General features: G+C 72.8%; 58 protein-coding genes and 1 pseudogene (1 of these 59 running past the window's edge). 38 read left to right on the forward strand and 21 right to left on the reverse strand.

From position 1 onward, the window contains the following. Positions 1–265: pseudogene (locus AKI01S_RS05610) on the reverse strand (hypothetical protein); the annotation flags it as partial. Positions 266–296: 31 nt separating this feature from the next. Beyond that, the gene (gene bdeA / locus AKI01S_RS05615) at positions 297–1,160 is read right to left on the reverse strand and encodes a bis(hydroxyethyl) terephthalate hydrolase (protein WP_067812684.1); all 864 of its coding nucleotides are present in this window, start codon (positions 1,158–1,160) and stop codon (positions 297–299) included. A 459-nt stretch (positions 1,161–1,619) separates the two neighbouring features. Between bdeA and AKI01S_RS05620 the strand changes: the two genes are divergently transcribed. The 15 genes from AKI01S_RS05620 to AKI01S_RS05690 all read left to right on the forward strand — a co-directional run bounded on the left by AKI01S_RS05620 (position 1,620) and on the right by AKI01S_RS05690 (position 18,873). Next, entirely contained in the window at positions 1,620–2,984 is a 1,365-nt protein-coding gene (locus AKI01S_RS05620; protein WP_083998959.1) for a nucleobase:cation symporter-2 family protein, read from the forward strand. Between the two features lie 32 nt (positions 2,985–3,016). Then, positions 3,017–4,372 carry an amidohydrolase family protein gene (locus AKI01S_RS05625; protein ID WP_067812685.1) on the forward strand — a complete coding sequence of 452 codons (1,356 nt, stop codon included), beginning with the start codon at positions 3,017–3,019 and terminating at the stop codon, positions 4,370–4,372. A 36-nt stretch (positions 4,373–4,408) separates the two neighbouring features. Beyond that, positions 4,409–5,137: an SDR family oxidoreductase gene (locus tag AKI01S_RS05630; RefSeq protein WP_067812686.1), complete on the forward strand. Its 729-nt coding sequence runs from the start codon at positions 4,409–4,411 to the stop codon at positions 5,135–5,137. Then, the gene (sigJ, locus tag AKI01S_RS05635) at positions 5,134–6,111 is read left to right on the forward strand and encodes an RNA polymerase sigma factor SigJ (protein WP_067812687.1); all 978 of its coding nucleotides are present in this window, start codon (positions 5,134–5,136) and stop codon (positions 6,109–6,111) included. The genes AKI01S_RS05630 and sigJ overlap by 4 nt, the downstream gene beginning before the upstream one ends. Positions 6,112–6,472: 361 nt before the next feature. After that, positions 6,473–7,159: a GntR family transcriptional regulator gene (locus AKI01S_RS05640; RefSeq protein WP_169813909.1), complete on the forward strand. Its 687-nt coding sequence runs from the start codon at positions 6,473–6,475 to the stop codon at positions 7,157–7,159. Positions 7,160–7,257: 98 nt separating this feature from the next. Then, the gene (pucD, locus tag AKI01S_RS05645) at positions 7,258–9,576 is read left to right on the forward strand and encodes a xanthine dehydrogenase subunit D (protein WP_067812758.1); all 2,319 of its coding nucleotides are present in this window, start codon (positions 7,258–7,260) and stop codon (positions 9,574–9,576) included. 104 nt (positions 9,577–9,680) lie between these two features. After that, positions 9,681–10,622 (forward strand): amidohydrolase family protein, encoded by a 942-nt coding sequence (locus AKI01S_RS05650; RefSeq protein WP_067812688.1) that lies wholly within the window; start codon positions 9,681–9,683, stop codon positions 10,620–10,622. 203 nt (positions 10,623–10,825) lie between these two features. Next, complete coding sequence (locus AKI01S_RS05655; RefSeq protein WP_218009556.1) at positions 10,826–12,133, forward strand: nucleobase:cation symporter-2 family protein; 1,308 nt, start codon at positions 10,826–10,828, stop codon at positions 12,131–12,133. Beyond that, entirely contained in the window at positions 12,130–12,720 is a 591-nt protein-coding gene (locus tag AKI01S_RS05660) for a UbiX family flavin prenyltransferase (RefSeq protein ID WP_067812690.1), read from the forward strand. Before AKI01S_RS05655 ends, AKI01S_RS05660 begins: the two co-directional genes overlap by 4 nt. Next, positions 12,717–14,132, forward strand: coding sequence for a UbiD family decarboxylase (locus AKI01S_RS05665; RefSeq protein ID WP_067812691.1), 1,416 nt, complete (start codon positions 12,717–12,719; stop codon positions 14,130–14,132). Before AKI01S_RS05660 ends, AKI01S_RS05665 begins: the two co-directional genes overlap by 4 nt. Positions 14,133–14,136: 4 nt before the next feature. Continuing rightward, the gene (locus AKI01S_RS05670) at positions 14,137–15,030 is read left to right on the forward strand and encodes an FAD binding domain-containing protein (RefSeq protein ID WP_067812692.1); all 894 of its coding nucleotides are present in this window, start codon (positions 14,137–14,139) and stop codon (positions 15,028–15,030) included. Continuing rightward, a complete protein-coding gene (locus AKI01S_RS05675; protein ID WP_067812693.1) occupies positions 15,009–15,485 on the forward strand; it encodes a (2Fe-2S)-binding protein in 477 nt (158 codons plus the stop codon). Before AKI01S_RS05670 ends, AKI01S_RS05675 begins: the two co-directional genes overlap by 22 nt. Before the next feature lie 5 nt (positions 15,486–15,490). Continuing rightward, positions 15,491–17,035: a PucR family transcriptional regulator gene (locus AKI01S_RS05680; protein ID WP_169813910.1), complete on the forward strand. Its 1,545-nt coding sequence runs from the start codon at positions 15,491–15,493 to the stop codon at positions 17,033–17,035. A gap of 23 nt (positions 17,036–17,058) precedes the next feature. Beyond that, positions 17,059–17,763 carry a hypothetical protein gene (locus tag AKI01S_RS05685; protein WP_157419682.1) on the forward strand — a complete coding sequence of 235 codons (705 nt, stop codon included), beginning with the start codon at positions 17,059–17,061 and terminating at the stop codon, positions 17,761–17,763. Positions 17,764–17,856: 93 nt separating this feature from the next. After that, on the forward strand, positions 17,857–18,873 hold the full coding sequence (locus AKI01S_RS05690) for an NAD(P)/FAD-dependent oxidoreductase (protein WP_067812695.1): 1,017 nt from the start codon (positions 17,857–17,859) through the stop codon (positions 18,871–18,873). Positions 18,874–18,878: 5 nt separating this feature from the next. Here AKI01S_RS05690 and AKI01S_RS05695 read toward each other — a convergent pair whose 3' ends face one another. Then, positions 18,879–19,739 carry a hypothetical protein gene (locus AKI01S_RS05695; RefSeq protein ID WP_157419683.1) on the reverse strand — a complete coding sequence of 287 codons (861 nt, stop codon included), beginning with the start codon at positions 19,737–19,739 and terminating at the stop codon, positions 18,879–18,881. Between the two features lie 87 nt (positions 19,740–19,826). Between AKI01S_RS05695 and AKI01S_RS05700 the strand changes: the two genes are divergently transcribed. Both AKI01S_RS05700 and AKI01S_RS05705 read left to right on the forward strand, forming a co-directional pair. Beyond that, complete coding sequence (locus AKI01S_RS05700) at positions 19,827–20,360, forward strand: TetR/AcrR family transcriptional regulator (RefSeq protein ID WP_067812697.1); 534 nt, start codon at positions 19,827–19,829, stop codon at positions 20,358–20,360. Next, positions 20,357–20,761, forward strand: a complete 405-nt coding sequence (locus AKI01S_RS05705) for a DUF5360 family protein (protein WP_067812698.1) — start codon at positions 20,357–20,359, stop codon at positions 20,759–20,761. Before AKI01S_RS05700 ends, AKI01S_RS05705 begins: the two co-directional genes overlap by 4 nt. On the opposite strand, the gene AKI01S_RS05710 is transcribed toward AKI01S_RS05705, so the two are convergent. Genes AKI01S_RS05710 through AKI01S_RS05720 form a run of 3 tightly spaced genes read right to left on the reverse strand, consistent with a single transcriptional unit; the run spans position 20,751 to position 22,586 of the window. Then, positions 20,751–21,614, reverse strand: coding sequence for a 1-aminocyclopropane-1-carboxylate deaminase/D-cysteine desulfhydrase (locus AKI01S_RS05710; RefSeq protein ID WP_067812699.1), 864 nt, complete (start codon positions 21,612–21,614; stop codon positions 20,751–20,753). The genes AKI01S_RS05705 and AKI01S_RS05710 overlap by 11 nt on opposite strands. Further along, entirely contained in the window at positions 21,586–21,792 is a 207-nt protein-coding gene (locus AKI01S_RS05715; RefSeq protein ID WP_067812700.1) for a DUF397 domain-containing protein, read from the reverse strand. Before AKI01S_RS05715 ends, AKI01S_RS05710 begins: the two co-directional genes overlap by 29 nt. After that, on the reverse strand, positions 21,783–22,586 hold the full coding sequence (locus tag AKI01S_RS05720) for a helix-turn-helix domain-containing protein (protein ID WP_067812701.1): 804 nt from the start codon (positions 22,584–22,586) through the stop codon (positions 21,783–21,785). The genes AKI01S_RS05715 and AKI01S_RS05720 overlap by 10 nt, the downstream gene beginning before the upstream one ends. Before the next feature lie 142 nt (positions 22,587–22,728). Between AKI01S_RS05720 and AKI01S_RS05725 the strand changes: the two genes are divergently transcribed. The 3 genes from AKI01S_RS05725 to AKI01S_RS05735 all read left to right on the forward strand — a co-directional run bounded on the left by AKI01S_RS05725 (position 22,729) and on the right by AKI01S_RS05735 (position 24,655). Beyond that, entirely contained in the window at positions 22,729–23,169 is a 441-nt protein-coding gene (locus AKI01S_RS05725) for an ATP-binding protein (protein ID WP_067812702.1), read from the forward strand. Positions 23,170–23,179: 10 nt separating this feature from the next. Then, a complete protein-coding gene (locus AKI01S_RS05730; protein WP_067812703.1) occupies positions 23,180–23,620 on the forward strand; it encodes a hypothetical protein in 441 nt (146 codons plus the stop codon). A 147-nt stretch (positions 23,621–23,767) separates the two neighbouring features. Further along, positions 23,768–24,655 (forward strand): carbohydrate kinase family protein, encoded by an 888-nt coding sequence (locus AKI01S_RS05735; protein WP_245681488.1) that lies wholly within the window; start codon positions 23,768–23,770, stop codon positions 24,653–24,655. Between the two features lie 26 nt (positions 24,656–24,681). On the opposite strand, the gene AKI01S_RS05740 is transcribed toward AKI01S_RS05735, so the two are convergent. Further along, entirely contained in the window at positions 24,682–25,641 is a 960-nt protein-coding gene (locus tag AKI01S_RS05740; RefSeq protein WP_157419684.1) for a hypothetical protein, read from the reverse strand. Between AKI01S_RS05740 and AKI01S_RS05745 the strand changes: the two genes are divergently transcribed. After that, a complete protein-coding gene (locus AKI01S_RS05745; RefSeq protein ID WP_157419685.1) occupies positions 25,634–26,074 on the forward strand; it encodes a hypothetical protein in 441 nt (146 codons plus the stop codon). The genes AKI01S_RS05740 and AKI01S_RS05745 overlap by 8 nt on opposite strands. Before the next feature lie 144 nt (positions 26,075–26,218). Here the strand turns inward: AKI01S_RS05745 and AKI01S_RS05750 are convergent, their stop codons facing one another. Beyond that, positions 26,219–26,854 carry a hypothetical protein gene (locus AKI01S_RS05750; protein ID WP_067812706.1) on the reverse strand — a complete coding sequence of 212 codons (636 nt, stop codon included), beginning with the start codon at positions 26,852–26,854 and terminating at the stop codon, positions 26,219–26,221. Positions 26,855–27,227: 373 nt separating this feature from the next. Between AKI01S_RS05750 and AKI01S_RS05755 the strand changes: the two genes are divergently transcribed. Continuing rightward, positions 27,228–27,842 carry a hypothetical protein gene (locus tag AKI01S_RS05755; protein WP_157419686.1) on the forward strand — a complete coding sequence of 205 codons (615 nt, stop codon included), beginning with the start codon at positions 27,228–27,230 and terminating at the stop codon, positions 27,840–27,842. 764 nt (positions 27,843–28,606) lie between these two features. Here AKI01S_RS05755 and AKI01S_RS05760 read toward each other — a convergent pair. Next, complete coding sequence (locus AKI01S_RS05760) at positions 28,607–29,260, reverse strand: peptidoglycan-binding domain-containing protein (protein WP_083998971.1); 654 nt, start codon at positions 29,258–29,260, stop codon at positions 28,607–28,609. A gap of 827 nt (positions 29,261–30,087) precedes the next feature. On the opposite strand from AKI01S_RS05760, the gene AKI01S_RS05765 reads away from it, so the two are divergent. The 4 genes from AKI01S_RS05765 to AKI01S_RS05780 all read left to right on the forward strand — a co-directional run bounded on the left by AKI01S_RS05765 (position 30,088) and on the right by AKI01S_RS05780 (position 32,046). Beyond that, positions 30,088–30,534 (forward strand): SRPBCC domain-containing protein, encoded by a 447-nt coding sequence (locus tag AKI01S_RS05765; RefSeq protein WP_067812709.1) that lies wholly within the window; start codon positions 30,088–30,090, stop codon positions 30,532–30,534. Next, positions 30,531–30,884 (forward strand): ArsR/SmtB family transcription factor, encoded by a 354-nt coding sequence (locus tag AKI01S_RS05770; protein WP_067812710.1) that lies wholly within the window; start codon positions 30,531–30,533, stop codon positions 30,882–30,884. The genes AKI01S_RS05765 and AKI01S_RS05770 overlap by 4 nt, the downstream gene beginning before the upstream one ends. A 170-nt stretch (positions 30,885–31,054) precedes the next feature. After that, positions 31,055–31,237 carry a hypothetical protein gene (locus AKI01S_RS05775; protein ID WP_067812711.1) on the forward strand — a complete coding sequence of 61 codons (183 nt, stop codon included), beginning with the start codon at positions 31,055–31,057 and terminating at the stop codon, positions 31,235–31,237. 17 nt (positions 31,238–31,254) lie between these two features. Continuing rightward, a complete protein-coding gene (locus tag AKI01S_RS05780) occupies positions 31,255–32,046 on the forward strand; it encodes an SDR family NAD(P)-dependent oxidoreductase (protein ID WP_067812712.1) in 792 nt (263 codons plus the stop codon). Between the two features lie 180 nt (positions 32,047–32,226). Here the strand turns inward: AKI01S_RS05780 and AKI01S_RS05785 are convergent, their stop codons facing one another. The 3 genes from AKI01S_RS05785 to AKI01S_RS05795 all read right to left on the reverse strand — a co-directional run bounded on the left by AKI01S_RS05785 (position 32,227) and on the right by AKI01S_RS05795 (position 34,536). Continuing rightward, the gene (locus tag AKI01S_RS05785) at positions 32,227–32,424 is read right to left on the reverse strand and encodes a hypothetical protein (protein WP_067812713.1); all 198 of its coding nucleotides are present in this window, start codon (positions 32,422–32,424) and stop codon (positions 32,227–32,229) included. A 149-nt stretch (positions 32,425–32,573) separates the two neighbouring features. Beyond that, on the reverse strand, positions 32,574–33,491 hold the full coding sequence (locus AKI01S_RS05790) for an LLM class flavin-dependent oxidoreductase (protein ID WP_067812714.1): 918 nt from the start codon (positions 33,489–33,491) through the stop codon (positions 32,574–32,576). A gap of 52 nt (positions 33,492–33,543) precedes the next feature. Further along, the gene (locus tag AKI01S_RS05795; protein WP_067812715.1) at positions 33,544–34,536 is read right to left on the reverse strand and encodes an aldo/keto reductase; all 993 of its coding nucleotides are present in this window, start codon (positions 34,534–34,536) and stop codon (positions 33,544–33,546) included. 274 nt (positions 34,537–34,810) lie between these two features. Here AKI01S_RS05795 and AKI01S_RS05805 point away from each other — a divergent pair, with 274 nt between their 5' ends. Then, positions 34,811–35,419, forward strand: coding sequence for a TetR/AcrR family transcriptional regulator (locus AKI01S_RS05805; protein WP_067812717.1), 609 nt, complete (start codon positions 34,811–34,813; stop codon positions 35,417–35,419). 216 nt (positions 35,420–35,635) lie between these two features. Here the strand turns inward: AKI01S_RS05805 and AKI01S_RS05810 are convergent, their stop codons facing one another. Further along, a complete protein-coding gene (locus tag AKI01S_RS05810; protein WP_067812718.1) occupies positions 35,636–36,553 on the reverse strand; it encodes a LysR substrate-binding domain-containing protein in 918 nt (305 codons plus the stop codon). A gap of 74 nt (positions 36,554–36,627) precedes the next feature. Between AKI01S_RS05810 and AKI01S_RS05815 the strand changes: the two genes are divergently transcribed. The 5 genes from AKI01S_RS05815 to AKI01S_RS50200 are packed head-to-tail and all read left to right on the forward strand — an operon-like array spanning position 36,628 to position 39,893. Continuing rightward, positions 36,628–37,293 (forward strand): RraA family protein, encoded by a 666-nt coding sequence (locus AKI01S_RS05815; protein WP_067812761.1) that lies wholly within the window; start codon positions 36,628–36,630, stop codon positions 37,291–37,293. Continuing rightward, positions 37,290–37,955: an RraA family protein gene (locus AKI01S_RS05820; RefSeq protein ID WP_067812719.1), complete on the forward strand. Its 666-nt coding sequence runs from the start codon at positions 37,290–37,292 to the stop codon at positions 37,953–37,955. The genes AKI01S_RS05815 and AKI01S_RS05820 overlap by 4 nt, the downstream gene beginning before the upstream one ends. Further along, a complete protein-coding gene (locus AKI01S_RS05825; protein ID WP_067812720.1) occupies positions 37,952–38,566 on the forward strand; it encodes an RraA family protein in 615 nt (204 codons plus the stop codon). Before AKI01S_RS05820 ends, AKI01S_RS05825 begins: the two co-directional genes overlap by 4 nt. 5 nt (positions 38,567–38,571) lie before the next feature. After that, the gene (locus AKI01S_RS05830) at positions 38,572–39,753 is read left to right on the forward strand and encodes an aminotransferase class I/II-fold pyridoxal phosphate-dependent enzyme (RefSeq protein ID WP_067812762.1); all 1,182 of its coding nucleotides are present in this window, start codon (positions 38,572–38,574) and stop codon (positions 39,751–39,753) included. Beyond that, the gene (locus AKI01S_RS50200) at positions 39,750–39,893 is read left to right on the forward strand and encodes a hypothetical protein (RefSeq protein WP_157419687.1); all 144 of its coding nucleotides are present in this window, start codon (positions 39,750–39,752) and stop codon (positions 39,891–39,893) included. The genes AKI01S_RS05830 and AKI01S_RS50200 overlap by 4 nt, the downstream gene beginning before the upstream one ends. A 79-nt stretch (positions 39,894–39,972) precedes the next feature. Here the strand turns inward: AKI01S_RS50200 and AKI01S_RS05835 are convergent, their stop codons facing one another. Continuing rightward, a complete protein-coding gene (locus AKI01S_RS05835) occupies positions 39,973–40,410 on the reverse strand; it encodes a hypothetical protein (RefSeq protein ID WP_067812721.1) in 438 nt (145 codons plus the stop codon). 67 nt (positions 40,411–40,477) lie between these two features. Continuing rightward, the gene (locus AKI01S_RS05840; RefSeq protein WP_218009558.1) at positions 40,478–41,104 is read right to left on the reverse strand and encodes a TetR/AcrR family transcriptional regulator; all 627 of its coding nucleotides are present in this window, start codon (positions 41,102–41,104) and stop codon (positions 40,478–40,480) included. Between the two features lie 107 nt (positions 41,105–41,211). Between AKI01S_RS05840 and AKI01S_RS05845 the strand changes: the two genes are divergently transcribed. Further along, positions 41,212–43,377 carry an MMPL family transporter gene (locus AKI01S_RS05845; protein WP_067812722.1) on the forward strand — a complete coding sequence of 722 codons (2,166 nt, stop codon included), beginning with the start codon at positions 41,212–41,214 and terminating at the stop codon, positions 43,375–43,377. On the opposite strand, the gene AKI01S_RS05850 is transcribed toward AKI01S_RS05845, so the two are convergent. From AKI01S_RS05850 to AKI01S_RS05860, 3 genes are all read right to left on the reverse strand, one after another. Next, positions 43,362–44,012 (reverse strand): adenylate kinase family protein, encoded by a 651-nt coding sequence (locus tag AKI01S_RS05850; RefSeq protein WP_067812723.1) that lies wholly within the window; start codon positions 44,010–44,012, stop codon positions 43,362–43,364. The two genes, AKI01S_RS05845 and AKI01S_RS05850, sit on opposite strands and share 16 nt — an antisense overlap. Before the next feature lie 75 nt (positions 44,013–44,087). Further along, the gene (locus tag AKI01S_RS05855) at positions 44,088–44,621 is read right to left on the reverse strand and encodes a universal stress protein (RefSeq protein WP_067812724.1); all 534 of its coding nucleotides are present in this window, start codon (positions 44,619–44,621) and stop codon (positions 44,088–44,090) included. An 88-nt stretch (positions 44,622–44,709) separates the two neighbouring features. Then, positions 44,710–46,503 carry a tetratricopeptide repeat protein gene (locus AKI01S_RS05860; RefSeq protein WP_245681489.1) on the reverse strand — a complete coding sequence of 598 codons (1,794 nt, stop codon included), beginning with the start codon at positions 46,501–46,503 and terminating at the stop codon, positions 44,710–44,712. 161 nt (positions 46,504–46,664) lie between these two features. On the opposite strand from AKI01S_RS05860, the gene AKI01S_RS05865 reads away from it, so the two are divergent. Continuing rightward, positions 46,665–47,540: an SDR family NAD(P)-dependent oxidoreductase gene (locus AKI01S_RS05865; protein WP_067812725.1), complete on the forward strand. Its 876-nt coding sequence runs from the start codon at positions 46,665–46,667 to the stop codon at positions 47,538–47,540. A 537-nt stretch (positions 47,541–48,077) separates the two neighbouring features. Next, complete coding sequence (gene nhaA, locus AKI01S_RS05870; RefSeq protein WP_245681490.1) at positions 48,078–49,349, forward strand: Na+/H+ antiporter NhaA; 1,272 nt, start codon at positions 48,078–48,080, stop codon at positions 49,347–49,349. 87 nt (positions 49,350–49,436) lie between these two features. Here nhaA and AKI01S_RS05875 read toward each other — a convergent pair whose 3' ends face one another. From AKI01S_RS05875 to AKI01S_RS05885, 3 genes are all read right to left on the reverse strand, one after another. Further along, entirely contained in the window at positions 49,437–49,802 is a 366-nt protein-coding gene (locus AKI01S_RS05875; RefSeq protein ID WP_067812726.1) for a GntR family transcriptional regulator, read from the reverse strand. Beyond that, positions 49,799–50,578, reverse strand: coding sequence for a hypothetical protein (locus AKI01S_RS50205; RefSeq protein ID WP_067812727.1), 780 nt, complete (start codon positions 50,576–50,578; stop codon positions 49,799–49,801). The genes AKI01S_RS05875 and AKI01S_RS50205 overlap by 4 nt, the downstream gene beginning before the upstream one ends. A gap of 276 nt (positions 50,579–50,854) precedes the next feature. After that, positions 50,855–51,679, reverse strand: coding sequence for a lipase family protein (locus AKI01S_RS05885; RefSeq protein ID WP_067812728.1), 825 nt, complete (start codon positions 51,677–51,679; stop codon positions 50,855–50,857). A gap of 426 nt (positions 51,680–52,105) precedes the next feature. On the opposite strand from AKI01S_RS05885, the gene AKI01S_RS05890 reads away from it, so the two are divergent. The 3 genes in view from AKI01S_RS05890 to AKI01S_RS05900 are tightly spaced (each overlapping or abutting the next) and all read left to right on the forward strand, a layout consistent with a single transcriptional unit that may run on beyond the window. Beyond that, a complete protein-coding gene (locus tag AKI01S_RS05890) occupies positions 52,106–52,918 on the forward strand; it encodes an alpha/beta fold hydrolase (RefSeq protein ID WP_067812729.1) in 813 nt (270 codons plus the stop codon). Next, a complete protein-coding gene (locus AKI01S_RS05895) occupies positions 52,915–54,270 on the forward strand; it encodes a PP2C family protein-serine/threonine phosphatase (protein WP_067812730.1) in 1,356 nt (451 codons plus the stop codon). Before AKI01S_RS05890 ends, AKI01S_RS05895 begins: the two co-directional genes overlap by 4 nt. After that, positions 54,267–54,578, forward strand: partial view of an STAS domain-containing protein gene (locus AKI01S_RS05900; protein WP_067812731.1) — the 5' portion only. 18 nt of this gene lie beyond the right edge of the window; only the first 312 of its 330 coding nucleotides appear in the window; its start codon is at positions 54,267–54,269; its stop codon lies off the right edge, out of view. Before AKI01S_RS05895 ends, AKI01S_RS05900 begins: the two co-directional genes overlap by 4 nt.

Raw genomic sequence — 54,578 nt, forward strand, 5'->3', positions numbered from 1 at the left:
CGGCCTCGTGCCCGGCCCGCCCGAACCGCCCGGCCACCGCCGCGACGGCGGGCGCGAGCCGGGGCGCGACGGCGACGTCGAGCACCAGCGGGTCGTCGCAGCCGCGCACGGCCTCGACGGCGTACACCGTCGCGGTGACGCAGAGGGCCGCCGTGCCGAGGGCGGCGATGGCGGCGACGGCCGGGAACCGTCGGCCGCGCCGCCTGCGGCGCCCGACGGCCGACGGCGGCCGCGTGGAGCGGCCGCCGTCGGTGGTGTGTGTCACGGTGATGGTCCTTCGGGGGAGCCCGCCGGGGTCAGGCGTGCGGGCAGGTGTCGCGGTACTCGGAGATCTCCCGTTCGCGCGGCGCGGGGCACAGGAACTGCTCGTAGCGGGTGTCGTTGTCGATGAACCGCTTGAGCCAGGAGATGCTGTACTTGGCGATCGTGGTGTTGGAGATGTTGGGCGCGAAGTGGGAGGCGCCCGCCAGCTCCAGGTACGCCTTCTCCGACGAGGCGGGGATCGTGGAGTAGAACGGCTCGGAGTGGGAGGACACCGGCGCGACCGAGTCGTTCTGCGCGCCGATGATGAGCGTGGGGACGCGCACGTCCGACCAGGTCTTGTCCAGGTTCCACGGCGTCAGCGGGATCGCCGCCTGCAACTGCGGGCGGCTCACCGAGGCCTCCAGCGACCCGCCGCCGCCCATCGAGTGGCCCATCACGCCGAGCCGGGTGGCGTCGATGCGGGACCGGACCGAGCTGCGCTGGGTCAGGTAGTCCAGGGCCGCCTCCAGCTGCCGGCCCCGGCTGTCGGGCTGGTCGAAGCGGGTGAGGGTGTCGATGGTGAAGACCACGAAGCCCTGCGAGGCCAGCCGGGGGCCGTACCAGGACATGCTGCTCTGGTCGGCGGTGTAGCCGGGCGCGATCGCGACCGCGCCGAACGTGCCCTCGGCGGTGCTGGTCGGGTAGTAGATGGTGCCGCCGCCGAAGCCGGTGACGGACAGCGACGACACGGTCGTCTGCGAGATGGCGAACGGGCCGCGCGGGGCCTCGATGCTCGCCTCGGTCGGGGCGGGACCGCGCTCGTAGGGGTTCTGTGCGGCCTGCGCGGGCGGGCTGAGCAGCCCGCCCCACATCACGGCCGCCAGGGCGGTGGCGGCTGCGGCCTTCTTCGGGAGCATGTCGATGCACTCCTTCGGGGGAGGAAATCCTCCGGGACGCGATGCGGGGGGCACGGCGCGTTCCACGTGAGGATTCCGGGGGGAAATCGACAGCCGTGATTCTTGGAGTGCCTGGGCCGTCCGCCATCGGCGAGATCGCCTGTCTTCTGACGGAAGGGCGCGCGGGCGGCGGGGGAGGGGCGCGGGTGAGGCGTCTGCGATCCCGGCGTGACACGCGGGCAGCGCGAGGAAAACGGAGGCCGCTTTTGGTGCCCGCCTACAAAAGTGCGGTCCGCCGCGGCCCGGTGTTCGTAGCCCGGACCACTAGGAGTGATCGGCGCCACTTGCTGTACTGAGCCCACGACGCACGATCCCGGGGGTTGTCGCCTGGTTCACATTACATGCAATGTGTTGGTGAGCCGGAGCCGGCAGGACGGATGGAATCCTCCGCGCCCGGCGCGGAGGGGAGGGAGACGCCGCATGTCCTCGATCCGCAACCGGTCTCCGGAACCACCCGGCGCGTCCGGGCCCGACCCCGTGGACGCCGTGCCGCGGCTGCGCGTCCTCGCCCCGCTGAGCGTCCAGCACGTGCTGATCGCCTACTCCGGCATGGTGACCGTCCCGCTGCTGATCGGCACGGGCGTCGGCCTGCCCGGCGACCGGATCGCCGCGCTGATCACCGCCAACCTGTTCGTCAGCGGCGTCGCCACGCTGCTGCAGACCATCGGCGTCTGGCGGGTCGGCGTGCGGATGCCCATCGTCATGGGCTCCACCTTCACCGGCATCGGGCCCGCCATCGTCGTCGGCCGCGACGCCGGGCTGCCCGCCGTGTTCGGCGCGACGCTGGTCGCGGGCGCGCTGACGTTCCTGGCCGCGCCCCACTTCTCCCGGCTGCTGCGGTTCTTCCCGCCGCTGGTCACCGGCACGGTCATCGCCATCATCGGGTTCAGCCTGGTCCCCTCCACCGCCCACCTGGTCGCGCACCACGACCCGAGGGCGGCCACCGACGGCGCGGCCCCGGCCAACGTCGCGCTGGCCGCCGGGACGATCGCGTTCATCCTGCTCATGGAGCGGTTCGGGCCGCCGGTCGTCGCCCGCGTCGCGGTGCTGCTGGCCCTGGTCGCCGGAACGGCCGTGGCGGTCCCGATGGGGCTGGTCGACTTCTCCGGCGTCGGGAGGGCCGACGCGTTCGGGATCGTCATGCCGTTCGACTTCGGGGCGCCGGTGTTCGTGCTGTCGGCGATCCTGCCGATGGTCATCGTGCAGCTCGTCAACATGGTCGAGTCGGCGGGCGACACCCTGGCCATGGGGCAGATCGTCGGCCGCGAGGTCGGCCCGCCCGAGGTCGCCCGGGCGCTGCGCGCCGACGGCGCGGGCACCGCCGTCGCCGGGGTGTTCAACTCCTTCACCATCGTCACCTTCGGCGAGAACGTCGGCCTGGTCTCCATGACCCGGGTCCTCAGCCGGTGGGTGGTCGCCGGGTCCGGCGTGATCCTGGTGGTGCTCGGCCTGGTGCCCAAGCTCGGCGCGGTCGTCGCCGCGCTGCCCGGCCCGGTGCTCGGCGGCGTCGGCGTGGTGATGTTCGGCGTGGTCGGGGCGGTGGGCCTGCGCATCCTCGCCCAGGCCGACCTGGCCGACTCGCGCAACATGCTGGTCGTGGCGGTGTCGTTCGGGATGGGCTTCATGCCGGTCGGCGCGCCGCACGTGTACGACCGGTTCCCCGCGTTCGCCCAGACGGTGCTCGGCAGCGGCATCGCGGCGGGCGGCATCACGGCGTTCCTGCTCAACCTGCTGCTCAACGAGACCCGCCGACGCGGCGCCGAGCCCGCGCCCGAACCCGCGTGACAGACCCGCGTGACAGAAGGGAACCCCCTGCGATGACGAGCACCGCCCCCACGATGATCCGCGATGTGACCGTGTGGACCCAGGGCCGTTGGGTCGGCGGCCAGGACGTGCGCCTGCGCGACGGGAGGGTGACGGCGGTCGAGCCGCACGGCACCGGCCCGGCGGCCGGCGAGGTGCTGGACGGGGGCGGCGGCCATCTGATCCCCGGCCTGGTCAACACCCACACCCACCTGCACCAGGCGGTGATGCGCGGGATCGCCGAGGGCGAGCCGCTGATCCGCTGGCTGCGGTACGTCGCCGAGGGCACCGTCGCGCTCACCCCCGAGCAGGCCTACGTCGCGGCGGCGGCCGCCTCGCTGGAGGCGCTGCGCAGCGGGACGACCGCCCTGGTCGAGCACATGTGGCCGCACCCCTCGCGCGCGGTGCACGACGCGATCCTCCAGGCGCTGGCCGACACCGGCATCCGCGCGCTGGTGTGCCGGGGCGTGGCCGACCGGGGCGACGCCACCCGCCGGTGGGGCTTCGAACCCCGCCTGATGGAGCCCCTGGACGAGGTCTTCGCCCACATCGACGCGCTGGCCGACCGCACCGCCGGAAGCCGGATCCGGATGGGGGTGGCGGTGCCGAACCCGCGCTCGCTCACCCCGCGGGGGCTGCGGGCGGTGCGGGCGTTCGCCGGGGAACGCGGCATGACCGCCAGCATGCACCTGCTGGAGACCGCGACCGACGAGGACATGTGCCGGGAGCACGCCGGAACGGGCGCGGTCGCCTACCTGGAGGAGTCCGGTTTCCTGTGGGACCGGCTCCTCGCGGTCCACTGCTGCGTGCTCGACGCCGAGGGCCGCCGCGTCCTGGCCGGGCGGGGCGTGGGCGTCTCCTACAACCCCCTGAGCAACATGCGGCTGGGCAGCGGCGTGGCCCCCGTCCCGGAGATGCTGGAGGCGGGCATCCGCGTCGGCCTCGGCGTGGACGGCGCGGCCAGCAACGACACCCAGGACGCCCTGGAGACCATGCGCATGGGCGCCTACCTGCAACGCGCCGTCCACGGCCGCTCCGACCTGCTCGGCTTCGCCGACATGCTGGACCTGGCCACCAACGGCGCCAACGCCGTCCTCGGCCTGGAGGAGCGCCCGGACGGCGTGGTCCCGGGCGTCCGGGCCGACCTGGTCCTGCTGCGCTTCGAGCGGGACCTGGGGTGTGTCCCGGTCCTGGACCCGGGCGCGACGCTGCTGACCACCGGCAGCGCCCGCACCGTGGACACGGTCCTGGTGGACGGCGAGGTCCTGGTCGCCGACGGCCGCAGCACCCGCGTGGACGAGAAGGACCTGATCGCCCGCGCCGTCGCGGCGGCCCCCGACCCGTCCCTGCTGGAGGGCCCGCCCCGGTAGGTGTCACACTCGGGCGGCCCGCGTCGTCCTTCGGATATGAGAATCGCTGTGATCGGTGGGACGGGAACGCTGGGACGCCATGTCGTCGCGGAGCTGGAGGGGCGCGGGCACCGGGTGCGGACGCTGAGCCGAAGCTCGGCCGAGCACCCGGTGGACCTGCGGACCGGGGCGGGCCTGCCGGAGGCGCTGGCGGGCTGCGCCGTCGTGGTCGACGCCAGCAACGACCAGTCCCGGCAGGCCGCGCGGACGCTGGTGGACGGGACGCGGCGGCTGCTGGAGGCCGAGGCGGCCGCCGGGGTGGGGCATCATGTGTGTGTGTCGGTCCTGGGCTGCGGGCGCGTGCCGATCGGGTACTTCCGCACGAAGGCCCGCCAGGAGGCCGCGGTGACCGAGGGACCGGTGCCGTGGACGATCGTGCGGGCCGCGCAGTTCCACGAGCTGGTCGCCGCCACCCTGGGCGGCCCGGTGCTGCCGCTGCCCAGGGTCCTGCTGCAGCCGGTCGCCGCCGCCGACGCCGCCCGCGCGATCGCCGAGGTCGCCGAACGGCCCGCGCGCCGCGGCTGGGTGGAGGTGGCGGGCCCCGAGATCGCCGACGCCCGCGCCCTGGCGCGGACCTGGCGTTCGGTGACCGGGCGGCGGACGCTGACGTTCCCGGTCCCGCTGCCCGGCCGCCTGGGCCGGGAGCTGCGCGCCGGGGCGCTGACCAGCGCGCGCCCCGACCACCGGGGGAACGCCACCTTCACCGCCTGGCTGGAGCGCCCGTGACCCCCGACGAACTCGCGCGCCGCTTCGACGCCGAACGGCCGCGCCTGCTGCGCGTGGCGTACGCGACGCTGGGCTCGCTCGCCGAGGCCGAGGACTGCGTGCAGGAGGCGTGGCTGCGGCTGCGCGGGCTGGAGGACCCGGACGCGATCCGCGACCTGCGCGGCTGGCTGATCAGGACGGTGGGGCGGCTGGCGCTGGACGCCCTGGGCAGCGCCCGCGCCCGGCGCGAGAGGTACGTGGGCATCTGGCTGCCCGAGCCGCTGGTCGGCGACCCCGCCTTCGGCCACGCCTGCGACCCCGCCGACCGGGTCACCCTGGACGAGTCGGTCAGCACCGCGCTGCTGCTGGTGATGGAGAGCCTGTCGCCCGCCGAGCGCACCGCGTTCCTGCTGCACGACGTGTTCGGGCTGACCTTCGACGAGGTCGCCGACGTGGTGGGCCGTTCCCCGGCCGCCGTGCGGCAGCTGGCCTCCCGCGCCCGCCGGCACGTCGCCGAGGGCAGGCCCCGCTTCCCGCCCACCCCGGGCGAGCAGCGGCGGGTGGTCACCGCGTTCGCCGCCGCCTGCCGCGACGGCGACCTGGAGCGGCTGACGGCGCTGCTGGACCCCCGGGTGGTGTGCCGGGGCGACGGCGGCGGCAAGGTCAGCTCCCTGCCGAGGGAGGAGCGCGGCGCGGGGCGGGTGGCGCGCCTGGTGCTGTCGTTCGTCCGCGACCCGCTGCGCGAGATGCGGATCACCACCGTCAACGGCGCGGCGGGCCTGGTGCTGCGCGGCGACGACGGGGTCCTGTCGGTGGCGTCCCTGACCGTCGACGACGGCCGGATCACGGCCATCGACGTCGTCCGCAACCCCGACAAGCTGGCCTCCGTCCCAGGTGGAACGGCCGTCGCGCCCGCGCCGGGCGGAGCGGTGGATCAGGGGGTGGGGCCGGACGTGCAGGAGGGCATGGCCGGGGCGCAGTCCGCGCAGGAGTAGGCCGGGCTCCCGTCCGGGAAGCGGCCGATCCTGACGTCCGGGCGCGGCCAGCGCTTGTCGCACACCACGCAGGCCGTACCGCGCCGTTGCGGCCCCGAGAGTCCGGCCGGGTCGAAGGTCGGCCCGCGGTCGTGAAGGCGTTCTCCGTCGGAGCAGGGCGACTCGCAGGGAGACGACGGATTGCTCATAGAATTGATCTTGCCTGTGACCTGCAAAGAAAGACCTTACAGAGCACTTACCGGCCGTCCGTGATTCCGTGGCCGAGACGAAGCCGGGCCGTGTTTACATGCAATCGTCCACAAAGCTCTCTAGTCGGAGAGGGGGATTGCATGTAATGTGTGTCACGAGCGAGGGAGCGGACATGACGACCAGCTACAGCGCGGTGAAGGCCATCGCCCCCGGCAGCCTGCTGGCCGACCGTGCCTACGAAGAGCTGAAGGCGGCCATCCTGGAGAACCGCCTCACCCCCGGCACGCCGCTGAGCGTCCCCGCCCTCGCCGACCGGATGAGCATCAGCCGCAGCCCCGTCCGCGAGGCGGTGCAGAAGCTCATCCACGACGGACTGGCCACCCACGTCCCGCACCGGGGCGCGGAGGTCAGCAGCGTGGACGTGGAGGACCTGCACCAGCTCTACGCCGTGCGCGAGTCCCTGGAGGGACTGGCCGCGCGGCTGGCCACCGAACGGCTGGACGTCGCGGCGCTGACCGAGCTGGAACGGATCCTGGGCGAGCACGAGAAGGTCCTCGCCGAGGGCGGCGGCGAGGGCGCCCACGTCCGCCAGGACATGCGCTTCCACCAGGCCATCCGCGCCCTCACCGGCAACCGGCACCTCATCGACATCCTCGACCAGCTCCAGGGCCGGGCCCACCTGGGCCTGCACTCGCTGTGGCGGCACCCGCACGCGCCCCGCCTCGCCCTGGAGGAGCACCGCCGGATCTACGAGGCGATGGCCGCGGGCGACCCCGACGCCGCCGAGCACGCCGCCCGGACCCACGTGTCGCGGCTGCGGGTCCGCCTCCGCCAGGCCACCGGCCGCACCGACCCCTGACCGGCCTTCGACCTCCCTCCGACCACCGCCACGCCTCCTCTTCTCCCACCCTCGAGCGCGCCGCGCGGCGCGGAGGAAGGACGACCCGCGTGAGCACCATGACCACCGGGCGCCGGGAACGCGTCACCACCCCGGACGGGGTCGGCGCCAGCGCCCGCCGCCCCGACGGGATCCCCAAGGTCTGCGGCACCTTCGAGTACTCCTCCGACCTGCGCCGCGAGGGCATGCTGTGGGGCGCGACGCTGCGCAGCCCGCACCCGCACGCCCGGATCGTCCGTATCGACACCGCGCCCGCGCTGGAGGTGCCCGGCGTGCGCGCGGTCCTCACCCACGAGGACGTCCCCGGCAGCCGGACCTACGGGATGAAGGTCTCCGACCAGCCGGTGCTCGCCCGGGACGTGGTGCGCCACCAGGGGGAGCCGGTCGCCGTCGTGGCCGCCGACGATCCCGAGGCCGCGCGGCGGGCGCTGGAGCGGATCGTCGTCGAGTACGCGGTGCTGCCGCCGCTCACCGACCCCGGGCGCGCCCTCGACCCGGACGCGCCGCGCGTGCACCCGGGCGGGAACCTCGTCCGCCACGTGCGGATCCGGCACGGCGACGTCGCCGCCGCCCGCGCCCGCGCCGACGTCGTGGTGTCCGGCGAGTACGAGGTCGGCATGCAGGACCAGGCGTTCCTGGGGCCGGAGTCGGGGCTGGCCGTGCCCGACGGCGAGGGCGGCGTCGACCTGTACGTCTCCGCCCAGTGGCTGCACGAGGACCAGCGCCAGGTCGCCGCGTCCCTCGGGCTGCCCCGGGAGCGGGTGCGGCTCACCATGGCGGGCGTCGGCGGCGCGTTCGGCGGTCGCGAGGACCTGTCGGTCCACATCCACGCCTGCCTGCTGGCGCTGCGCACCGGCCGCCCGGTGAAGATGGTCTACAACCGCGAGGAGTCGTTCTTCGGGCACGTCCACCGGCACCCCGCGCGGATCCGCGTCGAGCACGGCGCGACCCGCGACGGGAGGATCGTCTATCTGACGGCGCGGCTGCTGCTGGACGGCGGGGCCTACACCTCCACCTCCCAGATCGTCATCGCCAACGCCTGCTACTTCGCCGCCGGGGCCTACGAGGTGCCCAACGCCGACATCGACGGCCACGCGGTCTTCACCCACAACCCGCCCTGCGGCGCGATGCGCGGCTTCGGCGCGGTCCAGTCCGCCTACGCCGTCGAGTCCAACATGGACAAGCTCGCCCGCGCGCTCGGCATGGACCCCGTCGACCTGCGCGTCCGCAACGCCATGACCACCGGCACGGTCCTGCCCACCGGTCAGGCGGTCGACGGCCCCGCGCCGGTCCGGGAGCTGCTGGAACGCCTCAGGGCGACGCCCCTGCCGCCCGACCCCGGCCACCACCGCGACCCCCGCGCCTGGCCCGGCGGCCTCGGCAACGTCACCCGCGGCGAGTCCCTGCGGCGCGGCGTCGGCTACGCGGTCGGCGTCAAGGCGATCGGCTACTCCGGCGGCGTCGACGACATCTGCACCGCCCGCGTCACCGTCGCGGTCCGCGACGGCCGCCCGCACGCCGAGGTGTACACCGCCTCCGCCGAGTGCGGGCAGGGCGTGGTCACCGTGCAGGCGCAGGTCGCCCGCACCGAGCTCGGCGTCGCCGACGTCACGGTCCGCAACGCCGACACCCTGGTCGGCGACTCCGGCTCCTCCTCGGCCTCCCGTCAGACCTGGATGACCGCCGGGGCCGTGCGGGGCGCCTGCCGCGCCGTCCGCGCCCGCGTCCTGGACCGCGCCGCCCGCGTCCTCGGCGCGGCGCCCGGCGACCTGGCCCTGGAGGGCGGGGCGGTCGTGGACGCCGCCTCCGGGGACGTCGCGATCCCGCTGGCCGAGCTGCTGGCGGGGGAGGACCTCGCCGCGACCTTCGAGTACCACCACCACGCCACCGAGCCCGTCGACCCCGAACGCGGCCAGGGCGACGCCCACATCGCGTTCGCGTTCGCCGCCCACCGCGCCGTCGTCGAGGTCGACACCGAACTCGGCCTGGTCCGCGTCGTGGAGATGGCCACCGCCGAGGACGTGGGCAGGGCGATCAACCCGCTGGCCGTCGAGGGCCAGATCGAGGGCGGCACCGCCCAGGGCCTCGGGCTGGCGCTGATGGAGGAGGTGCGGGTCGTGGACGGGAGGGTGCGCAACCCCTCGTTCACCGACTACCTCATCCCCACCATCCTCGACATGCCGCCGGTGCGGATCGACCTGCTGGAGACCCCGCACCCCGACGCGCCCTACGGCCTCAACGGCGTCGGCGAGCCGCCCACCCTGTCGTCCACCCCGGCGATCGTCAACGCGCTGCGCGACGCCACCGGGCTGGAGCTGCCCCGCGTCCCCGTCCGGCCCGGGCAACTGGCCGGAATCGAGGAGGTGAGCACTTCCTGACCTGGCGTAGGTACGGCCCCCACCCGTGACCGGGGCCGTGGCCGGCCACGCAAGACCCGGCGCGCCCCCGCGCCGGAACCACCGTGGCAGAAAGGTCATCCACCGTGATCATCGACACCCACATGCACCCGACCAACATCGTCGACCAGGCGTGGCGGCACGACGGCGACCCGTTCACCGGCGAGCGCACCCTGGAGATGATGAACGGCCCATACATGATCAACGGCAAGCCGCGCCGGATCGACTACGGCTGCATCATGCCGCCGCCCGGCAACTCCGTCTGGCAGGACGGGATGCGCGGGGGCCGCGAGGGCATCCGCGACTACATGGCGTACATCACCGAGCTGGTCCAGCGCTACCCGGACCGGTTCATCGGCAACTTCATGTACAACCCGCGGTTCGGCCCCGAGAACGGCGCCAAGGAGCTGGAGTTCCACGTCAAGGAACACGGCTACAAGATGATGAAGCTCCACGCCAACATGCACGCCTACCGCCCCGACCGGGCGCTGGACTGGCTGCGGCCGGTCCTGCGGGTGTGCGACGAGCTCGGCGTGGTCGTGCTCATCCACACCGGCGACGGCCCGTACTCGATCCCGACGCAGTTCTACCCGATCATCCGGGAGTTCCGCGACGTCAACTTCATCCTGGCGCACTTCGGCGTGCAGACCGGCGGCGTGTACTGCTTCGAGGCCCTCTACATGATCCTCGACAGCCCCAACGTCTACGGCGAGTCGGGCTGGCTGCTCCAGTCCCGCATCGTCGAGTTCGCCCAGCAGATGGAGCGGCACCAGCTGGTGTTCGGCACCGACTCCCCGCCGAACGAGCCCGGCATGTGGGCGCGCGAGCTGGAGGTCCTGTGCGGGCCCCCGCCGCAGGGCATGAACCTGTCGGAGGAGGACCTGGAGGGCTACCTGGGCAACAACATGGCCAAGCTGCTCGGCCTGAAGCCCACCCCGCCGCCGCGCAACCTCGTGGAGGCCGAGGCCCGCCTCACCGACACCTACGCCTACGCGGACGAGCCCGCCCCGGTCCCGGCGGCCGGTTAGCCACCGCGTCGGCCCCGGCCGGGCAGGGGGTGCCCGGCCGGGGCGGTCGGGGGTCATCGGGGATTTCCCACGGGGACCCTCCGGGACGAGCGCGGGGAGCGCGTCCCGGGGGAACTGGGCATCGTGCCTGGAAGGTGGGCGGCGTGCGGCAGACGCCTGGCGAAGAAGCAGAAGCAGAAGTTCCGACCGTTCCCAAGCATCCTGTGGACGAGGTTCCGCGCCCCGGACGGCTCGTCCCCCTCGGCGTCCAGCACGTGCTGGTGATGTACGCCGGCACCATCGCCGTTCCGCTCATCGTCGCGGCGGGCCTCGGCCTGCCGCACCGCGACATCGTGGCCCTGGTGGCGGCCGACCTGCTGCTGTGCGGGGTCGGCACGCTGCTCCAGTCGGCCGGCGTGCTGCGGGTCGGCGCGCGGCTGCCGCTGGTCATCGGCGCGGCCTACAACGGCGTCGTGCCGATGGTGCTGATCGGCACCGAGTACGGCCTGCCCGTCATGTACGGGTCGGTGGTCGCCGCCGGGCTGGTGATGGTGGCGTTCGCGCCGGTCTTCGGACGGCTGCTGCGGTTCTTCCCGCCGGTCGTCGTCGGCACCACCATCACCCTCATCGGGATCACGCTGATCCCGGCCGGGGCCCGCATGGTGTTCGGCGGCAGACCCGGCGACCCCGGTTTCGGCGCGGTGTCCGGCATCGTGCTGGGCGGCCTGACCCTGCTGCTGGTGGTGCTGCTGTACCGGTTCCTGCCACCGCTGGCCTCGCAGCTGTCGATCCTGGTCGCGCTGGTCGTGATGACGGCCGGGGCGGCGCTGACCGGACACGCCGACTTCGGCGGGGTCGGCGGCGGGCCGGTCGCGGGGCTGCCCGAGCCGTTCCACTTCGGGATCCCGTCGTTCCACCCGGTCGCCGCGCTGTCGCTGGTGCTGGTGCAGTTCGTGCTGATGGTGGAGACCGCCGGGCAGGTCCTGGCGGTGGGCGAGGCGGTGGACCGGCCCGCGTCCCGCCGCGACATCGCCGCCGCGCTGCGCGCCGACGGCGTCGTCACCGCCCTCGGCGGCGTGTTCCAGTCGTTCGTCTACATCACCTTCACCCAGAACATCGGCGTGGTGAGCCTGACGAGGGTTCGTTCCCGCTGGGTGACGGCCTGCGCCGGGGCGATCCTGGTGCTGATGAGCGTGTTCCCGGTGATCGGCCGGGTGGTCGCGGCGGTGCCGGGGCCGGTGCTGGGCGGCGCGACGCTGGCGATGTTCGCGACCGTCGCGGTCATCGGCCTGCGGATGCTGGCGAACGCGAGCGGCGACACCCCCGGCCTCGTGATCGTCGCGGTGTCCCTCGGCGTCGGCCTGGTGCCGATGGCGCTGCCCGGCGCCTACGACCGGTTCCCGCAGTGGGCGCAGCTTTTCCTCGACAGCGGCGTCGCGGTCGGGACGGTCACCGCCGTCCTGCTCAACCTGCTGTTCCACCATCTGCCGCCGCTCCGCCGGGAGCGGCCCGAACAGGAGGCCGCCCGATGACGACGACACGCCCGCGGCTGGTCGTGGGGATCTCCGGGTCCAGCGCGCCCCAGTACGGCATCGCGCTGCTGGAGGCGCTGCGCGAGCTCGGAACCGTCGAGACGCACCTGGTGGTGTCGGCGGGCGCGCGCCGCACCATCGAGCTGGAGGCCCGCCGCGACCCCGGCGAGGTCTGCGCGCTGGCCGACGTGGTGCACGACTCCCGCGACCTGGCCGCGGCCGTGTCGTCCGGATCGTTCCCCACCCTCGGCATGGCGGTGGCGCCGTGCTCCATGAAGACCCTCGCCGCCGTCGCGCACGGCCACACCGACGACCTGCTGAGCCGCGCCGCCGACGTGACGCTCAAGGAGCGCCGCCGCCTGGTGCTGGTCGCCCGCGAGACGCCGCTCAGCCTCGTCCACCTGCGCAACATGACGGCCGTGACCGAGGCCGGGGCGGTGGTGCTGCCGCCCGTCCCCGGCTTCTACTCCGGCCCGCGCACCATCGACGACCTGATCCACCACATCGCCGGCAAGGTGCTCGACCAGTTCGGGATCGAGCACGACCTGTTCCGGCGCTGGACCGGCCCCACCCGGGAGTTCTCGTGACCCTCTCGCCCCGTCAGGACCTGCACGCCTTCCTGGACGCCTACGACGGCGACGACGTCCTCGTGGTGGACGCGGAGGTGTCGGCCGAGGAGGAGGTGACCGCGCTGGCGTTCGGGCTGGCGGCGCGCGGGCGCCACGACCTGCTCCGCTGTCCGAGGGTGGCCGGGCTGGGCGTGGAGCTGGTCACCAACGTGTTCGCCTCCCGCGCCCGCGTGGCGGGGCTGTTCGGCACCGACCCGGCCGGGCTGCACGCCGCCTACCAGGAACGTTCCCGGGACCGCCGTCCCATGGAGATGCTGGCGGGCGGCCCCGCCCTGGACGAGGTGCTGACCGGCGACCGGGCCGACCTCGCCGCGGTCCCGATGATCCGGCACTTCGCCTCCGACCTCGGCCGCTACCTCACCAGCGGCATCGTCGTCGCCGAGGACCCGGGCGGCGGCGCGGGCAACCTGAGCTACCACCGCGCGACCCCGCACTCGCCCCGCGAACTGGCCCTCAGCCTGCACTCGCGCGGCGATCTGTGGCGGCTGCTGGGCCGCGCCCGCGAGCGGGGCCGCCCGCTGCCGGTCGCGATGGTGGTCGGCGGGCACCCGCTGTTCATGCTGGCCGCCTCGGCGCGGGTCGGCGCCGACGTCGACGAACGCGAGATCGCCGGCGGCCTGTTCGGCGAGCCCCTCCAGGTGGTGCGCACGCCCCGGCACGGCATCCGCGTCCCCGCGACGGCCGACTACGTCATCGAGGGCGTCATCGACCCGGGCGACCACGCGCCCGAGGGGCCGTTCGGGGAGTTCTCCGGCTACTCCTCGCACCGCTCCACCAACAACGTCCTGCGCGTGGAGACCGTCTGCCGCCGCCGCGACCCGGTCCTGCTCGACGTCGTCGCGGGCGCCTCCGCCGAGCACCTCAACCTCGCCCGCATCCCGCGCGAGTCGGAGATGGCCGAGCAGCTCACCACCCGCTTCCCCGACGTGACGGCGCTGCACTACCCGAACTCCGGCACCCACTTCCACGCCTACGTCGCGCTCCGGCAGCGCCGTCCCGGCCAGGCCCGGCAGGTGATGCTCGGCCTGCTCGGCTGGGACCCCTACCTCAAGACCGTCGTCGCCGTGGACGACGACGTGGACGTCACCGACGACTCCGCCGTGCTGTGGGCGCTGGCCGCCCACCTCCAGCCGCACCGCGACGTGTTCGTGGTCGACGGGCTGCCCGGCAGCCCCCTCGACCCGTCCTCCGGCGGCGACGGCACCACCTCCCGCATGGCGCTGGACGCCACGCGCGGGCCCGGCTTCGACGGCGAGCCCATCGAGCTGTCGCCCGCCGCCCGCGACCGCGCCGCCCGCCTGCTGGACCGCTCCCTCCCCGCCCGCGCGTTCCCCGCCAGCACGTTCCCCGACACAGCCGGAAAGGACTGAACGCATGGACTACCTCCAGCCCGCGAGCTGGGCCGAGGCCCTGGCCCTGCGCGCCCAGCGGCCCGACGCCGTCCCCGTCGCGGGCGGCACCGACGTCATGGTCGGGCTGAACTTCGACCGGCACCGTCCCGCCGCGCTGCTGGACCTGTCGCGGCTGCGCGAGCTGACCGGCTGGGAACGCGACGGCGACCACGTCCGCCTCGGCGCCGCCGAGCCCTACACCAGGATCGTCCAGCGGCTGCGGGACCCGCTGCCCGCGCTGGCCCAGGCGTCCCGCACGGTCGGGTCCCCGCAGATCCGCAACCGGGGCTCGGTGGGCGGCAACCTCGGCTCCGCCTCGCCCGCCGGGGACGCCCACCCGCCGCTGCTGGCCGCCGGCGCGACCGTCGAGGCCGCCTCGGTCCGCGGCACCCGGCTGATCCCGGCCGCGGAGTTCTTCACCGGCGTCAAGGCCAACGCGCTCGCCCCGGACGAGCTGATCGCCGCCGTCCGCGTCCCGGTCGCGCGCGGCCCGCAGCGGTTCGCCAAGATCGGCACCCGGAACGCGATGGTGATCGCCGTGTGCTCGTTCGCGGTCGCGCTCGACCTGGCGGGCCGCCGGGTCGGCACCGGCGTCGGGTCGGCCGCGCCCACCCCGCGCCGCGCCACCGCCGCCGAGGAGTTCGCCGCCGGGGAGCTGGAGGCCGCCGGGCTGTGGGACTCGCGCGGCCCGCTGCCCGGCTCCCTGGCCCGCCGCTTCGGGCAGCTCGTCGCCGACGCGGCGTCCCCCGTCGACGACGTGCGCGGCACCGCCGCCTACCGGCGGCACGCGCTGTCGGTCATCGCCCGCCGCACGCTCACCTGGGCGTGGGCCGAACTCCGGAAGGAGACCAGCGGATGCGGCTGTCATGCCATGTGAACGGTGAGCGGCGCTGCGCCGACGGCGTCCGGGCCCGGGAGAGCCTGCTGTTCGTCCTGCGCGAGCGGATGGGCCTGCCCGGCAGCAAGAACGCCTGCGAGCAGGGCGAGTGCGGGTCCTGCACCGTCTACCTCGACGGCGTTCCGGTGTGCGCGTGCCTGGTGCCCGCCGGGCAGGCGCGCGACCGGCAGGTCGTGACCGTCGAGGGGCTGGGCGACGACGGCGGGCTCGACCTGGTGCAGGAGGCGTTCGTCGAGGCGGGGGCGGTGCAGTGCGGGTTCTGCACGCCCGGCTTCGTCGTCGCCGCCCACGACCTGGTCCGGCGCGGCTACGCCCCGACCGAGGAGGAGATCCGCGAGGCCCTCGCCGGGAACCTGTGCCGCTGCACCGGCTACGAGAAGATCATCGACGCCGTGAAGCTGGCCGCCTCCCGCTGGTGGGCCCGGAGCGGGTGAGCGTCGTGGCGGGGCCACGGCCGGGCGGGCCGACGCCGGGTGGACCGACACTGGGCGGGCCGACGCTGGCCCGGCTCGTGTCCGCCGAGGGCCTGGGGCTGCGCGTGCTGACCGGCGGCGACCTGCTGGACCGCACGGTCCGCTGGGTGTTCACCACCGACCTGCGCGACCCGGGCCGCTACCTGGCGGGCGGGGAGCTGGTGCTGACCGGGCTGATGTGGCGGCGGAGGCCCGCCGACTCCGAGGTGTTCGCGGCCGCCGTCGCGGCCCGGGGCGCGGTCGGCGTCGCGGCGGGCGCGGCGGCGCTCGGCGGCGTCCCGGGCGACCTGGTGGAGGCGTGCGCCCGGCACGGGCTGCCGCTGCTGGAGGTGCCCGCCGAGGTGTCGTTCGCGGCGCTGACCCGCCGGGTGATGACCGACCGGCGGGGGAGCCCGGCCGACCGGGGCGCGCTGCTGGCGGCCGTCGCCGCGAGCGGCGACCTGACCGCGCCGCTGGCGATCGTCGCCGGGGAGCTGGGGCGGCCCTGCTGGATCCTCGGCTCCACCGGCGAGACGCTGGCGGCCTCCCGTCCCCTGCCGCCCGCGCTGGCCGAGACGCTGACGGCCCGGTTCCACCGTTCGGGCTGCCAGCCGCGCCGGGCCCGGCACGCCGGGCGCGCGTTCGCGCTGCACCCGCTCACGCCCACCCCCCGGTCCCGCTTCCTGGCGGTGGAGACGGGAGGGGACCCCGGCCTCGACCTCGGCCCGGTCGCCGCCGACCTGGCCGCGGCGGTCGCGCTGCACGCCGCCCGCGAGGAGGAACGCGCCGCCGCCCGGCGCGTCCCGGCCGCGCGCCTGGTCCGGGGCCTGCTCACCGACGACCGCTCCCCCCGCGAACTGGGCGAACTGCGCGCCGACCTCGGCCTGACGATGCCGCTGACGGCCGTGTCGGTCGCGGTGACCGGCGCGGACGGCCCGGCGGTGGCGGCGTTCCTGCTGCACGGCCTGGCCCCGGCGGCGATCACCGAGTGGGACGGGGAGACCCTGGCCCTGGTCCCCGCCGATCCCGACCCGGCCCCGCGCCTGCGCACCGCCGCCCGCCTCCTGGCGGCCGCCCTCCCGGGCCGCCGCCTGACCGTCGGCGTCAGCGGGACGGCCTCGCGCGGCCTGGGCCCGCGCGAGGCGCTCCAGGAGGCCCGCAACGCCCGCCGCCTGGCCGCGCTGCGCCCGGACACCGCGGCTGTGACCAGCGGCGACGACATCGACTCGGTGGACCTGCTGATCGCCGCGATGCCCCGCGGCATCCGCCGCCGCTTCCGCGAGGGCCTGATCGGCGCGGTGGAGGCGTACGACGCCCGCCACAACGCGCGGCTGCTGGACACGCTGTCGGCGTTCCTGTCCCACTCGGGCTCCTGGCAGCGCTGCGCCGCCGACCTCCACGTCCACGTGAACACGGTCCGCTACCGGATGCGGAGGGTGGAGGAGCTGACCGGCCGGGACCTGAGCCGCTTCCCGGACCGGGTGGACCTGTTCCTGGCCCTGCGCCTGGCGGAATGGGAACGCCGCCGCTGATCCCTTTGCCAGAATGCCGTCGTATGGGCGCTGCGGAGACACCGGCGAACACCGGGGACCAGAAGGAGCCCGGCAAGTGGGCCATGGCGTGCGGATGCCTGGTCATGCTGCTGGGGCTGGGACTGATCGGCGGTCTCGTGTGGGCCGTGGTGTCGTTCCTGAGATGGGACCCGCCGGTTCCCTACAGCGAGGCGGCCACCCAGAAGGTCGTCCAGCCCTCGCCGAAGTGCTTCGGCCACATCGTTCCGCCCCTGCCGAAGGACAAGCGCCTCAACCGGCGGGCGCAACTGGAGCACGACGCGTGGGGGGACGCGGTGGGCATGACCTGCGACACCGACGTCAAGGTCGCCTGCCCGGACGACTGCGTCGTGACCTACAAGGGCAAGCAGGTGACCATCGCCGTCCTCAACCAGGGCTGCACCTCCTGGGACACCATGCGGTGGTGCAAGTACAGGCTGGAACCGCGGGCCTACTTCGTGACGACCAGGCACCTGCACAACGCGTTCTGGGGACGCACCGAACGGGAACGCCGCGAGGGCCACCACGTCCGGTGCGACACCATCCCCGGGGACGCGGAGGTCATCCCGCCCACGCCGAAGGAGACGGGCGGGAAGGGGGTCAAGCTCAGGTACCGCTGCTACACGCGCGACCCCGGCTCCATCACCTACTCCTACGCGGTGTGGACGAAGGACGGCTCCACCTTCACGTTCGAGGAGATCGACGACTGACTTGATCGTTTGTTGCCGGTTCGGCAAGAAGGTTTGCCTCTTCCGCATCGATCACGCAGGGTCGAGGTGGAGGTGGTTCTCGTGTCGAGAGCAATGAGTGAGCAGGTCATGGACGCGGTCGTCATCGGCGGAGGCGCCGCCGGACTGTCCGCGGCGGTGGCATTGAGCCGGTTCCGCCGCCGCGTGGTGGTGGTCGACGCCGGGCAGCCGCGCAACGCGCCCGCCGAGGGGGTGCACAACTACCTGTCCCGCGACGGGATCCCCCCGGCCGAGCTGCTGGCCGCCGGTCGCCGCGAGCTGGCCGGGTACGGCGGACAGGTCGTCGAGGGCACCGTCGTCGCGGCCCGGCGGGCGGACGAGGGGTTCGCGGTCGAACTGGCCGACGGGCGCGCACTGCGGGCGCGCCGGCTGCTGGTCGCCACCGGAGTGGTCGACGGCCTGCCGGACGTGCCGGGGATGCGGGAGCGGTGGGGACGCGACGTCCTGCACTGCCCCTACTGCCACGGCTGGGAGGTCCGCGACCGGGCCATCGTCGTCTACGGCACCAACCCGATGGCGGCGCACGTGGCGCAGATGTGGCGGCAGCTCAGCGACGACGTCACGCTGGTGCTGGAACCGGGCACGCGACTCGGACCGGAGCAGGCCGAGGGACTGGCCGCGCGGGGCGTCGAGGTCACCGACGGGCCGATCGCCGAACTTCTCACCGAAGGAGACCGTCTCACCGGGGCGCGCCTGGCCGACGGCCGCGTTCTGCCCTGCGCCGCGCTGGCGGTCGGCACCAGGCTCGACGCGCGCGCGGACTTCCTGACCGGCCTCGGGCTCGAACCGGTCGAGCACCGGATGGGCGACTTCGTCATGGGCACCCGCGTCGAGGCGGACGCGACCGGGGCCACCCCCGTGCCCGGGGTGTTCGTCGCGGGCAACGCGGCCGACCCGTTCGGCCAGGTCATCGGCTCGGCCGCGGCGGGGCTGACGGCCGCGGGCGCCCTCAACGCCTCCCTCATCGCCGAGGAGGTCGAACGGGCGGTCGCCGAGCACCGCGCCCGCTCCGAGGAGCCGTTCTCGGCGCGGATCGAGGCCGAGGTCAGCGCCCGACGGCACGGCCGGTAAGCGGCTCACGGCGCGCGGACCCCCAGCGCCGCCCGGACGCGTCGCAGCACCTCCTCCCGGGGCGCGGACTCCAGGAGGAGGTCGGGGCCGGTGAGGGCGGCGACCTCCTCGAAGGCGTCGCCGTGGTCGGTCAGCGTCCAGCCGCGCCAGGCGTCGTCCAGCCGCCGCAGGTCCATCGGGCAGTCGACCGACCACCAGTCCAGACGGCGTTCGCGGGCGTCGAGCAGCGCGCCGCCGCGCGGAACGGCCGCCAGCACCGCGCAGGGCGTGGCCTCGTCCTGCGGGGTGAGCAGCGGCGCGGGCCCGGCCATCAGCGGCTCGGCCAGGCAGCCGCCCCACCAGCCGCCGAACGACAGCCGACCGGTCGCGTCCCGCACGGCGATGACCGTGCCGGCCACCGTCGACGGGTCGTCGTCGTCCACCGGCGCGGACGCCCACTGCCCGGCGGGCAGCGAGAGGGGGTCGTCGAGATAGCGCACGGTGTCGTAGGGCAGCCCGAGGCGGTCCATGACCTCGTACAGCCCCCGCGTCGCCCAGGCCACGCGCCAACGGGGCCACGCGTTCTCCGCGAGCTCCAGCCAGGCGCGGATCTCCAGTACCGAGGTCCCGGGCTCGTAGCCGGGGATGTCCTCAACGGTGTGCACAAGCAGGAGACGGCGACGGAGGTCGAGCAGGGCGAAGCCGGTCCACCACACCGCGTTCATCCAGAAGTCCGGAGTGCCGCCCCGCTGGTCGCGGATGAACGCGACCGTGCGCTCCGGACCGTTGAGAAGGTCTCCCAGCAGCGAGTGCGCTCCACGGTCGCGCGACCAGACACGCGGGCCGTCGCGGTCCAGGATCACGTAGTGCGCGTGCCCACCTCCCACGGAGGCGATTCTGCCGCGTGGACCTTCTGGACGTGACGGTATTTTTCTGGCTAATGTACCGACCGTCTGGACGGTCGGGAGGGAACGATGCGGGATCGGATTCTGGACGCGGTCGAACGGATACTGGCGGCGGGCGGGGCCGACGCGATCCGGCTGGACGCGGTCGCGGCTGAGGCCGGGGTCAGCAAGGGCGGACTGCTGCACCACTTCCGGACCAAGCAGGCGTTGCTGGAGGGGGTGCTCGACCGGCTGGTGGAACGCTTCGAGGCCGAGCTTCCGCCGCCGGGGTCGCCGCCGGGCACGTTCACCCGCGCCTGGCTGGACGCCACGATCCCGCCCGACGACGTCCCCGCGAAAGCCCATGGCGACCGGGTCGCGGTCGCGATGCTGGCCGGGCTGTCCGGCGGCCCCGAAGTGCTCGACGCGTTGCGGCGCTGCTACCGGATCTGGCAGGAACGCCTGGCCGGCGACGGCCTCGACCCGGCCACGGCCTCCCTGGTCCGGCTCGCCGTCGACGGCTGGTGGATGGCGCGGCTGCTGGACCTGGCCCCGCCCCGCGACGACCTGCACCGGCAGGTCCGCGCCCGGCTGGACGCCATGATCGGGCAGGAGGCCCGATGAGCCGCGTCCTCGGCCCGACGAAGACCGCCATGCTGATCACCGACGTCGGGCTGCTGCTGTACTGGGCGGTGGTGTTCGCGGGCCTGATCCCGCCGGAGTACGCCTACCGCGACTACACGAACCCGATCCTGAGCGACTGGAACCACTCGTTCGTCCCGCTCGACCTGGCCGCGAGCCTCACGGGCCTGGCGTCGCTGTGCGCCCGCGCGGCACAGCGCCCGCTCATGACGGTCTCCCTCACGCTGACGAGCACGGCCGGACTGCAGGCGATCGCGTTCTGGGCGCTGCGCGGCGACTTCACCCTGGCGTGGTGGCTGCCGAACCTGTTCCTGCTGCTGTTCCCGCTGCCCGCGCTCGTCGTTCTGGCGCGAGGCGGCGAACACGCACCGGTCAGCCGGTGACCACCGCGAGCACCCGGGTGCCCTCGCGGAACGCGCCGCGCTCCGCGAGCGAGTGGACACCGGCCAGCATCTTCGCGACGTACACCCAGTCCAGCAGCAGCCCCTGCCGCCGCTGGAAGTCGGCGACGAACGCGTCCAGCTCCTCGTCGCGCCGGGCGTAGCCACCGAAGTGGAAGCCGGTGTCGATGCTCCAGTTCCCCCGGCGTTCCCCGTACGCCTCACGTTGCAGGCGCTCGACGTCCTCGTTCAGGAACGCGCCGCCCTTCAGGACGGCGAAGCCCAGCGCCCGCTGATGCGGGTCGAGCCCGGCGGCGAGGCCCGCGAGCGTTCCGCCGGTCCCGACCGCGCAGCACACGACGTCGAACGACGGATCGACCTCGGCTCCCAGCTCGGCGCATCCCCGCACCGCCAGCGCGTTGCTGCCGCCCTCCGGGACGAGATAGAAGTCGCCCCACCGTTCGCGCAAAGAGGCGACGACGTCCGGCTCGGTCTTGCGCCGGTAGGTGCCCCGGTCCATGTAGTCGAGCCTCATGCCCTGCGCGACCGCGTACGCCAACGACTCGTTGAGCGGAAGGCGCTCCTCCCCGCGCACGATCCCGACGGTGCCGAACCCGAAGATCCTCCCGGCCGCCGCCGTGGCGCGCAGATGGTTGGAGTAGGCCCCGCCGAACGTCAGCAACGTGCGGTGCCCCTGCTCGGAGGCGGCCCGGAGGTTGTACTTGAGCTTGCGCCACTTGTTGCCGGGCAGGTCCGGGTGGACGAGGTCGTCCCGCTTCAACGACAGCCGGACCCCGACCCGCTCCAGCCGCCCGTCCCGAACCTCCTCAACCGCCGACGGAACCCGCACCGTCACGCTTGATGCTCTCCGTGAGAAGCCGGAAGCCGTTCCCTCCGACAACGAGGACGGGACCGCCGGGGTCCTTGCTGTCGCGGATGGCGACCCTGGTGTGAGCGAACGCCAACTCCACGCAGTCGCCCCCGTTGGGCGCGCTACGCGTTGACTTGCGCCATTGAACCCTGCTCAGGTCCATCGGTCTTCAATCACCCTTCTGACGAAGTCGCGGGACATGTCCGCAGGCAGTGCGCGTGACCGCAGATCGATCAGCGTGAGCGCGAGGGCCGCGAGATCGTCGGTGGAGTCCGTCGTGATGGCCCGGATGGTCATTTCCATATACGCTACCTCGCTCCGATCTTCCATCGTCGCGACCACGAACGCGCCCCCGTTGCCGTTGTGCTCGCCGCTGCTGCGCACGATCTGCACCGTGACGTTGGGACGCTCGCTCATGGCGATCAGGTGCTCCAACTGCGCGCGCATGACCTCGGAGGAGCCGACAGGACGGTGAAGCACCTGCTCGTCGACGAGCGCGACGAGCGTGGTGGGAGCGGGGCTGTCACGGGTGAGGATCTGCTGCCGCGCCATGCGCGCCGCGCTCTTCTCCTCGGAACGCAGCGAAGCGCCGGCGTACTCCGGAGTCTGGAGCAGGCCGGGGATCATCGAGTGCTGGTAGGTGGTGAGCGTGACGGCCTCCTGCTCGACCTCGGGCCAGTCGAACCACAGCGGCACGGGCGAGCCGTCCCTGTTCAGATCGTCGTACAGGTCGAGGAGCGCGCCGCCCGCCCCGGTCAGCTGATCGACCGTCGCGGCGAACGAACGCTGGCAGCGCTTCTTGCCCGTCTCCACCTGCGACACGAACGAGGTCGTCGTGTTGGTGCGCGACGCCACGGCCTGCTGGAGGAGGTTCGCCTGCTCGCGATAGCGCCGCATCTGGCGGCCGAACGCCTGGAGGGCAGGCTGTGGCGTGGGGCGGGGACGCCGGGCGGCCATGCCGCGATCCTTTCACTGGATTAACCAAACAAGCTCGAACTTTCGGCTTGTGGTCCATCAGGTCTGGTTAACCGACACGGTACGTGATGGGTGTCTAACTAGAGGTGGCAATAGCCGAAAACCTCACGCGAAGGCACCCGCCATGGCCACAGCGCAGGAAAGCACGCCGCCCGTTCCCGTCACCGACCCGTCCACGCTGGTGATCGCCGCCGTTCCGGAGGGCATCAAGACCGCGCGTGACTTCGCGCGGCGCTGGTTCGAGGCCAAGGCGCTCGATGACTGCGGGACCGGCCTGCTCGTCATCTCCGAACTGGTCACCAACGCCTACCGGCACGGCTCCGAGCCCGGCGGCCCCGTCCTGGTGCGCCTCTACCTCTCGCACGACGGCCCGGTGGTGGAGGTCCGCGACACGAGCGCGGCCGAGCCGTACGTGAAGCCGTTCACGCTCACCGAGTTCTCCGGCAGGGGGCTGGCGACGATCCAGCTGATCACCCGCTCCTGGGGGTTCCACCACCTGTCGTCGGGCGGAAAGGCCGTCTATGCCGTGCTGGGGGAGAGGCCGGACCACCCCTCGCCTGGGTGATACTCGCGGAATGGGCGAGCCCTTTGACTTCTCCGACGACGGCTACGTGAGCATCGGGCCACGCGAGTACCTGGACAGGCTGCTGGCGGAGTACGGGCTCGCCGAGAACGAGGTGCGCGACGCGATCCGCGTTCGCCCCGCGCCCTACGGGAAGCGGGAGTACCTGGTCCACGAGTCGATGCTGCGTTCCCAAGGGGAGTACCCCTGCGCCGGGGACGCGGAGGCGTTGGAGTTCTGCCGCGAGGTGGCCGAAGCGCTGGCGACCGACCTTGGCATCACCCACGAAGAGGCGGTCGCCCAGGTGAACCGCCACTGGTCCGACAACGGCCCGGACGCGAAGCCACGCGTCTGGATCGTCGGCCTGGACATCGCCTACCACGAACTCCCCGAGTACTGGGCGGAACGCATCCGCGAGCAGGACGACGCATCCGTGCCCCGCTCCTCTTTCTGAAATCTTGCGCAAGGTGGCTGCAAGTTCGTAACGTGGCCGCGCCGGTTCCTCCAGGAGGAGCGACCACCGGTCGCATCGGCCCGCATGGCTACGCGGTCCGCATCATCCCTTGCTGAGAAACGCCGGTTCCTGTGTGAGGAGGGTCGCGTGCACGACGTCCTGGTGGTCGGTGGCGCGGGGATCGACACCATCGTCAGGGTCCCCGAGCTGCCCGTCCCGTTCGCGGACTCGGTGGCGGTGCCGCCGATCGAGGAGTACGTCGGCCACACCGGCAACGGCGTGGCCCTCGGTTGCCACGCCCTCGGCCTGCGCGCGCGGCTGATCGACTTCATCGGTGACGACCGCCACGGCCGCCTCATCGTCGAGCACCACCGGCAACGCGGCCTGGCCTTCTCCTGGCAGATCTCCCCGGCGGGCACCCGCCGCGCCGTCAACCTGGTGGACGGCAAGGGGCGGCGCAGTTCCCTCTACGACGCCCGCGACGTTCCCGACCAGCGAATGCCCGAGCCGTTCTACCGCCCGTTCCTGGAGAACGCGCGTCACGTGCACCTGTCGATCGTCGACTACGCCCGCCACCTGCTCCCGGACGTACGGCGGCTCGGCCTGCCCGTCTCCACGGACCTGCACGACTGGGACGGTGAGAACCCCTACCACCGCGACTTCGCCTACGGCTGCGACATCGTGTTCCTGAGCGCCGCCCGGCTCGGCGAGCGGGTCGACGCCGTGCTGACCGACATCGTCGAGCGTGGCCGCGCGCAGGTCGCGGTGGCCACCGACGGCGAGCGCGGCGGCTCCTACCTGCGGCGGGGCGGGACGGTCCAGCGCTTCGCCGCCGAGCGCGGTCCCGTCGTCGACAGCAACGGGGCGGGCGACGCGTTCGTCTCCGGGTTCCTCTTCGGCCGCCTGACCGGGCGGCCGCCGTCCGAATGCGTCCGCTACGGCGCCATCGCCGGGCTGCACGCCTGCGGCGCGGCCGGAACGCACCAGTCGCTGATCACCGCGGACGAGCTGGTGGGACGCTTCGCCGATCGGTAGAGCCACGCCCTCCCGCCCGACCGCCGTCAGAGGACCCTGCCGGCGGACGAGGCGGGGGCGATCTGCCCGAAGCGCTCCCGGACCTCGGCCGGAAGCATGCCGATGATCCGCAGGGTGTTGGCATGGGCCGCCTCATCGCCGTTGCGATGTCCGGCGGTGCCGCCCAGCACACCGACAACAGGGTCGGGCCAAGGCACGATCAGTCGCGTGCTGGCGCGCAGCGCGGCCAGGTGCACCCGCAACGCGTGATCGACGTAGGACGCTCCGGCCTTCCGGACCAGACAAGCGCCGTCCGGGCCACCTGGAAGCAGCCTCAACGGCAGATCCAGCTCGTCGTGTGGAACCGAGGGGCCCTCGTGCAGCGTGTAGATCGCGTAGGCGAGGCTGGACCTGTCCAGGGGAACGTCCACCCACCCCTGCTCGGAGGGCGGCGTGCGGGGCACGGGCACCAGCCCGGCCCAGTACAGCCTCACGGCGTCGACCTCTGCGCGCACCGCGCCAGCCGAGAACGCCGGCGCCCGGTACACGGTCTCCACCAACAACCCGTCGCCGCTGTGCCACAAGGCCACCCGGTGGACGCGGTCCCCCTCACCGCCCCCCGACGCTTCTGGCCACAGCGCGGTGTCCACGGCTTTGCTGAATCCCTCGTCGGCCAGGACCGCGCCGACACGTTCGAGGGGGTCACCGTAGACCGTGTCGGCCAGGGCGGCCCGCCGATCCCGGTCGTGGTTCACAACGCGGTGAGGCGTCCCGTCGATGTACTCCCATGCCCAGTCAGCGGCCAGGCCCCACGCCGCCGCCGCATCCTCCTCGGCAAGGGTCGTGCGTACCTGGTCACCGCGACCGTCGCGCTCCATCAGCTTCCAGACCGGTGTCAGGTCGTCCATATCCCAGCGCGTCACCACGGCACCATAGAGCAACCCCGAGACGAGCAGGTGCCATGCACCCTCCAGGCGGACCTTGCTCCAGACTGGGCAGGTGATCACGTACCGCCTGTGGCTGGCCGCGCTGCCCGCCCCCGTTCCCGAAGCGGAAGCTCGGATCTTCTGGAACTGCAAGGACGAGCCCACCCCGACGCTGGATGAGGCGCTCAGGCGTGCACCCCACATCTACGTGGGCTCATGGGGTGAGGAGCATGAGGAGCTACTGCCGCGGTCATGCCGATGCCCTGCCGCCCGGCTCTCGGCCTGGCTGTTCTTCAAGGGCACCATCGACCGCTGGCAGGCCCCGACACTCGACGCCCGGCTGCAGGACGAGCTACTGGAGCTTCTTCGGCCCCGACCGGACGACCTCCCCGCCCCCATCGCCCGAGCCCACGAGATCCAGAGCTTCCTGTCGGCGCATGCGGGATGGAGCTTGATTCCCCAGGCAGAAGCACCACCAGCCGACCAGGATGCCCTCTCACCCCAGAACCCGTGAGCAGCGCAGATGCGCCACCGAACAAGCCGCACCCGCAGCACGGCTCACGGCGCGGTCGCCCCACCCGGACGCGACCTGACCCCCGTCGACATCCACTCGTCGGTCTGGACCGCGGAGCCCGGGAAACGAAGCGCGACTGTCGGATCACATCGGTCGTGCGCGTAGGACGGGCTCGGCGAGGAGGCGGGCGGCGAGCGCGTGGTCGCAGCCGAGCACGGTGTACGAGAGGTCGGGGTCGCTTGACAGGCACCAGGTGCGGTCGGCGGGCCAGAGCACCGTCACGGGCTGCTCGTAGTCCCAGCGGGCCTCCCATGCGGTGTACAGCAGCTCCTGGAGGGAGCCGGCGACCAGGAAGTAGGCGATGTGCCCGCTCACCCGCTCGGCGAGGTCGTCGAGCGGCGGCTCGCCGGGGCTGCCGGGGGACACGGCGTCGTCCGGTGGTGACGCCGGACCGGGACCGGTGGAAGTGATGATGAGATCCGTGCCGGAGCCGGGGTCGGCGTCATAGGACGCCAGGCAGGCCGGGGTGTCGGGGCCGGTGGTGGTGAGCAGGATCCGCTCAAGGACGGTCTTCTGCCCGTCCGACGGGTGTCCTTCGGTGGAGGACGGTCCGAGGAAGGGCGCGGTCAGGTCGCTGGTGGCCGGTTCGGCACCGGGGTGTAGCACCGCGATCGTGTGGTCGTAGGCCGCCGGCAGCGGAGGGCCGTCAGCCTGTTCGGCCGAGGCGGCGACCCAGGCGGCGAACCAGGAGAGCTGATCCGGGGCGATGCGTTCGAGCATGGGACAAACCTATATTGCCCCAGAGCCGTTCGCATTCTCGGATTGTGAGACGGCGAGGGCGGGTCATGGAATGACCGCGGAAGGCGTGTTGCGGCCTGACCTGCAGCTCTACCTAGAGAGCGGGAAGTTGTTGAAAATTACTTCATCCGCTGGCCTCGTATGTCGATACAGTGTGTCGTGTCCACGGCCATGCCGGCTATCGCGCCTCGCCGCTCGACGAGGTGGGGTGGCTTCGGGAAGGCGGACCCGTTGAAGCAACCCGATGTGTCGTGACGACTTCCATCGCCCTCAGGTGGTACTCGGTTTATCGGTTGAGAACGTGATCGGCTCCTGATATTTTCCCCATGATTGTTCGGACGCATCAGGAGGCAGAATGAAGAAACTCTCGAAGATGGCCTGCTTTTCCGCGGCGCTCGTAGTTGGTGCGGTCTCGTTCTCTCCGTCGCCCGCCTATGCCGGCACCGGCTCTCCGGCCGCGCCCGCCGCTGGAAGCCTCGGAGCGGAACTGTCCCAGGGCCCCGTGGCCTCCACCAGCGCCGACGGCGAGGAGGTCTTCACTTTCACGGCCCGGTCGACCGCGCCCGGCGCCAAGAGCGCCGCTGCCGATCGCATCACCTGCAAGGGCGCGTACCGGGGCGGCAAGTACTATGACGCTCCGCACCCCGGGGCGAGCTCGAAGAAGCGCAGGATCAACGCTCACCTGTCGGTCACCTGCACCGGTGGGGGCGCCGGAGCGACGCACGTCACGGTCGCTTCACGGATGGTCGATGGCCGCCGAGCGGGCAAGATAAGCACGGACAAGGGCTTCCGCAGTGCCAAGACCGGCGGCGACCTCGCCTGTGTGTCGAGCAAGCGCGGCTACCAGGGCAAGGGCTACGTGTACGTCAAGTTCCCCCCGCGGTACAGCCCGCCGTCGGCGTCCTTGAACCCGGTCAGCATCATCAAGGCCTTCAAGAAGGGCAAGAAGGGCCTCTGCGTCAAGGCCTGACCGAGCATTTGAACGAGGCTTACCCGAAACCCCTGCCCTGTCCATAATGGCGGGCTGACCTGCGGAAACGCTAGCCGGTCAGGCGCTCGGCGGGAGGCTTCGGGTAAGCCTCAATGCGGGAATGCCTTCCGAAGGATCTATTCCAGCACCCGGTTCACTCAAGAGCGCCTGTTGCATCGTTCCCCGAAATGACTCCATGACGGTGTTGTCGAGGCGGTCACCGGCTGTCCCCATGGAGTCGGGCGGGGCGCCCACCCGGACGTGACCGGTGGAATATCGGGCGTCGGTGGCACGGTGGTATGCCGAACGCCTGGCCGGATCGTCGTCAGATTTCTCGCTACGTTCGGCGATTCTGAGACTTTGTCACCGGTTGCGGCCTTTGTCGTCAGTGGGCGGTTTGGGGAGGCGCGTCACCCGGTTGCGATGCCCGAACGCCCGAACCTGACCATCCAGCCAGAGGGCGCCTGGACCAAGCAGAGCACGCCACCTGAACGTGTTACCGGGGCATCGTTCGGAACGCCGCCGTGCCGCATCTCCCAGTCCTGGCCTCTTTCTCGAATTCCAGGCCGGAGTCCGGATACCTCCCCGGTGGTCGGTCATTACCGGCCTGGTGAGGTTCGCCCGGTATGCGGGGCCGGCTTGGGGCGACCGACGGCATTGGTGGGGACCACCGCTCCGCGTTGTGGAATTCGTCGGCGCTCTCGCTGGAGACGATGACCCCGCGGCCGCTGGTCTTCGCAACGGTCGCGGGGCCACTTCTCGGGTCAGGCTCCTCCGCAGATCAACGCGCGGAAGGTGATGGGACCCACCTGCCCGTCCGCGTCGATGCCGACCTTCTTCTGGAATTCCTTGACGGCCTTGGTGGTGTTCGCACCGAAGTATCCGTCGGGGGCGACCTTGTATCCGCGCGAGTACAGGGCGTACTGGACGGCCCTGGCCTTGAGGCTGTACTTGGTGGACGGCCTGACCGTGCCGAGGTCGGAGCGGACGTGTTCCCAGGTCTCCGGGCCGATCCGGCCGTTCTCGGAGAGGTTCCTGTCCTTCTGGTACGCCTGCACGGCCCTGGTCAGACTGGGATGGAAGGTGTCCTCGATCTCGGGAAGATCCAGGTACTTGTAGGCCATCATCAGCCAGCCCGCCGTGCCCACCTCCCAGCGTTCGTCGCCTTCCTTGAGCGTCGGCCAGGGAAGCGCCTCCACTTTCGCCTGGATGCTTCGTGACGTTTTCGGGCCGTCAGCGGATGCCGCGGACGCACCCGCGACGCCCGCGGTGACGGCCAGGACCATCACCACCAACGTCGTCACGAACGTGCGTAGCCTTGCCATGCGAGCCCCCTGTCTCGATGTGCGTCTTTCGAGAATTGGGACGTGGCCGTGATCAAGCCAGTTGGCGGCCGGACTGGCCGCATCCGGCGCCATCCGGCGGTCATACTTTCGCCGCCTTCAGGTGTCATCACGGACGCTTGTTCCCGGAAACCCGACCGGGCCCATCGCGACGGCGGCCCTCCACGCCGGAATGGCTTGCATTCCTGACCGGGATTCGCAGAGGGGCGAATTGCGGCTAGGTCGCTGCGATCGGCGGATGGCCGATCGTGCTGCGCCGAGCGGCGATCTGGGCGGAGGGACCGGCATCGTCGAGGTCGCCGAACCCCGCCGCGGACGTGGAGCTCACGCCGCCCTCTCGCGCCGGCAGGCGCGCTTGCGCTCAGGGGAGTGGGGCGCTTGATCATTTGACCTGCGTCGGGCCCGGTGAACGCCTGTGGTCAGCGCGCCGACCCATGGGACCGGCGCCTGCCCCCGGCGGAACGCGTCACCGGGTCGTCGTTCGGAACGTCGCCGTTCGTCGAGGACGACACGCTGTTCGCGCACCGGAGCCGGACCGGCTACGGGATCAGTGAGGTGTCGTTCGCCCCGGTCGGCGGTGGGTGGCGCGCCGCCGAGGCTCGCGTCGAACGCCGGTTGGCCGCGACTCGCGGGCCGTCCGACCGTCGGCACCGGGTAGCCGGGGAGGACTCTTCCATCCCTCTGATCCCGGCGGGGCCTTCGGTGGCGTCGACCGTGGTGGCCAGGTGCGTTCCGCCAGGTCACTCCGGTGCGGAGCCGCCACGCGATGTCGTTCGGCGCCTGCGCGCGCACCGTCCCGATGGAGTGCTCACCGACCGAAGTGCAACCGGAGGGTTGCGTCTTCGGAAATCCATGTGCAACTCTGGGGTTGCACTAAAGGGGACCGAGAACGGAGCCACCTCATGAACGAGGACCGGATCGAACGTGAGACCCTGATCGAGGCGTCGCTGGAGCGGGTGTGGTCGCTGGTGGCCGAACCCGGTTTCTGGGTGGCCGAAGAGGCGGTCGTGTCGGGCACCGTGGCCACGGAGGGCGCGTCGCTGATCGCGAACAATCCCCATGTGGGCGAGGTCCGGGTGCGTGTGGAGAAGGTCGAGCCGCCGACGTACGTGGCCTACCGTTGGACGAGCGCGTTCCCTGGAGAAGAGTTGCGTGAGGACAACAGCACGTTGGTGGAGTTCACGTTGAGCACCGAAGGCGACAGGACGCGGCTGCGCGTGGTCGAGAGCGGGTTCGCGGCCCTGAACACGACCCAGCAGTCGCGCGACCAGGCATGGCGGTTCAACACCATCGGCTGGTCCCAGGTGTTCGACGCCTTCAAGAAGCGCGCCGAGCAGCCACCGGTGTGACGGCCGAACACCGCGGCGACGTCCAGGCGGTCGACAGCGTCCTCGCCGCCTTGGCCGACCCGACCCGACGTCAGTTGCTCGATCTGCTCGCCGCGGAAGGCGAGGCCACGGCGACGACGCTCGCCGCGCGACTTCCCGTTTCGCGCCAGGCGGTGGTCAAGCACCTCGCCACCCTGGACGCCGCCGGGCTGGTGAGCGGCAGCCGCGTCGGACGCGAGGTGCGGTACGCGGTGCGGCCCGCGGCGCTGGACGCGACGGCGCGGTGGATGGCCTCGCTCGCAGCCGACTGGGACCGCCGGCTGGCGAACATCAAACGCATCGCCGAAGCGGCGGAGCGCGACTCTCCCTAGCGCTCCGCCCCTGTTTCCCCACGTGACCGACGGTGAACCGGCCGATCCGGTCGATGGCGCGTGCCCCCGGTCGCCACCCGGCCGCCGCGCCCACACCCGTCCTTCACCCGCGCTCATCGCCGCGGGGATCCCGTGACCGTGGACGGGCTTCGCCCTGCCCTGATTCCAGAATGAGCGCCGTCGCCGCGACCCGGAGCGTCGAGCTCACCGGCATCCGCCTCGCGCTGAGCGTGAACGTGGCCGTGACGGTCATCGGCGTGGCCCTGGTCTGGATCGGGCTGCGACCACGGGTGGGACAGCCCCGACCGCACCGGCACCAGCCCGCACCCGACCTGGCCGCGCCGCGGCCATGACACAAGGAGAACACCCAGTGGATCTGCAACTGGCAGGCAAGACCGCGGTCGTCACCGGCGGCAGCAAGGGCATCGGCCTGGCCCTCGTCCGCACCCTGCTCGCCGAGGGGATGCGCGTGGTCACCGGCTCGCGCACCATCACGGCGGAGCTGAAGGAGACCGACGCCGTCCCCGTGACCGTCGACCTCGCCACGGCCGACGGACCGGCCCGGCTCATCGACAGGGCCGTCGACGAGCTCGGCGGCATCGACCTGCTCGTCAACAACGTGGGGGTCGGCGACACCGACGACTTCGCGAAGGGCGTCCTCCTCAACCTGCTCGAACTGCCCGACGACGCCTGGGAGCACACCTTCGACCTGCACTTCTACAGCGCGCTGCGAGCCAGCCGGGCCGCACTTCCCAGCCTGATCGAACGGAAGGGCACGATCATCAATGTCTCGTCGGTCGGGGCGCGCAACCTCACCGCCGGGCCCGCCGACTACAACGTCTCCAAGGCCGCGCTCAACGCCCTCACCAAGGTGATCGCCGAGCAGTTCGGAGACCGGGGGGTGCGGGCCGTCACCGTGTCGCCGGGACCGGTGGACACCGGCGTGTGGACCGACCCCGACGGCTTCGTCGGCCGTCTGGCGAAGGAGCAGGGCGTCCCCCACGAGGCGTTCGTGGAGCAGGCGATGGGCGGGTTCGGCGTGACCACCGGCCGCCTCAGCACGTCGCAGGAGGTGGCGCGCCTCATCGCGTTCCTCGCCTCACCGAGCAACATCACCGGCAACGAGTACCTCATCGACGGGGGCATGACCAAGCACGTGTGACCCCCGCGGGCCACCCTGGACAGCTCCACCTGACGCCCACCGCCGTCCGGCCCGGGACGCGTTCCCCGAGGCCGGACGGCGACGGCGCTGTCATCGAGCGAACCGGCGTTCCGGCCGAGGCTCGTGACCCGCATCGCCCAAGCGCTTCTCGGCATCGCCGTCCTCCCCGCCATAGGCGTGTCAGGGGCGGTCCTGGAACCTCTGCCAGAGGGTTCCACCCTTGGCATGGCCGTCGCCGTCGTCGTCACGCTGGCGATGCCGGCTTTCGGGGTGGTGCTGGCGGTCCGCGGGTTCCTGATGGGCGTCATCTGCCGGCCCGGCGAGCTCATCGTTGGCGGCCGGGAACTTCGACTTGCCAGCGGTGGTGAACTCGGTCATCGTGTGCGCCCGCCAGCATGGGTGCAGCTCCTCCAAGGCCCGGGGGCCGGGCGGATACTTCCCTGGGAATGAGCCGCACCCATGCCAGAGTCGGTGCGGGGCTCACACGACGTACAGCCCGGGTCTGGCGCGGTGAGCGTCATGAGAGCTCAGCCGCGTTCTTCCTTCGCGATCGCCTCGCGGACGGCCGGGACGATCTCGTCGGCCCAGCGGCCGAGCGAGACGAGGTCGGGTGTTCCGCCACTGGCCGAGAAGAGCGTGAAGCCCGACGCGCCGTGTTCCAGGACGGCGCCGGTCAGTTCCTCGGTCCACTGGCCGACGGAACCGCCGACCCAGCGGCCGTCGCGGTCACGCGTGGCGGGCAGCGGCCGGTCGGTGACGCGCCCGGGGAAATTGAAGATCGTGCGGATCTCACGCGGATCGCGGCCCACGGCCGCCGCCGCCTCGTCGATGACCGGGCGCGACGCCCGGTACCGCTCGCTGAGCCAGTCCGCCGCGTGGCCGGGGATCCAGCCGTCGGCCACCCGGCCGGTGGCGGCCAGGGACTTTCGGCCGACCGATCCGGTCCACACCGGGGGCGCGGCCACCGGAGACGGCTCGATCTCGTTCACCTGGTGGTGGCGGCCCTGGTAGGTGACCGGCGGGCCACCGCCCGAGAGCATCTTGACCAGGACGATCGCCTCCTCGAAGGCGTCCACGGCATCGCCGGGCGACAGCCGCGGCACTCCCATGTCGGAGATCCGGTCCCACAGCCCGCCCGCGCCCATGCCGAGCACGACGCGGCCGCCCGACAGCGCCGACAGCGATGCCACCGTCCGCGCCAGCATGGGGGCCGGCCGGGTCGGCAGGTTGGTGACGTTGGCGAAGCCCGAGATGTGCTGGGTGCGCCCCAGGATGAAGCCGATCGTGGCGTAGGCGTCCAGGCGGCCACCGATGTAGGGGTGGTCGGAGAGCGAGAAGTGGTCGAGCTCGGCGCGGTCGGCCAGCCGCGCCATGCGCAGCAGCTCCTCCGCGTCGTCGATGCCGGGGTGCGTGCCGAAGCCGAAGGCGACTTCCGGTGCGGTCAAGGTTCTGCCTTTCGTTCGAGGGGGTCGTTCCACCGGCCGGGCCGGGATGTGATCACCAGGCGTACGCCTCGGGCGCGGGCTTGGCCCCGTTGGGAGCGGGCGGAGGGAAGAGCTCGTCCAGCTTGGCGAGCGTCCCGTCGTCGAGCGTGATCTGCAGCGCGCGCAGCGAGCCGTCGAGCTGCTCGGCCGTCCGCGGTCCGATGATCGGCCCGGTCACGCCGTCCTGCGCGAGCAGCCACGCCAGCCCGACGTGGGCCGGGTCCTCGCCGAGGTCGGCGCACAGCTTCTCGTACGCCTCGATGGTCTCCCGGTGCCGGGCGAGCGTGGCGGCCGAGCGCCCCGAGTCACCCCGGGAGGCGCCGCCCTCCCTCTGCTTGCGGAGAACGCCGCCGAGCACTCCGCCGTGCAGCGGCGACCACGGGATGACGCCCAGCCCGTAGTGCCTCGCCGCGGGCAGCACCTCCAACTCGACCCAGCGGGTCATCAGGTTGTAGATCGACTGCTCGCTGACCAGGCCGAGGAAGTGCCGGGACCGGGCGGCCTCCTGCGCCTGCGCGATATGCCAACCGGCGAAGTTCGAGGAGCCGAAGTAGAGCACCTTGCCCTGCTGGCGCAGGACGCTGAACGCCTCCCAGATCTCCTCCCACGGCGTGTCCCGGTCGACGTGGTGCATCTGGTACAGATCGATGTGGTCGGTCCGCAGGCGCTTGAGGGACGCCTCGCACGCGCGCCGGATGTTCAGCGCCGACAGGAACCTCTCGTTGGGCCAGTCGCCCGTCGGGAGGTAGAGCTTGGTGGCCAGGACGGTCTTCTCGCGCCGTCCGCCGCCGGTGGCGAACCACCGGCCGATGATCTCTTCGGTGACGCCGTCGCCCGGCTCCATGCCGTACACGTTGGCGGTGTCGAAGAAGTTGATGCCGTGCCCGTGCGCACGGTCCATGATCGTGTGGCTGTCCTTCTCGGCCGTCTGGGGCCCGAAGTTCATGGTGCCGAGCACGAGCCGGGACACGGAAAGGCCACTGCGGCCAAGGCGGGTGTACTCCACGTGTTGCAACCTTTCAGGGGGTGGGGTCGAGCTGCTCGACGAGGTGGCCGGTGAACGGATCCGCAGCCGGGACAGCGGAGGGACCCTCGTGGCCTGCGCCGATGGCCGCCACCGCGTGGCTCATGGATCTCCGCTCCCGGACACGGGGGTCGAGTTCGTGGCGCGCCGCCACATTGGCGATACGGAACGCTCCGTGCCGCCTGAAGTATGCGCGCATCGTTCGCGCGCAGTCAAGACGGAACGATCCGTGCCGCCTGACGGTTATCCTGAGGCCATGTCACCCCGACGACCGGAACGCCGCAGCGAAGAGTCAGCCAGGGCCATCGTGCAGGCCGCTTTGGACCTCTGCCGTGAGGTCGGCTACCGCAAGCTCAGCATCGAGGGCATCGCCGCCCGCGCCGGAGTCGGCAAGAACACGATCTACCGGTGGTGGCCCTCCAAGTCCGCCGTCCTGCTGGACGGGCTGGTGTCCGCCGTGACGGACGTCGCCTTCCCCCACACCGAGGACGTGGCCGCCGATCTCAAAACGCAGATGGTGACCGTCGCCGGCAGTATCGCCAGCCCCGACATCGGCCCCCACTACGCCGCGCTGATCGGCGAGGCCCAGCAGGACCCCGAACTCGCCCGCGCCCTGTGGGACCGTCTCATCAGCCATCTGGTGGCCGCCGCCATCCAGCGCATCCAGCTCGCGCAACGCCAGGGCCAGATCCGCCCGGACCTGGCTCCCGACCTCGTCGTCGAACTGCTTTACGGCCCCATCTACTACCGCTATCTCATCCGCCAGCGTCTCCCCGACAAGGAGCACATCAACGCGATCGTGGACACCGCTCTCACCGGTTTGACCCCACCGCCGACCTCCTCCCAGGCGCCCCCTCCCGCATAAGGAGTCCTCGCACGCGGCGGGTCGGCGGAGGCAGATGAGAGCGGCGGCGTCGCCGATGCCGGAACGCCGGGCGCCCCAGGTGCTACGACCAGCCCACCATCAGCCGTGGCCACGCACATCGAGTGGTCATTCCGGTAGTTCGGCAGAGCCGGAGGCGGAACCGCCCGGGCCCCGGCAAGGCCCGGTGATCGCGCGGTCGGCGTTCCGCGTCGGCCGTCACCGTCTGTGGTGGTCGGTGGGTGGCGGTGTCCGCTCCGTGGTGAGTTGCACGGTGATGGCGGTGAGGCGTTCGGCCAGCGCGCCGGGGTCGGATCTTGTCATCGCGGTGAGTTCGATGGTCGCCGTCACGTGACGGAGCGGTCTGAAGCGGACGGCGGGGCGTGGCGCGGACGCCGCGGCGGGCACGACGGTGACGCCGAGCCCGCACTCGACCATGGCGATCTGTGAGGTCACCGACCGCGCCCAGTGGGCCGGGGCGGGGCTGAAGCCGGCCGCCCGGCACAGGGTCGCCATGGCGTCGTGGTAGTCGGGCGAGATGTGGCGGTGCAGCCATACCCACGGGGAGCCCGCGAGGTCGGCCAGGTCCAGTGGGCCGGTGGCCTCGGCGGCGGGGTGGCGCGGGGGCAGGGCCGCGACGAACCGGTCGGCGAAGAGCGAGGTCGCGGTGGTGCCGCGTACGGGGGCGGTCTGACGCACGATGGCCCAGTCGAGCGAGTGGTCGAGCAGTCCTCGCGCGGCCTCGTGGGTGTCGATCTCCTGGGTGCGGATCTCGACGTCCGGCAGGGCCGCGTGGAAGCGTTCCAGCACGAGCGGCAGGGGCCAGGAGAAGGCCGAGGCGACGGCGCCCAGGCTCAGCCGTCCACCGCGCCCGGTGGCGGCTTGCCGGGCGGCGGCCTCGGCCTCCTCGGCCTGCCGGATCAGGGCGCGGCAGTGGCTCAGGAACACGGCTCCGGCGTGGCTGAGGGCGACCGACCGCTGGGTGCGGTGCAGCAGTTCACAGCCGAGCTGGTGTTCCAGTTGTTTGATCGCCTGGGACAGCGGTGGCTGGGACATCTGCAGCCGCCGCGCCGCGCGTCCGAAGTGGAGTTCCTCGGCGACCGCGACGAAGTACCGGGCCTGCCGGATCTCGACCATGATTCGCTCAGCCTCTTACCGGGAGAGGTGATCAGACCTTCCGAATATATCTGGAGGCTGCTGAAGTGGAACGCATGAGCGACTCCTCTCTCCTGGACCGCTTCGCGGCGCTCGACGCCGCTGCGGTCAGCGACGCCCTCGACCGGCTCGGGCTTCCCTGCGGCGTCGGCGGCATCGGTCCGGTGTGGGGTCCCGCGGCGGTGGTGGGGTTCGCCGTCACCGTGGGGCTCGAACCGCGCGCCGAAGGACCCGCCGGAGCCCACATCGTCACCACGGCCGTCGAGAGGTGCGATGACCAGAGCGTGATCGTCGTCGACAACCAGGGCCGCACCGACGTGTCGTGCTGGGGCGGCATCCTGAGCCTGGGCGCGTCCCTTCGCGGTGTTCGCGGCGTCGTCGCCGACGGCGTGTGCCGCGACGTGGCGGAGGCCCGTGAGCTGGGTTTCCCGGTGTTCGCGCGGGGTTCGGTCCCGGCCACGGCGCGGGGCAGGCTGCGGCAGCGCTCCACCGGCGAGCCGGTCGGCGTCGCCGGGCTCACGGTCGAGCAGGGCGACGTCGTCGTCGCCGACGAGAGCGGCCTGGCCGTCGTCCCGCGCGAGCGGGCCGAGGAGGTGGCGCGGATCGCCACCGCGATCGTCGCCCGGGAACGCGCCATCGCCGACGAGGTGCGCGCGGGCGCGCCGCTCTCCCGGGCCATGCACGACGCCCGCCTCGCCGAGGACGGGGAGCCGGGCCGATGAGCGACCCCACCGCCGCCCCGCACCTCGCCGCCGACCTGTCCACCGCGTCGGTCTCCGACGCCCTCGACTCGCTCGGGCTCCCCGGGTCCCTCCACGGCATCGGCGCGCTGCGCCAGGGCCAGCGGACGGCCGGACCGGTCTTCACCGTCACCTACGAACCGGTCGACGAGGCCGGCGGCACGGTGGGCGACTTCCTGGACGACGTCCCCGCCGGCGCGGTGGTCCTGATCGACAACGCTGGCCGCACCGACTGCACGGTGTGGGGCGGCATCATGAGCCGGACCGCCCACGAACGCGGCATCGCGGGCACCGTCATCCACGGCGCCTGCCGGGATGTCGCCGTCGCGACCGCCGCCGGTCACCCGATCTGGTCGGTCTCCCGGTTCATGCGCACCGGCAAGGACCGCGTGCGGGTGGCCGCGGTCCAGACGGCCGTCACCATCGACGGCGTCCTCGTCCACCCCGGCGACGTCCTCGTGGCCGACGACGACGGCGCCGTGGTCGTCCCGGCCGGGCGCTGGGACGAGGTGGCGGACATCGCCCGGCGCATCGACCGCGTCGAGGAGGCCATCGTCGAGGCCGTCCGCGGCGGCGCCACCCTCGCCCAGGCGCGTGCACGGCACGGCTACCACTCGCTGCAGACCCGTAAGGACCCCTCGTGAGCACGAACGACCTCGCCCGCGGCCACTCCAGCGCCACCCTGTCCGAGGCGTCCGGGCTTCCCGTGGCGCTCTCCCCGCGGATCCGGCCGCTGTGGCCCGGCGCCCGGCTGTGCGGCCCGGCGTTCACCGTGCAGGGCGCCGGCGGGGACAACCTCGCCCTGCACCACGCCGTCCTGGAGGCGCCGCCCGGCTCGGTCCTGGTCGCCGACGTCGGCGGCGCCCGCTTCGGCCACTGGGGCGAGATCCTCACGGTGGCCGCCCAGCAGCGCGAGATCGCGGGCCTGCTCATCGACGGCGGCGTCCGGGACGCGGCGGAGATCCGGGCGCTGGGCTTCCCGGTCTTCTCGCGCAACAACGCGATCTTCGGGACCCGCAAGGACTTCCGCGGCGTCCTCGGGCGTCCCGTCACCGTCGGCGGTGTCATCGTCCACGCCGGTGACCTCGTCGTCGGGGACCTCGACGGGGTCGTGGCCCTTCCCGCGTCCGAGACCCGGCCGATCCTCGACCGCGCCGACGCTCGCGTGGCACACGAGAGGGAGCTGATGGAGCGGCTGCGGGAAGGCCGCAGCACCCTGGAGCTGTACGGCGGCTTCGAAGCCGCCGGGCGGTGACGACGATGACCGACAACCCGATCCTCGCCGTGGCCGACAAGGCGCGAGCGCTGCGGGCCCAGGGCGTGGACGTCATCACCCTGGCCGCCGGAGAGCCCCAGGCGGCCACCAGCGCCGTGGTCGTTCAGGCCGCCGTCGACGCCGCCCGCGACCCCGCCACCCACCACTACGCGACAGCCCAGGGCGACCCCGCGCTGCGCGGGCTCGTCGCCACCGCCGTCGCCGGTGACACCCGGCTCTCCTGGACCGCCGACGACGTCCAGATCGCCCTCGGCGCCAAGCACGCCCTCTTCCTGGCCATCCAGGCCCTGGTCGGCGCGGGCGAGGAGGTCCTGGTCGCCGCGCCCGGCTGGCCCGGCCACGCCGAGGCCGTCACCGCCGCCGGCGGCGTCGCCGTCCCGGTCGCCACCGACCGGACGTTCCGGCTCTCCGCCGAGGCCCTTGAGACCCGCCGATCCCCGCGCACGCGGGCGGTGATCCTCTCCAGCCCCGGCAACCCCACCGGCGCCGTCCACCCCGAGGCCCGGCTGCGGCAGATCGCCGACTGGGCGCGGCGGCACGGCGTCTGGGTCATCAGCGACGACATCTACCGGGCGTTCGACTACACCGGGACCTACCGGTCCATCCTGCGGGTGGCCCCCTCACTGCGCGACCGCGCCGTCGTGGTGGGCGGCGTGTCCAAGGAACACGCCATGACCGGCTGGCGCGTCGGCTGGCTCGCCGCGCCGCCGCAGATCATCGCCTCGGCGCGGCTGCACGTGTCCCGCACCATCACCCACGTTCCGACGGTCAACCAGCGCGCCGCCCTGGCCGCCCTGGGCGACACCGCCACCCCCGTCCGGGCCGCATCCGCCTACCGTCGCCGACGCGCGCTGCTGGTGCGGGCGCTGAACGGGATCGACGGCATCGACTGCCCGCTGCCCGACGGCGGCATGTTCGCTTTCCCCGACGTCGGCGCGCTGCTCCGCGACCGCGGCTGGACCAGCGGCGCCGACCTCGCCGCGTGGCTCCTGGACACCGCCCGCCTGGCGGTCGTGCCCGGCGAGGCGTTCCACGCCCCCGGCCGCGTCCGCGTGTGCTTCGCCGTCGACGACACCACGCTGATCGCCGCGATCGAGCGGCTGCGGGCCGCCCTGGCCCCCACGCGGCACGGGAAGGCCGCGCACCGCCCGGAGCAGACCCGATGAGCCCCGTCAGGAAGCTCGAAGCCTTCACGCTCGCCCTCGCCGAGATCGAGCACTGCGCCCACTTCCCGATGCACTCCCACCCGCCGCGGATGTGGGCCCGCATCACCGACCTCGTCTCACGCGCCGACTTCCGCACGTGAAAAGGCACTCACCCGGGTGTGGCTCGTTCGCGGTGCGCTGTCCGTCCGGTTCGGCGAAGCGCTGCCGACCGGTCATGTCCTAGGGGATCGCAACGTCAGCGACGGCCACGCGCAGCTCGATGGGGAACTCCGCGTCGGCCTGCCCGACGCACAGGCCGACCCACCGATCGGCCGCCGCAGGTCGCCAGACCAGCATCTGGGGGCTGAGCAGGCAGAGCTGTGCCATCGGCTCAGGTGCTGGAGCCGTGCTCCCCAGATACGGCTCCAGGTCCACTTTGCCGGGTGCGCCCCAGCGCGTTGTGAACACCTCCGCCAGCGCCTGGAGCGCGGAATCGATCTGTTCCTCGGCGGCTTCGGTGATCTCAGGGTCGCGGCTCTCCCAGAAGTCCTGGCTGGCCTCAAGGACCCTCACATGGTGACCGGGGCCGCTGAGAGCACCTCCGGTCCACTCGCTCCGTTCGGGGAACGGCAAGGCGAGCAGCTCGTCCACGATCGCCAAGTGCCCATCAACCGTCATGGTCGGAGACTAGCGGCGTCCACGCGGATGGCCTCGTCCTGCCCCCGGACGCGGTGGATGCGGCTCCTCAGGAGCCCGCTCGTCCCACCACCGGCTCCAGGTAGCCGAGCAGGACCTTCTTAATCTCCCTGATCTCGGCGGGGCGTTCGGCCTCGTCGGCCGCGGTGACCATCGAGATCATCGCCTGGAAGACGCGGACCAGGACGCGGGCCGTGCGGGCGCGGTCGGCGGCGGGCAGGTCCGGGGCGCGGACGGCGATCATCTTCTCGACGCGGCCCAGCAGCGCGGCCTGGATGGGCCGGGCGGCGGCGGCCAGGCCCGGCGGCATGTCGGGGCGGGCGAACAGGGCCTTGAAACCGGGGTTGGCCAGGTTGAACGCCACGATCGGGTCCGTCATCCGGTCGACCAGCTCCGGCAGCTCCAGCGCGGCGAAGTCGAGGGTGTCGAACGCCTCCCGGTGCGCCGCCCCCATGTCGGCCACGAAGCGGTCCGCCAGCGCCTGGGCGATCGCCTCCTTGTTGGCGAAGAACTGGTACAGCGAGCCCGGCGAGATCCCGGCCGCGGCGGCGATGCGGTTGGTGGTGGCCGCCTCGTAGCCGACGTCGGCGAACACCCGCGCGGCGGCCGTCAGGATCTCGGCCATCCGCCGTTCGCCGCGCGCCTGCCGCCTGCGCGGCCGCTCCTCGTCCGCCAACGCCGCCCCTCCCTCGTCCGTCAGCAGAGTATTGCAAACGCGAGTGATTGCTCGTAATCTCCGGTCGAAACACGAGCGATAGCTCGTAAATCGGAGCGGGGGAACCCATGCTGGGAAGGACGCTGGTGCGCCGGGCGCGGTGGATCGTCACCGCCGGTGTGCTGCTGACGGTCGTGGCGGCGCTGGTCGGCGTGGGGACGGTCGGCGCGTTGTCGCTCAACCGGTTCGAGGCGCCCGGGTCGGAGTCGATGCGGGTCCGCGACGTGCTGGCCCGGGAGCACTCCACCGGCAGCCCGAACGTGGCGCTGCTGGTCACCGTCCGTAACGGCACCGTCGACGACCCGGTCGTGGCCGCCGCCGGACGCGCGCTGACCGAGGAGCTGCGCGCCCGGCCCGGCGTCGGCGACGCCTGGTCGTACTGGACGCGCGGCAACGCCGGAACGCTGCGCGGCACCGACGCCCGCCAGGCCCTGGTGCTGGCCTGGGTGCCCGGCGACGCCGACCGGGTCCGCCGCGAGGTGCTGCCGGAGCTGGCCCCGCGCTTCACCCGCGACGGCCCGGTCCTGCGGGTGCGCGTCGGCGGCGGCGACGAGGTGTTCCGGCAGGTCATGGAGCAGGCCCGCGGCGACTTCCTGCGCGCCGAGCTGGTGATCCTGCCGCTGGTGCTGCTGATGCTGTGGCGGGTCTACCGGCGGCTGGTCCCGGCGCTGGTGACGGTCGGCGTCGGGCTGTTCGCGGTGGCGGGGTCGCTGGCGCTGCTGCGCGGCGTGCTGGGCTTCGCCGAGATCTCGACGTTCGCCTCCAACATCGCCCTGGTGATGGGGATCGGCCTGGGCGTCGACTACGGCCTGTTCATGATCTTCAGGTTCCGGGAGGAGCTGCGCGGCGGCGCGGAGGTGCCCGAGGCCGTGGCGCGGACGGTGCGCGGCACGGGCCGCACGGTGCTGTTCAGCGGCGCGACGGTCGCCGCGTCCCTGGCGGTGCTGCTGGTGTTCCCCTTCCCGTTCCTCAGCTCGTTCGCCTACGCGGGCGTCGCGGTGGTGGTCTCCGCCGTGGTCGGCGCCACGGTCGTGCTGCCCGCCGCGCTGGCGCTGCTGGGCCGCCGCGTCGAACGCAGGCGGCCGCCCGCGGACGATGGCCGGTCGAGCGCCTGGTACCGGACGGCGGCCCTGGTGACCCGGCGTCCCCTGCTGCTGGGCGGCGCGGCGCTCGGCGTCGTGCTGCTGCTGGGCGCGCCGTTCCTGGGCATCCGCTTCGGCCTGCCCGACGACCGCGTGCTGCCCGGCTCGGCCCCGGTCCGCCAGGTGTACGACCAGGTCCGCGCCAACTTCCCCGCCGAGGAGGCCGACGCCCTCCACGTCGTGACGAGCGGCGGCGACCCCGCCGGGACCGCCGCCTACGCCGGGAGGCTGTCGCGGATCGAGGGCGTCGTGCGGGTCGACTCGCCCGCCGGGTCGTTCACCGGCGGCCGCCGGATGGAGGCCGCCACGGGACGGATGCGCGACCGGCTGGCGGTGGTGCCCTCCTCACGGCGGCTGGAGCGGGACGCCGTCGGGCTGGTCCGCGAGGTCCGCGCCGTGCCCGCGCCGTTCGCGACGCGGGTCGGCGGCTACCCCGCCGAGCTGGCCGACTACCGCGACGGGGTCACCGGACGCCTGCCGCTGGTCGCCGGGCTGATCGTCGTGGTGACGTTCGCGGTGCTGTTCCTGATGACCGGCAGCGTCGTCGCGCCGCTGAAGGCGTCGCTGCTGAACGCGGTCAGCCTGACGGTCATGTTCGGCGCGCTGGTGTTCGTCTTCCAGGACGGCAACCTGTCGGGCCTGCTCGGCTTCACCCCGACCGGGTCGATCGAGCCGAGCGTGCCGCTGCTGATGTTCTGCGTCGCCCACGGCCTGTCCATGGACTACGAGGTGCTGCTGCTGTCGCGGATCAAGGAGGAGTACGACCGGACCGGCGACGCCGTCGCGGCCGTGCCCGCCGGGATCGCCCGCAGCGCGCCGCTGGTCACCGCCGCCGCCGTCATCCTGGCGGTGTCGTTCGCGGCCTACGCCACCGGACGCGTGGTGTTCCTCCAGCAGCTCGGCGTCGGCATGGCGCTGACCGTGCTGCTGGACGCCACCCTGATCCGCGGTGTGCTCGCCCCGGCGCTGATGCGCCTGGCGGGGCCGGCCAACTGGTGGGCGCCCCGCCCGCTGCGCCGCCTGCACCGGCGGATCGGCCTCGCCGAGGAACCCGCCCCCGCGACCCCCGCCCCCGGCTACGGGCGCGTGTAGTCGGGCAGCCCCAGGCGGGTGCGGATCTCCTGCTGGATCGTGTGGACGTCGGAGCGGGCGTCGATCGTGAAGACGAACTCCTTGCGCCCGAACAGCTCGATGATCGGGTCGGTCTTCTCGTGGTACAGGCGCAGCCGCTCGGCCAGGGCCTCCTCGGTGTCGTCCTCCCGGGACACCAGCTCGCCGCCGCACACGTCACAGCGGCCCTCCACCTCCGGGCGGTGGGCGATCAGGTTGTAGTCCATGCCGCAGCGGGCGCACAGGCGGCGGGCCAGGACGCGGCGGCGCACCTCGGAGTCGGGCAGGTCGAGGTGGATCACGCCGTCGATGTCGTAGCTCTCCAGGAAGAACTCCGCCTGGCGCGCGTTGCGGGGGAAGCCGTCGATGACGAAACCGTAGTTCCAGTCGTGCTGGGCGAGGCGTTCGCGCACGATGCTCTCGACCAGGTCGTCGCTGACCAGCTCCCCGGCGCTCATGGTGCGGCGGACCTGCGCGCCGAGCTTGGTGTGGTGCTGGACGTGCCAGCGGAAGATGTCACCGACGCTGATGTGCACCAGGTCCAGGTCCCGCACCAGCAGCCGCGACTGGGTCCCCTTGCCGCTGCCCTGGGCACCGATGATGACGTATTTGCGCATGGGCGCAGCGTCTCACGGACCCGGGACCCGGCGGGCGCGGGGTCTCACGGACGCCGGACCTCACGGACCCGGACCTCAGGGGCGCGGGCGGCGTCCCAGGCGGCGCAGCAGGCCGCGATCGGGAGGGTGGTCGCTGAGCGAGCGCAGCAGCGACTCCAGCGTCGGCGGGCGCACGCACACCAGCGTGGCGCGGGCGCGGCGGGCGCAGTGCAGCCGCACCGACGGCCGCATCAGCCGCGACAGCAGGCCGCGCGTGCCGTGCCCGACGACCAGGATGTCGTCGTCGCGGGCCAGCCGTACCAGGGCCGCGCCCGGCTCGCCGACCAGCGCCAGCGCGCTGGTCGGCACGTCGGCCGGGACGCCGCCGGCGACCTCGTCCAGCAGCCGGTCGATGAGCTCGGCGCCCGCTCCGCGCAGCGCCTCGGTGATGCCGCATCCGAGCTGCCCCGCCGCCGACACGTGCGGCGGCAGCGGCGCGGCGTGCACGACCAGCAGGGGCAGGCGCCGGAGCCGGGCCTCGCCGATGGCCCAGGACAGGGCGCAGCGCGCCCCGGCGGAGTCGTCGACCCCGACGACCACGCGGGGGCCGCCGTCCGGTCTCGCGATCACGGTGCCTCGATCCTCCGAACACCTTGTGGAGCTGTGCCTGACAGCTTGACAGGCGACGATGCCGGTGTGGAAGAGGCGCGCGGACCCGTTATCCGGCGGAACGATCCACGATCTCGTCGGCCACCCCGCGCACGTCGTCGTCGATCTCCGGGGTGGCGCGGACCAGGAAGGCGAGGGAGTCCAGGATCGTCACCGCGCGGGTCCGGGAGGCCCGCAGCGCGGCCAGGAAACGCCAGGCCACGAGCCCGGCGACGTCGGCGCGGGCCTCCGGGTGCGTCCAGGCGACCGCGACCAGCGCCAGCAGCGCGGCCTCGGTCACCCAGTCCTCGGGCCCGTAGGCCAGGTCGACCAGGACCGAACGGCGTTCGGACTCGGCCCAGGGCTGGTCGGCGCGGTGGTGGGCGATCCCCAGGCACGCCCACGCCTGCACCGACCGGATCCACTCGGGCGTCTCCGCCGGGTCGGGGGAGACCGGCGGGTGGACGAGCAGGCCCAGCAGGTCGTCCAGGCTCAGCCCCGACAGGTGGACCGCGTCGTCGTAGGCGGCGGGCAGATGCCGCCAGCGGTACCCGGCGAAACGCCCCACGACCTCCACGGCCTGCGGCGACGGCGGCGGAACGGCCGGACGCGCCACCAGCCCGTCGTACTCCCACACGCGCCGCGCGACCCCGCGCACCGGGGTCCCGTCGAACACCTCGGGGACGGGCCGCCGCAGATCGGGCTCCTGGGACCGCTCGACCATCACCGGGGAACCGGGCGCCACGTGCGCGAACGCCATCAGCGCGCTGGGCGCCTCCAGCGCCGACAGGGCCAGGTCGACCGAGTCGGGGATCGGGTCCTGCTCGGTGATCTGCCGCAGCACGTTGACGACCGCCTCGCTGGGGCGGGGGATGTGGCCGAGCCAGTACCGCCGCTGCGAGGCGTGGGTCAGCAGCCGGTCGGCGTGGCCGTTGTCGGGGTGGGCGCGCAGGTGGTCGGCCATCGCCACCAGGTGGAACAGGCCGCCGTCGCGGTCGAAGCGCATCCCGCAGGCGGTCGGGAAGGCGCTGGGGCAGTCCGGGTCGATCCGCAGGGCGCGCTCCACCCACTCCAGCGCCTCGTCGGGCCGCCCGGCGGTGGCCATCAGCTCGCCGATGTCGGTGAGCAGCGCGGTGTTGTCCGGATCCAGCTCCAGGGCCCGCAGCCAGGCGCGCTTGGCGTCGTCCCAGCGTTGCGCGGCGCGGTAGGCGTAGCCGAGCGCCATCGCGGCGTTGAACGACGGGTCCGCCGCCTCCGCCCGCATCGCCAGGTCGATCGCCTCGTCCGCCGTGCCGACCCGGCGCAGCAGCATCGACCCGGTCCACAGCAGGGTCGCCTCGCCCGGGTGCGCGACCGCCGCGACCCGCACCAGCCCCGCGAACGGCTCCAGCGCCGCCCGCTCCTCCTCGGGCACCGGGTCGGGCAGCACGCCCGTCAACCGCACCACGCCCGCGCTGATCTCCTCGGGCGGCAGCTTCGCCGCCAGCGCCGGGTCGCGCATCCACGGCACGTCCGCCCAGCCGACCTCCGGCTGGTGGCACTGCGCCGACACCAGCAGCCGGAACGCCTCGGCGTGCGCGCCCCGCGCGGCCAGCACGTGCGCGCGGGCCAGCACCGTGCCGAGGAACACCGGCTCCTCCAGCGCGAACAGCTCCGGTCCGCCGCCGGGATGCCCGGCCAGACGCGCCAGCAGCTCGTGCGCCTCGGGCAGCGCGGGGGAGTGGACCAGGGCGCGCGCCACATGCTCGGCGGCATGCCCCAGCTCGCCGTCGTCCAGCGCCAGCCGCGCCATGCTCAGCTCGCCCTCGGCCTCCAGCCGAGGGTCGGCCATCCCCTCGTGCGACCCCTGATGCGCGTCGGACACTCGCCCCTCCCGAAACACCGTTTTCCGGTCACCCTGCCATGCCGCACCGACAGCGCGCCCGCCAACCCCCCGGGCTCCCCGCCGGAAACGGGTACATCCTCCGGTGCCGGGGTAGGGGAGCCGACCGGGCCGAGCCCGTCCGGCGAGAGTGAGGAACCGCGATGGATCTGGGAGACCTCGTCTGGCGGGTCGGCGAGGAACTCGACCCGCGCCGCCAGATCGACCGGCTGCGCGCCCCCGGGCGCACCCTGCGCGACGCCGTCGCGGGCCGCCGCGTCCTGCTGACCGGCGCGTCCGCCGGGATCGGCCGCGAGACCGCCCTGATGCTCGGCGGCGCGGGCGCCGAGCTCATCCTGGTCGCCCGGCGCGGCGCCCTCCTGAAGGACCTCGCCGAGCGGGTCGAACGGCGCGGCGGCGCCGCCCACCCCTACGCCTGCGACCTCACCGACGACGACCAGGTCGACACCCTCGTCTCCTACGCCACCGAGGGCCTGGGCGGCGTCGACGTCCTCATCAACAACGCCGGCCACTCCATCCGCCGCAACCTCGACGAGACCACCGGCCGCCTCCACGACGCCGAACGCCTGATGAGGCTCAACTACTTCGGCGCGCTCCGGCTGACCGTCCCGATCGTCGCGCACATGCGCACCCGCCGCCGGGGCCACGTCGTCAACGTCTCCACCCTCGGCGTGCAGGTCGGCGCGCAGCCGCTGTTCGCCGGGTACCTGGCCTCCAAGGCGGCGCTGGACGCGTTCGCCCGGTCCGCCGCGCCCGAGACCCGCCGCGACGGCGTCGTGTGGACCACCGTCCACATGCCCCTGGTCCGCACCGAGATGATCGAACCGACCGGCGTCTACCGCGCGCTCCCCGCCATGACACCGCGCTCGGGCGCCCGCATGATCGCGCACGCGGTCGTCCACCGCCCGGCCCGCGTCAGCCACCCGGCCGGAACCGCCGGGCACCTGCTCGACCTCCTGGTCCCCGAAGCGGTCGAACGCGTCATGGGCCGAGCCGCCAAGATCACCGGCGGCCTCTGACCCCCCGGGTGCTCTGGAGATTCGGGGCGGCTTCACCGCGGTGGGGTGGACTTGAGCAGGCTGACGGCTTGATTGCGCACATCCTCGTAGACCTGCGAGCAGGGATAGTTGGAGTGCTGACGGATCGGGGGGTCGACGATCCTTCCCTCGGAAGGAGCCAGTGCGTCGGGGTCGGGCAGGCAGGCGCGGCCCGCCGTCGCGGTGACCGCCGTGCTGGGCTGTTCACCGCCGGAACGCCGCTGTTCTCCCACCGTGATCTGTGCTGATCGCTGAGGTGCCGCGCGTGCCGGTGGATGGTGACGGCGACCAGGTCACCTGCGTGCGCACCTTCAACGGCGACCCGACGGCGGATCCGCGCCGCCATCTCGAACATCGCGCGCACCGCGGCGAGGGGCCTGGGGATCGGTCATCTCCGTCCCGCCTTGTACTGGCCTGCGTTCTTTACGTAGCGTTGATGGCAATGCGTGCGAGGCGCAGGGTGTGCCGGGAAGTCTGGTCGGCGATGTCGTCGCCGTCACCTGGTGAAGGAGATCACCCGTGCGCCTGCCCTCCCCGTTCAGCCTGTCCCGATCCCGCGGGGACTCCAGGACGGGGGGAGGGCCCAGGGTCGAGGCGCTCGCCTACTTCCTGCGTCGCGAGACCACCGGCGGGCAGCTCCTGCTCGCCGCGACCGCCGTGGCGCTGCTGTGGGCCAACCTCGCCCCCCGCCACTACCAGCGGCTCTGGGGCACCGAACTGGGACTGGGACCCGACTGGCTCCACCTGCACCTGAACCTGTCGGCATGGGTGTCGGACGGCCTGCTGGCGATCTTCTTCTTCATCGCGGGCATGGAGGTCAAACGCGAGCTGACCGTCGGCGAGTTGGCCGGATGGCGGGCGGCGGCGCTGCCGATGTTCGCCGCCGCCGGCGGCATGCTGACCCCCGCGCTGATCGCGTTGGCGGTGTCGGGCGGCCGCGCGGCCGAGGGCGGCGCGTGGGCGATCCCGGTGGCCACCGACATCGCCTTCGCGCTGGGAGTGCTGGCACTGGTCGGATCCGGGCTGCCCTCGGGGGTACGGGTCCTGCTGCTGTCGCTGGCGGTCGTGGACGACCTGGGCGCGATCGCGTTGATCGCCGCGCTGTTCACCCAGAACCTGAACCTGCTCTGGCTGGCGGCGGCGCTGGTCCTGTGCGGCGGCTACCGGCTGGCGCAGCGCCGCCGCGTCACCTCGGCATGGTTGATGATCCCGCTGGTGGTCGCGGTGTGGATCTGCGTGCACGCCAGCGGGGTCCACGCCACCGTCGCCGGGATCCTGCTGGGCCTGCTCACCCCCGTCACCCCCGTCGGAGACGAGCCCGAGTGCGCCGCCACCCGGCTGGAACGGCGGCTGCACCCGGTCTCGGCCGGGATCATCGTGCCGCTGTTCGCGATCGCGGCCGCCGGCATCCCCCTCGGAGCGATCACCGAGACGGTCGGCGACCCCGTCGCCCAGGGGGTGTTCGTCGGCCTGCTGGCCGGGAAGGCCATCGGGATCTTCGGCGGAGCGTGGCTGGCGGTCCGGTTCCGGCTGGGCGCGCTGCCGCCGGGAGTGGGCTGGGCCGACGTGTTCCCCGTGGCGGTCCTGGGCGGCATCGGCTACACCGTCAGCCTGCTGGTCGCACGCCTGGCCAGCGACGACCCCTCCGCCGCCGAACGCGCCGCCACCGCGGTCCTGGCCGCCTCCCTGGTCGCCTCACTGCTGGCGGTCATGCTCCTGAAGCTGCGCAGCCGCGTGCATTGTTCCCCGCACGACCACAGCGAGAACGACCGCGACCCCGTCACGTCCTGATGGAGCTGGACAGAAGAGCGCGTTCCTTGGTGCCGGTCATCGAGCGGTTCCGGGCGAGGGCACGTCGGCAACGCGTATCGGTTGGTCTCATGGGCTTGAAACCTGGCTCAGCGCCGCCTCGACGATCTGGATCGCCTCGGTGGGGTCGATGCCGACGCTGGCGATGACCGCCGCGTACTGGCGGGCGGCGCGGCGGGCCTGCTCGCGGGCCTGCTCGCCGGCGGCCGAGACGAACGAGCCGGCCCGTCCGCGGGTCTCGATCAGCCCGGCCTCCTCCAGCTCCCGGTAGGCCCGGCCGACGGTGTTCACGGCGAGGCCGAGGTCGGCCGCGAGCCGGCGGATCGGCGGCAGTCTCGTGCCGACGACGAGCGAGCGGTCCTGGATCTGCCTGGCGAGCTGGGCCCGGAGTTGCTCGTACGGCGGCGTCGGCGAGGCCGCGTCGATGACGATCATCGGATGGCCATGGCCCGCCGTGCCGCCGCCGCGACACCGTCGCTCCGGCTCTCGATCAGCCAGAGCGCGACGGCGCCCGCCGCCACGAGCGCCAGCGCGACCCCGTTCCACCAGCCGAGCGACTCCCCGTACAGGAAGATGGCCGGCAGCGACCACACCAGGCTGGGCGTGACGAGGGCGCGGGCGTCCTCGACCCGCATGATGACATCGGCCGTGAGCGACACCTCGTCCTCCGCCACGGCCGGGCTCGCGAGCACCTGGCGCAGTTGCAGGATGGTGCCGGCGCCGGCGGCGGCGAGGCCGATCAGCACGGTGACCGCCCCGGCCCGCAGGCCGGAGTCCGGGATCGGCAGCACGCTCAGCGCGAGCAGCAGGGCGCCGGTGAAGGTCGCGACCGTGAACAGGGTGTACGGCCGGCCCAGCACCGCCGGCCAGCCGAGCTCGACCGGGTGGGCCACCCGCCGGGACAGCCGCGCGCCGATCCCGCGGTCGACGCGCCGCACCCAGCAGCCGAGCAGCCACTGCGCCACCAGCAGCCCGGTCACCAGTCCCGCCAGCGCCAGCAGCGGCGGCCAGGAGGACGTGACGTCGGCGGGCAGCGTCAACGCGTGCGTGAGCGCCGCGCCGACCACGAACGCGGCCAGCAGGAGGCTGTGGCCGACCTTGGCGCGCCGACGCACCGCCAGCCGGGCCGCGATCAGCGGGGACGGCTCGGTGTCGCCCAGGCCGTGCTGGGCCAGCCACCGTCCAGCCTCTGTGTGATCCGCCGGGCGCATGCCGCCACCTCCGATTGTCGCAAGTATTGTCTCAATAAGATGAGTCATAGGTTGCGACAATGTCAATAGGGGGCGGGCTGTCCCGACCGGCCACCACGGAAGTCCTCATCGACCTTGTCCGGAGAGCCCCTCGGGGTACGCGAAGTCCGGGGCGGCTCTGCAAGCGGAGCCACCTCTCGCCGACCGCGAAACCTCGTGCCGCCACCCCGCCCCTGCGGCGCACGCTCCGTCCGCCTGCCCGGAAGGTGATCGTCCGGGTGGGGTGACGGCGGCCTCTCAGCCGGTGGCGCGGGTGAGGTGGGTGATGTAGCGGGCGATGGCGTGGTCGGCGATGCCGTCGGTGCCGGGCGCCAGCGGGTCGGCCAGGTGGCCGCGGGCTTGGTCGGCCAGGCCGCCCAGCAGCCCGCCGGGGCGCTTGTCGTGGATCTTGCCGCGCGAGTCGATGTAGCGTTCGGCGGCCACGTGCGCATACACCGGGGCGGGCGGGAGCTGGGCCACGATGTCGTTGTTGTTGACGAAGCGGAACACCCGGCCTTTGAGGGCCTGGTCGTAGGCGGCGGCCAGCGTCGGGTCGCAGGTGCGGGGCTGGCCGAAGGTGTAGACCCCGTCGGCCAGGAGGCGGGGCTCGTCGAAGTGCAGGCGGGCGGCGGCCAGCATCGCCAGCGCCCCGCCCAGGCTGTGGCCGGTGAACCACAGCGACTGCTCGCGGTCGCGCAGGTCCTGGACGGCTTGGCGGATCTGCGGCCAGGCCGCCTCCAGCGCCTGGTGGAACCCCAGGTGCACCAGGCCCTTGCCACCGGGGTAGGGCATCATCACCGCCCCGCCGTCGCTCAGCCAGTCGCGGATCTGGCGGGCCTCGGTGCCGCGGAACGCCACGATCATCATCTGGTCGCTGGCGGCGACGTAGGCCTGGGTGTCCTGGATGGGGAACGAGGCCGAGAACGGCACGGTGAACACCCGCACCTGGTCGAACCCCCACTCGGTGAGGCGCTGGCGGACGGTCCGCTCGTCCTTGTACGCCAGGTCGGCGGCCTCGGCCAGACAGCGGGCGTGCGGCAGCCCGTAGCCGGTGGCCTTGTGGTCGAACGTCAACGTACTCATCTGCTTCTCCTTCGTGGCTGCGGTGTGCAGGGATGCGCCGGGTCGCACCATTCGGGCGGCGCAGGCAGAGTCGGCCGCGCCTGCCATGCGAGTGCGCGGATGACACTCCCGAACATCACCTCTCGCGCCTAGATCGACACACAGGGTGAGGAATGGAGTTGGTCAGGGCCGCTCCCGACTGACGCCTCCGCCAGTGGGCTTGTGGGCGGTCCTCCAGGCGACGGGCGGAGCCAGCCCGATGCCAAGCCCCTGCGGACGAATCCGTGAACGTCGGCGTCCACTCAGGTCAGTCCTCAGTGGCCAACGGCGCCGACCAGGCGAGACGAACCGGGCCGGGCACCGGGACGTCGCGGTGCGGGGCACGGGTCGCGGCGCTGATCGAGAACCGTATTGTGGGGGTATCGGGGCAGGTGAGGGGAGGCGGAGATGGATATCCGCCATAGGAACAACGTCACGGTCACCGGTCCGGCCGATGGACCGGCGGTGGTGCTGGCGCACGGGTTCGGCTGTGACCAGAACATGTGGCGCCTGGTGGTTCCGGCGCTGGCCGGGCGGCACCGGGTGGTGACGTTCGACTACGTCGGTTCCGGTGGCTCGGACCTGTCGGCATGGAGCCGGGAGCGGTACTCCTCACTTCAGGGCTATGCCCAGGACGTGGTGGAGGTCTGCCAGGAACTGGACCTCGAACGGGCGGTGCTGGTGGGGCATTCGGTCAGCGCCATGGTCGGGGTGCTGGCGGCGCACGCCGCGCCGGAGCGGATCGGGGCGCTGGTGATGGTGACGCCCTCACCCTGCTACATCGACGGCGACGGCTACCGTGGCGGCTTCAGCGTCGAGGACATCGACGAACTGCTGGCCTCGCTGGAGTCGAACTACCTGGGCTGGTCTTCGGCCATGGCCCCGGTGATCATGGGCAATCCGGACCGGCCGGAGCTGGGGCGGGAGCTGACCAACAGCTTCTGCGCCACCGATCCCGAGATCGCCCGCGTGTTCGCCCGCACCACGTTCCTGTCCGACAGCCGCGACGACCTCGAAAGCGTGCGGGTGCCGACGCTGGTGCTGGAGTGCTCCCAGGACGCCATCGCGCCTCGCGAGGTCGGCGCCTACGTCCATGCGGCGATCGCCTCCTCCCGCCTGGTCACCCTCGACGCCACCGGGCACTGCCCGCAGCTGAGCGCGCCGGAGGCCACCGCCGAAGCGATCTTGGACTTCCTGGAGTCCCTGGAGGCCCGGCCGTGACGGGCCGCATCGGCGGGCGGGAGCCGACCGGAGAAGGGGCGGGCACGGACGCGGTGTTCACCTCGCTGCTGGAGGACAGCGCCGAGGAACTGTACGAGTCGGCTCCCTGCGGCTACCTGTCCACGACGATGGACGGCACCATCGCCAAGATCAACGCCACCCTGCTGGACTGGTTAGGGCTCGAGCGCCGGGCCGTCGTCGGCCGGAAACGCTTTGCCGACCTGCTCACCGTCGGCGGCAGGCTGTACCACGAGACGCACTTCGCGCCGCTGCTGCGCATGCAGGGAGAGCTGGGCGGCATCGCCCTGGAGATGAAGACCGCCGGCGGCCGGCTGCCGGTGCTGGTCTCCTCCGCGATCAAGTACGGCGGCGGGGGAGAGCCGCTGCTGATCCGCACCACGGTCTTCGACGCCTCTGACCGCCGCGCCTACGAAGAGGAACTCCTGCGCCGTCGCCAGGAAGCCGAACGGGCGCGTACCGAGGCCGAGCAGGCCCGCGCCGAGGCCGAACAAGCCCAGGCGGAGGCCGAACGGGCCCGGAAACAGGCCGAGGCCGACCGGGCACGCCTGGCCGACACGCTGGCCGTGCTGCAACAGTCCCTGCTGCCCGACACCTTGCCCGCCGTGCCCGGCCTGGAGGCGGCCGCGCACTACCACACGGCCTCTCCCGACCGGCTCGGCGGCGACTTCTACGACCTGTTCCCCGTCGGTGAGAACCTGTGGGCGTTCTTCCTGGGCGACGTGTGCGGCAAGGGTCCCGAGGCCGCCTCCCTGACCTCGCTGACCCGCTACACCCTGCGCGCCGCCGCCCACCACGACCCCGACCCGGTCACCGCGCTGACCACGCTCAACGACGCCCTGCACGAGCGGTACACGGCCAGCGGAGACCCCCGCTACTGCACGTGCGTCTTCGGCGTTCTCGAATCCGGCCACGACGACGGGCACGTCACGGTCCGCCTCGCCTCCGGCGGCCACCCCCCGGCGCTGGTCCTGCGCGCCGACGGACACGCCGACCTCCTGCCCACCCCCGGCGGAATGCTCATCGGGGTGTTCCCCACCGCACCCATCGGAACCGCCCAGACCATCCTGGCCGCCGGCGACACGATGCTGCTCTACACCGACGGCCTCACCGAGGCCCGCACCGGCCCCACCCGCGACGCCCTGTACGGAGACGACGCCCTGTACGCCTTCGCCGACGAACACGCTCCCGCCACGCCCCAGCAAACGATCACCGCGCTGACCGAACTGCTCGACGGCTTCGGCGACGGCCTCGACGACGACACCGCTCTGCTGGCCCTGGGAGTCCCGGCCGACCCCTCCCGCACCCGCCCGACGACGGATCACCCGCGATGAGGCCCCTGGACATCACCCGCCGCGACACCGCCACCGGGCCCGTCCTGCATGTGGTCGGCGATCTGGACTACACCCACGCCCCCGGCTTCCGCCACCACGTCCGGCAGCTCACCCTGACCGCAGGGCAGTGCCTGGTGCTCGACCTGTCCGGCCTGGAATTCTGCGACTCCAGCGGCATCACCGCCCTCCTCGCCGCACGCCAGCACGCGCAGGCCGCCGACGCCGCCATCATCCTGGCCGCCGTCCCCTCCAACCTGATGCGCACCCTCACCCTCGTCGGCCTGGACCAGGTGTTCACCATCGCCCCC

Source organism: Actinomadura kijaniata NBRC 14229 (assembly GCF_001552175.1).
Taxonomy (GTDB): domain Bacteria; phylum Actinomycetota; class Actinomycetes; order Streptosporangiales; family Streptosporangiaceae; genus Spirillospora; species Spirillospora kijaniata.

Excerpts from the sequence above, each read along its gene's own strand:
- AKI01S_RS05865 (WP_067812725.1), top strand. The coding sequence starts at position 46,665 with ATGGATCTGGGAGACCTCGTCTGGCGGGTCGGCGAGGAACTCGACCCG.
- AKI01S_RS50200 (WP_157419687.1), top strand. The coding sequence starts at position 39,750 with ATGAGCCCCGTCAGGAAGCTCGAAGCCTTCACGCTCGCCCTCGCCGAG.
- AKI01S_RS05670 (WP_067812692.1), top strand. The coding sequence starts at position 14,137 with ATGGACTACCTCCAGCCCGCGAGCTGGGCCGAGGCCCTGGCCCTGCGC.
- AKI01S_RS05660 (WP_067812690.1), top strand. The coding sequence starts at position 12,130 with ATGACGACGACACGCCCGCGGCTGGTCGTGGGGATCTCCGGGTCCAGC.
- AKI01S_RS05630 (WP_067812686.1), top strand. The coding sequence starts at position 4,409 with ATGAGAATCGCTGTGATCGGTGGGACGGGAACGCTGGGACGCCATGTC.
- AKI01S_RS05830 (WP_067812762.1), top strand. The coding sequence starts at position 38,572 with ATGACCGACAACCCGATCCTCGCCGTGGCCGACAAGGCGCGAGCGCTG.
- AKI01S_RS05700 (WP_067812697.1), top strand. The coding sequence starts at position 19,827 with ATGCGGGATCGGATTCTGGACGCGGTCGAACGGATACTGGCGGCGGGC.
- AKI01S_RS05750 (WP_067812706.1), bottom strand. The coding sequence starts at position 26,854 with ATGCTCGAACGCATCGCCCCGGATCAGCTCTCCTGGTTCGCCGCCTGG.
- AKI01S_RS05810 (WP_067812718.1), bottom strand. The coding sequence starts at position 36,553 with ATGGTCGAGATCCGGCAGGCCCGGTACTTCGTCGCGGTCGCCGAGGAA.
- AKI01S_RS05885 (WP_067812728.1), bottom strand. The coding sequence starts at position 51,679 with ATGAGTACGTTGACGTTCGACCACAAGGCCACCGGCTACGGGCTGCCG.
- pucD (WP_067812758.1), top strand. The coding sequence starts at position 7,258 with ATGACCACCGGGCGCCGGGAACGCGTCACCACCCCGGACGGGGTCGGC.
- AKI01S_RS05820 (WP_067812719.1), top strand. The coding sequence starts at position 37,290 with ATGAGCGACCCCACCGCCGCCCCGCACCTCGCCGCCGACCTGTCCACC.
- AKI01S_RS05775 (WP_067812711.1), top strand. The coding sequence starts at position 31,055 with ATGAGCGCCGTCGCCGCGACCCGGAGCGTCGAGCTCACCGGCATCCGC.
- AKI01S_RS05640 (WP_169813909.1), top strand. The coding sequence starts at position 6,473 with ATGACGACCAGCTACAGCGCGGTGAAGGCCATCGCCCCCGGCAGCCTG.
- AKI01S_RS05805 (WP_067812717.1), top strand. The coding sequence starts at position 34,811 with ATGTCACCCCGACGACCGGAACGCCGCAGCGAAGAGTCAGCCAGGGCC.
- AKI01S_RS05625 (WP_067812685.1), top strand. The coding sequence starts at position 3,017 with ATGACGAGCACCGCCCCCACGATGATCCGCGATGTGACCGTGTGGACC.
- AKI01S_RS05685 (WP_157419682.1), top strand. The coding sequence starts at position 17,059 with ATGGGCGCTGCGGAGACACCGGCGAACACCGGGGACCAGAAGGAGCCC.
- AKI01S_RS05815 (WP_067812761.1), top strand. The coding sequence starts at position 36,628 with ATGAGCGACTCCTCTCTCCTGGACCGCTTCGCGGCGCTCGACGCCGCT.
- AKI01S_RS05730 (WP_067812703.1), top strand. The coding sequence starts at position 23,180 with ATGGGCGAGCCCTTTGACTTCTCCGACGACGGCTACGTGAGCATCGGG.
- AKI01S_RS05725 (WP_067812702.1), top strand. The coding sequence starts at position 22,729 with ATGGCCACAGCGCAGGAAAGCACGCCGCCCGTTCCCGTCACCGACCCG.
- AKI01S_RS05850 (WP_067812723.1), bottom strand. The coding sequence starts at position 44,012 with ATGCGCAAATACGTCATCATCGGTGCCCAGGGCAGCGGCAAGGGGACC.
- AKI01S_RS05720 (WP_067812701.1), bottom strand. The coding sequence starts at position 22,586 with ATGGCCGCCCGGCGTCCCCGCCCCACGCCACAGCCTGCCCTCCAGGCG.
- AKI01S_RS05835 (WP_067812721.1), bottom strand. The coding sequence starts at position 40,410 with ATGACGGTTGATGGGCACTTGGCGATCGTGGACGAGCTGCTCGCCTTG.
- AKI01S_RS05755 (WP_157419686.1), top strand. The coding sequence starts at position 27,228 with ATGAAGAAACTCTCGAAGATGGCCTGCTTTTCCGCGGCGCTCGTAGTT.
- AKI01S_RS05620 (WP_083998959.1), top strand. The coding sequence starts at position 1,620 with ATGTCCTCGATCCGCAACCGGTCTCCGGAACCACCCGGCGCGTCCGGG.
- AKI01S_RS05705 (WP_067812698.1), top strand. The coding sequence starts at position 20,357 with ATGAGCCGCGTCCTCGGCCCGACGAAGACCGCCATGCTGATCACCGAC.
- AKI01S_RS05690 (WP_067812695.1), top strand. The coding sequence starts at position 17,857 with ATGAGTGAGCAGGTCATGGACGCGGTCGTCATCGGCGGAGGCGCCGCC.
- AKI01S_RS05765 (WP_067812709.1), top strand. The coding sequence starts at position 30,088 with ATGAACGAGGACCGGATCGAACGTGAGACCCTGATCGAGGCGTCGCTG.
- AKI01S_RS05715 (WP_067812700.1), bottom strand. The coding sequence starts at position 21,792 with ATGGACCTGAGCAGGGTTCAATGGCGCAAGTCAACGCGTAGCGCGCCC.
- AKI01S_RS05760 (WP_083998971.1), bottom strand. The coding sequence starts at position 29,260 with ATGGCGCCGGATGCGGCCAGTCCGGCCGCCAACTGGCTTGATCACGGC.
- AKI01S_RS05785 (WP_067812713.1), bottom strand. The coding sequence starts at position 32,424 with ATGACCGAGTTCACCACCGCTGGCAAGTCGAAGTTCCCGGCCGCCAAC.
- AKI01S_RS05890 (WP_067812729.1), top strand. The coding sequence starts at position 52,106 with ATGGATATCCGCCATAGGAACAACGTCACGGTCACCGGTCCGGCCGAT.
- AKI01S_RS50205 (WP_067812727.1), bottom strand. The coding sequence starts at position 50,578 with ATGCGCCCGGCGGATCACACAGAGGCTGGACGGTGGCTGGCCCAGCAC.
- AKI01S_RS05675 (WP_067812693.1), top strand. The coding sequence starts at position 15,009 with ATGCGGCTGTCATGCCATGTGAACGGTGAGCGGCGCTGCGCCGACGGC.
- AKI01S_RS05875 (WP_067812726.1), bottom strand. The coding sequence starts at position 49,802 with ATGATCGTCATCGACGCGGCCTCGCCGACGCCGCCGTACGAGCAACTC.
- AKI01S_RS05845 (WP_067812722.1), top strand. The coding sequence starts at position 41,212 with ATGCTGGGAAGGACGCTGGTGCGCCGGGCGCGGTGGATCGTCACCGCC.
- bdeA (WP_067812684.1), bottom strand. The coding sequence starts at position 1,160 with ATGCTCCCGAAGAAGGCCGCAGCCGCCACCGCCCTGGCGGCCGTGATG.